Source organism: Spirulina subsalsa FACHB-351 (assembly GCF_026130165.1).
GTDB lineage: Bacteria > Cyanobacteriota > Cyanobacteriia > Cyanobacteriales > Spirulinaceae > Spirulina_A > Spirulina_A subsalsa_A.
On sequence record NZ_JAIHOM010000020.1, the window covers coordinates 1 to 55950 of the forward strand.

46 protein-coding genes and 3 pseudogenes are annotated in these 55950 nt (G+C 47.3%); 26 read left to right on the plus strand and 23 right to left on the minus strand.

All coding sequences use genetic code 11. The features are described from left to right. Nucleotides 1-93 (plus strand): transposase (locus tag K4A83_RS05635; RefSeq protein ID WP_265263515.1); only part of this gene is annotated, 93 nt, incomplete at its 5' end. 42 nt (nucleotides 94-135) lie between these two features. On the opposite strand, the gene K4A83_RS05640 is transcribed toward K4A83_RS05635, so the two are convergent. The 4 genes from K4A83_RS05640 to K4A83_RS05655 form a co-directional block, all read right to left on the minus strand. Then, nucleotides 136-687, minus strand: a complete 552-nt coding sequence (locus K4A83_RS05640) for a DUF192 domain-containing protein (RefSeq protein WP_265263467.1) — start codon at nucleotides 685-687, stop codon at nucleotides 136-138. Then, nucleotides 668-1384 (minus strand): response regulator transcription factor NblR, encoded by a 717-nt coding sequence (nblR, locus tag K4A83_RS05645; RefSeq protein ID WP_265263468.1) that lies wholly within the window; start codon nucleotides 1382-1384, stop codon nucleotides 668-670. The genes K4A83_RS05640 and nblR overlap by 20 nt, the downstream gene beginning before the upstream one ends. A 75-nt stretch (nucleotides 1385-1459) precedes the next feature. After that, the gene (locus K4A83_RS05650; RefSeq protein ID WP_265263469.1) at nucleotides 1460-2377 is read right to left on the minus strand and encodes a class I SAM-dependent methyltransferase; all 918 of its coding nucleotides are present in this window, start codon (nucleotides 2375-2377) and stop codon (nucleotides 1460-1462) included. 93 nt (nucleotides 2378-2470) lie between these two features. Next, nucleotides 2471-3316: a hypothetical protein gene (locus K4A83_RS05655; RefSeq protein WP_265263470.1), complete on the minus strand. Its 846-nt coding sequence runs from the start codon at nucleotides 3314-3316 to the stop codon at nucleotides 2471-2473. A gap of 358 nt (nucleotides 3317-3674) precedes the next feature. Between K4A83_RS05655 and K4A83_RS05660 the strand changes: the two genes are divergently transcribed. The 4 genes and pseudogenes from K4A83_RS05660 to K4A83_RS23055 all read left to right on the plus strand — a co-directional run. Then, nucleotides 3675-4718, plus strand: a complete 1044-nt coding sequence (locus K4A83_RS05660) for a Fe(3+) ABC transporter substrate-binding protein (RefSeq protein ID WP_265263471.1) — start codon at nucleotides 3675-3677, stop codon at nucleotides 4716-4718. Nucleotides 4719-4790: 72 nt separating this feature from the next. After that, nucleotides 4791-5306 carry a pentapeptide repeat-containing protein gene (locus K4A83_RS05665; protein WP_265263472.1) on the plus strand — a complete coding sequence of 172 codons (516 nt, stop codon included), beginning with the start codon at nucleotides 4791-4793 and terminating at the stop codon, nucleotides 5304-5306. Nucleotides 5307-5318: 12 nt separating this feature from the next. Next, entirely contained in the window at nucleotides 5319-6329 is a 1011-nt protein-coding gene (locus tag K4A83_RS05670) for a zinc-dependent alcohol dehydrogenase family protein (RefSeq protein WP_265263473.1), read from the plus strand. Nucleotides 6330-6769: 440 nt separating this feature from the next. Next, a pseudogene (locus K4A83_RS23055) lies at nucleotides 6770-6871 on the plus strand (transposase); the annotation flags it as partial. A 41-nt stretch (nucleotides 6872-6912) separates the two neighbouring features. Here the strand turns inward: K4A83_RS23055 and K4A83_RS05680 are convergent. Then, the gene (locus K4A83_RS05680; RefSeq protein WP_265263475.1) at nucleotides 6913-7056 is read right to left on the minus strand and encodes a hypothetical protein; all 144 of its coding nucleotides are present in this window, start codon (nucleotides 7054-7056) and stop codon (nucleotides 6913-6915) included. A gap of 289 nt (nucleotides 7057-7345) precedes the next feature. On the opposite strand from K4A83_RS05680, the gene K4A83_RS05685 reads away from it, so the two are divergent. Then, complete coding sequence (locus K4A83_RS05685) at nucleotides 7346-8218, plus strand: hypothetical protein (RefSeq protein ID WP_265263476.1); 873 nt, start codon at nucleotides 7346-7348, stop codon at nucleotides 8216-8218. Between the two features lie 130 nt (nucleotides 8219-8348). Here K4A83_RS05685 and ispD read toward each other — a convergent pair whose 3' ends face one another. Beyond that, on the minus strand, nucleotides 8349-9041 hold the full coding sequence (gene ispD, locus K4A83_RS05690; RefSeq protein WP_265263477.1) for a 2-C-methyl-D-erythritol 4-phosphate cytidylyltransferase: 693 nt from the start codon (nucleotides 9039-9041) through the stop codon (nucleotides 8349-8351). A 124-nt stretch (nucleotides 9042-9165) separates the two neighbouring features. Here ispD and K4A83_RS05695 point away from each other — a divergent pair, with 124 nt between their 5' ends. The 7 genes from K4A83_RS05695 (at nucleotide 9166) to K4A83_RS05725 (ending at nucleotide 19175) form a co-directional block, all read left to right on the plus strand. Next, nucleotides 9166-9753, plus strand: coding sequence for a DUF3727 domain-containing protein (locus K4A83_RS05695; protein WP_265263478.1), 588 nt, complete (start codon nucleotides 9166-9168; stop codon nucleotides 9751-9753). A 19-nt stretch (nucleotides 9754-9772) separates the two neighbouring features. Beyond that, a complete protein-coding gene (gene mltG, locus K4A83_RS05700; protein ID WP_265263479.1) occupies nucleotides 9773-10876 on the plus strand; it encodes an endolytic transglycosylase MltG in 1104 nt (367 codons plus the stop codon). Then, nucleotides 10873-11388 (plus strand): YqeG family HAD IIIA-type phosphatase, encoded by a 516-nt coding sequence (locus K4A83_RS05705; RefSeq protein ID WP_265263480.1) that lies wholly within the window; start codon nucleotides 10873-10875, stop codon nucleotides 11386-11388. The genes mltG and K4A83_RS05705 overlap by 4 nt, the downstream gene beginning before the upstream one ends. Before the next feature lie 789 nt (nucleotides 11389-12177). Next, on the plus strand, nucleotides 12178-13545 hold the full coding sequence (locus K4A83_RS05710; protein ID WP_265263481.1) for a sensor histidine kinase: 1368 nt from the start codon (nucleotides 12178-12180) through the stop codon (nucleotides 13543-13545). Between the two features lie 36 nt (nucleotides 13546-13581). Continuing rightward, nucleotides 13582-13959 (plus strand): response regulator, encoded by a 378-nt coding sequence (locus K4A83_RS05715; protein WP_265263482.1) that lies wholly within the window; start codon nucleotides 13582-13584, stop codon nucleotides 13957-13959. Between the two features lie 31 nt (nucleotides 13960-13990). Next, entirely contained in the window at nucleotides 13991-16147 is a 2157-nt protein-coding gene (locus K4A83_RS05720; RefSeq protein WP_265263483.1) for an EAL domain-containing protein, read from the plus strand. A 94-nt stretch (nucleotides 16148-16241) separates the two neighbouring features. Beyond that, nucleotides 16242-19175: a response regulator gene (locus tag K4A83_RS05725; RefSeq protein WP_265263484.1), complete on the plus strand. Its 2934-nt coding sequence runs from the start codon at nucleotides 16242-16244 to the stop codon at nucleotides 19173-19175. 72 nt (nucleotides 19176-19247) lie between these two features. On the opposite strand, the gene K4A83_RS05730 is transcribed toward K4A83_RS05725, so the two are convergent. Both K4A83_RS05730 and K4A83_RS05735 read right to left on the minus strand, forming a co-directional pair. Beyond that, nucleotides 19248-19526 carry a hypothetical protein gene (locus tag K4A83_RS05730; protein ID WP_265263485.1) on the minus strand — a complete coding sequence of 93 codons (279 nt, stop codon included), beginning with the start codon at nucleotides 19524-19526 and terminating at the stop codon, nucleotides 19248-19250. 7 nt (nucleotides 19527-19533) lie between these two features. Next, entirely contained in the window at nucleotides 19534-19803 is a 270-nt protein-coding gene (locus K4A83_RS05735; protein ID WP_265263486.1) for a hypothetical protein, read from the minus strand. A 137-nt stretch (nucleotides 19804-19940) separates the two neighbouring features. Between K4A83_RS05735 and K4A83_RS05740 the strand changes: the two genes are divergently transcribed. Genes K4A83_RS05740 through K4A83_RS05750 form a run of 3 tightly spaced genes read left to right on the plus strand, consistent with a single transcriptional unit; the run spans nucleotide 19941 to nucleotide 22853 of the window. Then, nucleotides 19941-20354, plus strand: coding sequence for a DUF3110 domain-containing protein (locus tag K4A83_RS05740; protein WP_265263487.1), 414 nt, complete (start codon nucleotides 19941-19943; stop codon nucleotides 20352-20354). A 24-nt stretch (nucleotides 20355-20378) separates the two neighbouring features. Further along, on the plus strand, nucleotides 20379-21293 hold the full coding sequence (murQ, locus tag K4A83_RS05745) for an N-acetylmuramic acid 6-phosphate etherase (protein ID WP_265263489.1): 915 nt from the start codon (nucleotides 20379-20381) through the stop codon (nucleotides 21291-21293). 51 nt (nucleotides 21294-21344) lie between these two features. Continuing rightward, complete coding sequence (locus K4A83_RS05750; protein ID WP_265263490.1) at nucleotides 21345-22853, plus strand: site-2 protease family protein; 1509 nt, start codon at nucleotides 21345-21347, stop codon at nucleotides 22851-22853. 25 nt (nucleotides 22854-22878) lie between these two features. Here the strand turns inward: K4A83_RS05750 and K4A83_RS05755 are convergent. The 6 genes and pseudogenes from K4A83_RS05755 to K4A83_RS05780 all read right to left on the minus strand — a co-directional run. Beyond that, nucleotides 22879-23174 (minus strand): annotated as a pseudogene (locus tag K4A83_RS05755) (transposase); the annotation flags it as partial. Nucleotides 23175-23236: 62 nt separating this feature from the next. Further along, nucleotides 23237-25561: a transglutaminase TgpA family protein gene (locus K4A83_RS05760; RefSeq protein WP_265263491.1), complete on the minus strand. Its 2325-nt coding sequence runs from the start codon at nucleotides 25559-25561 to the stop codon at nucleotides 23237-23239. A 120-nt stretch (nucleotides 25562-25681) separates the two neighbouring features. Further along, nucleotides 25682-26041 carry a hypothetical protein gene (locus K4A83_RS05765; RefSeq protein WP_265263492.1) on the minus strand — a complete coding sequence of 120 codons (360 nt, stop codon included), beginning with the start codon at nucleotides 26039-26041 and terminating at the stop codon, nucleotides 25682-25684. 162 nt (nucleotides 26042-26203) lie between these two features. After that, complete coding sequence (locus K4A83_RS05770; protein WP_265263493.1) at nucleotides 26204-27310, minus strand: hypothetical protein; 1107 nt, start codon at nucleotides 27308-27310, stop codon at nucleotides 26204-26206. 28 nt (nucleotides 27311-27338) lie between these two features. Further along, nucleotides 27339-28457, minus strand: a complete 1119-nt coding sequence (gene hetZ, locus K4A83_RS05775; RefSeq protein ID WP_265263494.1) for a heterocyst differentiation protein HetZ — start codon at nucleotides 28455-28457, stop codon at nucleotides 27339-27341. A gap of 135 nt (nucleotides 28458-28592) precedes the next feature. Continuing rightward, nucleotides 28593-28787, minus strand: a complete 195-nt coding sequence (locus tag K4A83_RS05780) for a hypothetical protein (protein WP_265263495.1) — start codon at nucleotides 28785-28787, stop codon at nucleotides 28593-28595. A gap of 201 nt (nucleotides 28788-28988) precedes the next feature. On the opposite strand from K4A83_RS05780, the gene K4A83_RS05785 reads away from it, so the two are divergent. The 3 genes from K4A83_RS05785 (at nucleotide 28989) to gatB (ending at nucleotide 33521) form a co-directional block, all read left to right on the plus strand. After that, nucleotides 28989-30926, plus strand: a complete 1938-nt coding sequence (locus K4A83_RS05785) for an FAD-dependent oxidoreductase (protein ID WP_265263496.1) — start codon at nucleotides 28989-28991, stop codon at nucleotides 30924-30926. Nucleotides 30927-31150: 224 nt separating this feature from the next. Then, nucleotides 31151-31669, plus strand: a complete 519-nt coding sequence (locus K4A83_RS05790) for a GNAT family N-acetyltransferase (RefSeq protein WP_407809870.1) — start codon at nucleotides 31151-31153, stop codon at nucleotides 31667-31669. Between the two features lie 349 nt (nucleotides 31670-32018). Then, complete coding sequence (gene gatB, locus K4A83_RS05795) at nucleotides 32019-33521, plus strand: Asp-tRNA(Asn)/Glu-tRNA(Gln) amidotransferase subunit GatB (protein ID WP_265263498.1); 1503 nt, start codon at nucleotides 32019-32021, stop codon at nucleotides 33519-33521. A 169-nt stretch (nucleotides 33522-33690) separates the two neighbouring features. On the opposite strand, the gene K4A83_RS05800 is transcribed toward gatB, so the two are convergent. From K4A83_RS05800 to K4A83_RS05815, 4 genes are all read right to left on the minus strand, one after another. Continuing rightward, the gene (locus K4A83_RS05800) at nucleotides 33691-34131 is read right to left on the minus strand and encodes a DUF2358 domain-containing protein (protein ID WP_265263499.1); all 441 of its coding nucleotides are present in this window, start codon (nucleotides 34129-34131) and stop codon (nucleotides 33691-33693) included. Nucleotides 34132-34266: 135 nt separating this feature from the next. Continuing rightward, a complete protein-coding gene (locus tag K4A83_RS05805) occupies nucleotides 34267-37242 on the minus strand; it encodes an EAL domain-containing protein (RefSeq protein WP_265263500.1) in 2976 nt (991 codons plus the stop codon). A gap of 227 nt (nucleotides 37243-37469) precedes the next feature. Beyond that, entirely contained in the window at nucleotides 37470-39071 is a 1602-nt protein-coding gene (locus K4A83_RS05810) for a 6-pyruvoyl-tetrahydropterin synthase-related protein (protein WP_265263501.1), read from the minus strand. 227 nt (nucleotides 39072-39298) lie between these two features. After that, a complete protein-coding gene (locus K4A83_RS05815; protein ID WP_265263502.1) occupies nucleotides 39299-40921 on the minus strand; it encodes an ArnT family glycosyltransferase in 1623 nt (540 codons plus the stop codon). A 616-nt stretch (nucleotides 40922-41537) separates the two neighbouring features. Here K4A83_RS05815 and K4A83_RS05820 point away from each other — a divergent pair. The 3 genes and pseudogenes from K4A83_RS05820 to K4A83_RS05830 all read left to right on the plus strand — a co-directional run bounded on the left by K4A83_RS05820 (nucleotide 41538) and on the right by K4A83_RS05830 (nucleotide 45232). Beyond that, nucleotides 41538-43547 (plus strand): ATP-binding protein, encoded by a 2010-nt coding sequence (locus tag K4A83_RS05820; protein WP_265263503.1) that lies wholly within the window; start codon nucleotides 41538-41540, stop codon nucleotides 43545-43547. 137 nt (nucleotides 43548-43684) lie between these two features. Next, a pseudogene (locus K4A83_RS23060) lies at nucleotides 43685-44019 on the plus strand (RNA-guided endonuclease TnpB family protein); the annotation flags it as partial. Nucleotides 44020-44095: 76 nt separating this feature from the next. Then, nucleotides 44096-45232, plus strand: a complete 1137-nt coding sequence (locus K4A83_RS05830; protein WP_265263505.1) for a serine hydrolase domain-containing protein — start codon at nucleotides 44096-44098, stop codon at nucleotides 45230-45232. Between the two features lie 207 nt (nucleotides 45233-45439). Here the strand turns inward: K4A83_RS05830 and K4A83_RS05835 are convergent, their stop codons facing one another. From K4A83_RS05835 to K4A83_RS05845, 3 genes are all read right to left on the minus strand, one after another. Beyond that, the gene (locus K4A83_RS05835) at nucleotides 45440-47362 is read right to left on the minus strand and encodes a S9 family peptidase (protein WP_265263506.1); all 1923 of its coding nucleotides are present in this window, start codon (nucleotides 47360-47362) and stop codon (nucleotides 45440-45442) included. Nucleotides 47363-47425: 63 nt separating this feature from the next. Further along, nucleotides 47426-48316, minus strand: a complete 891-nt coding sequence (locus K4A83_RS05840; RefSeq protein ID WP_265263507.1) for a phosphodiester glycosidase family protein — start codon at nucleotides 48314-48316, stop codon at nucleotides 47426-47428. Beyond that, a complete protein-coding gene (locus K4A83_RS05845) occupies nucleotides 48213-48563 on the minus strand; it encodes a hypothetical protein (RefSeq protein ID WP_265263508.1) in 351 nt (116 codons plus the stop codon). The genes K4A83_RS05840 and K4A83_RS05845 overlap by 104 nt, the downstream gene beginning before the upstream one ends. On the opposite strand from K4A83_RS05845, the gene K4A83_RS05850 reads away from it, so the two are divergent. From K4A83_RS05850 to K4A83_RS05865, 4 genes are all read left to right on the plus strand, one after another. After that, on the plus strand, nucleotides 48549-49277 hold the full coding sequence (locus K4A83_RS05850; protein ID WP_265263509.1) for a hypothetical protein: 729 nt from the start codon (nucleotides 48549-48551) through the stop codon (nucleotides 49275-49277). The two genes, K4A83_RS05845 and K4A83_RS05850, sit on opposite strands and share 15 nt — an antisense overlap. 497 nt (nucleotides 49278-49774) lie before the next feature. After that, a complete protein-coding gene (locus tag K4A83_RS05855) occupies nucleotides 49775-50470 on the plus strand; it encodes a DUF928 domain-containing protein (protein WP_265263510.1) in 696 nt (231 codons plus the stop codon). Nucleotides 50471-50584: 114 nt separating this feature from the next. Then, on the plus strand, nucleotides 50585-54340 hold the full coding sequence (locus K4A83_RS05860) for a CHAT domain-containing protein (RefSeq protein WP_265263511.1): 3756 nt from the start codon (nucleotides 50585-50587) through the stop codon (nucleotides 54338-54340). A 47-nt stretch (nucleotides 54341-54387) separates the two neighbouring features. After that, on the plus strand, nucleotides 54388-54855 hold the full coding sequence (locus K4A83_RS05865; protein ID WP_265263512.1) for a GNAT family N-acetyltransferase: 468 nt from the start codon (nucleotides 54388-54390) through the stop codon (nucleotides 54853-54855). A gap of 208 nt (nucleotides 54856-55063) precedes the next feature. Here K4A83_RS05865 and K4A83_RS05870 read toward each other — a convergent pair whose 3' ends face one another. Both K4A83_RS05870 and K4A83_RS05875 read right to left on the minus strand, forming a co-directional pair. Beyond that, on the minus strand, nucleotides 55064-55549 hold the full coding sequence (locus tag K4A83_RS05870) for a DUF3368 domain-containing protein (RefSeq protein WP_265263513.1): 486 nt from the start codon (nucleotides 55547-55549) through the stop codon (nucleotides 55064-55066). Continuing rightward, nucleotides 55542-55793 (minus strand): UPF0175 family protein, encoded by a 252-nt coding sequence (locus K4A83_RS05875; RefSeq protein WP_265263514.1) that lies wholly within the window; start codon nucleotides 55791-55793, stop codon nucleotides 55542-55544. The genes K4A83_RS05870 and K4A83_RS05875 overlap by 8 nt, the downstream gene beginning before the upstream one ends. Between the last annotated feature and the right edge of the window lie 157 nt (nucleotides 55794-55950).

Genomic DNA, 55950 nt, shown 5'->3' on the forward strand with positions numbered 1-55950 from the left:
AAATGGAGTCCCAGCTATTTTGCTATTTCTGTGGGTGGAGCGCCGCTAGAAGTCCTTAAACAATATATTAGAAATCAAGAAAAGCCGTCCTAGAAGGACGGGGCTTGAATCCCATTATTTTCGGTCACGGATGGGTTATTGTTGCTCAGATGGGGTTTCGTCGAGGAAGTCGATGGAAACGCGATCGCCGACTTGTACGCCTAATTCGGCAGCACGCCCACCGCGTAGTTCAATCACTTGATCGATATCTAGGTTGGGACCGTAGGTGGGACAGGGAGCTTGGAGGCAGGGGGGAACGTTGCGGGCGATCGCCTGAATTGTACCATCGCGCAGAAACAACATATCGAGGGGGATAGAGACGTTTTTCATCCAGAAGTTAACGCGCTGGGCTGAGGAAAAGATAAATAACATCCCCCGATTGTCGGGCATTTCGTCGCGGAACATTAAGCCAATGGCTTGTTCTTGGGGGGTGCGTGCGACTTCGAGTTCTATGTCTTGGCCGCCGAGTTGGGCGATCGCACTAATCGGCAACATTTGACCTTCTGTAGGAACTTGGGCTAGGGAAGACGGGGGAATTTCTTCTAAGGACTGAGGTGGGGGAGAACAGCCCATTAAGAACCCACTTAAACCCAGCATCAGCAAGAAACTGGACCAAGATGCTAAGTTTTTAGGATTCCCGTAAAACATAACCTACCCCCCGCACAGTTTGAATCAGTCTTTTTTCGCCATGATCTTCAATTTTAAGGCGCAAATACCGAATATAGACTTCAATCACGTTGGATTCCCCCATAAAGTCATACCCCCAGACATTTTCGAGGATTTGTTCTCGTGTTACAACTTCCCGAGGATGAGCCATGAGATATTTCAATAACTCAAATTCCTTCATGGTGAGGTCAAATTCTCGACCGTTGCGAATCGCCCGACGATTGCTCAAATCGAGGACTAAATCCCCAAAGCGTAACTGTTCTGAAGAATGAAGGGGGGGCTGAAGATAAAGTTCCAACAACTGCAAAAACAGATCGGAGCGATAGGGTTTGAGAATATAATCATCGGCTCCGGCTTCTAAACAGGCGGCTCGATCTTCGACGGTTTCCCGTTCCATGTACATCAGGATGGGAAGCCGATACTTGGTGCTGCGAATTTGACGACAGAATTGATATCCTGCTTCTCCGGCTTGGGTTTGGTCAATCACAATCATGGCGGGTTGGATTTCAATTACCTTGTCTAGTGCTTGCACAAGATCCGATAAAATCATCACCTCATAACCCGTCTCTCGTAAATCCAAGCTCATGGGTTGGGTTAGGGACTCTTCAGTTTGGACCAATAATACGGTAGAGGTGCGATCGCCCAAGGGTCCCAAATCGTTTGATGACGGAGAAAGCATAGATTCAGCATAAATGCTCAGGTTTTCGCTTTATATATAGCATCTCCCTTTCCGATCTCCACCAGAAGGTTAGAATTATTTCCGTTTAGCAATTACGGCCCGATGGCGAGGGGTACAAGGGATGATGGTGGGTGGCTCAAATCCGACTTCGATTAAGGCTTGTTCTAAATCTAGGGTGAAATATTGATCTAAATAGGGTTCAGTGCTTTTCAGCAAGGTCAAAATATAGGGGGGCATGGTGGCATAAACTGAGGAACGGGGATTCATGTCCATCAAGGCCAAATACCCCCCCGGACGTAATAGGCGCTGGGCTTCGGCTAGAATCGCACGGGCGGGGGCTTGAGGCAGTTCGTGGAACATTAAACAACTGGAGACGAGATCAAAGGATTGAGGGGAGAATCCCGTGGACTCGGCGGGGGCGTGTTTCCAGTTCACAGTCCGTTGTTGTTGTTCGTTATTATACTGGGCGACGGCGAGGAAGTAGGGGGACAAATCCAGTCCGGTGACGGTGGCCTGGGGATAGCGATCTTGAAGGGCAAATGTACTCATTCCGGTGCTACACCCGAGATCGAGAATGTTTTGTGGGGGGGTGGAGAGTTGGGTACTTAAGGCGTTATGGTAACTGTCCCGGAGTTTGCGATCGCCTTCGGGATCTTCACCCCCCCACAAGGTAGAATGCACCGTTAAGGCCGCACATTCGGCCTCCCAAGCGGCATCCCAACTTAAATCGCCTTTTTCGTAGGCATGGAAGGAAACCTGATAATAAGCGGGATAGGTGACATCGGGATTTTGTACCTGAGAAAAACGCTCCTGCCAGTCCAGCCCTTGTAACTGTTCTACCCGTTGGGGCCAATTCACCCCAATTCGTTGGGCCCGTTGGATCATCATGGCGCGAGCGCGGGATTTTGCAAAGGCTGCCAAGGGTTTAACCGAGAGAAGTCCATTGATCACACGGGAGACAAAATCCGGTTCTTTCGTTGTGAGTGCTGTCATATATACAAATAAAAGCCGTGAAGTGCAAGACAAATTTTAACCTGATTCGGAATCTCTGGCGGTTTGCTCCCCTGTCCTATTAATCTAGGACATTCACGAACCACCTAGTTCTTGTCGTAAGCGTTGGGGGGGGAAATCTTGGGGGGGTTGCTCTGTTAGCACATAGATGGTTCGATCTCCTTGTTCTGGAGTCCAATGCTCATAAATGTAGAGGAACAAACGCTGATCCGGTTCTGATTCTGAATCGACTCGATAGGCCCGGATGCCTTGATCGTCTCCGTAGTCCTGTAATTCATGAATGTTATAACCCCGTTGCTCTAAATCCTCGGTTAAGCGCGATCGCACATTACGCAGCGTTTCCCCTGGCACCTGACGACAATCCTCTTTATTATTGCACTGGAGCGTTTCGGGAAAGTCTCCCACTTCAGCCAGGAGACGGGTAGATAATGCCACTGGTTCAGGAGTCGGTTCAGTTTCAGGAGTCGGTTCAGTTTCAGGAGTCACTACCGTTTCAGGAGTCACTACCGTTTCAGGAGTCACTACCGTTTCAGGAGTCACTACCGTTTCAGGAGTCACTACCGTTTCAGGAGTCACTACCGTTTCAGGAGTCGGTTCAACGTTGGGAGTTATTACCGTTTCAGGAGTGGGTTGAATGGGGGAAAACGCAAAGGGTTGGGGAGTGGGTTTCACCTGGGGGGGGATGACAGATTGGGGAGTCGGTTGGACTGGGGGGGAAGGAGAAAGAGGAGTTGGAGAGGGTTGAGGAGTCGGAGGTAACGCTTGAATGGTAATGGTTTCTGTTGGGCGGTTGATCTCTACAGAATTAAGTTGTTTTTGCTCTTCAATGGGCAAAAATAGCAAAAAACCGTGCAATAAGCTGGAAATAAAGATTAGAAAGTAAGATTTCACCGATTCTGGCTTGAAAAAATCGATATTCACGGCAATTCACGTCCATAGATATCACAATCAAGGCTGTCTCAGGGGAGTTGATTCGGAGAGCTAGACTAGCCTGTTCCTTCGATCACTGTACCTTTAATAGGAATCTTTATCAACTTTTTTAAGTTTTATACAAATTTTATTAAATTTATTAATGACCTATTATCTCGAAAATTAAATCCACAATCCTTGTTCTGAAAGGATTTTAGCCTTTATTTTCCCCATTATCCAATTAACTAGATGCAAATAGCTTGCAAGAATACCCGAATTCTTCTAGAGTAATTCTCAATAAGCTAAGAACTGACTCCCGAGAACTTGTCACTCCGGTCAGCAAGGAGTTCTTAACCTTCAGGAGGTTTGTGTGAACATCAATAGACGGCTCTTTTTATTCGGTGGAACAGCAATTACAGCAGTAGTGGTGGGAAATTTGACCCCCCCCACCTTGGCCCAAACGCGCAATATCAATCTGTACTCATCCCGGCATTACGACACCGATGATGAACTGTACAATGCGTTTAAGGCGCAAACAGGCCTAGGCGTGAACTTAATTGAGGCAGAAGCTGACCAGTTAATTGAGCGGGTGAAGAGTGAAGGGGCGAACAGTCCGGCCGATGTCTTAATTACCGTTGATGCGGGTCGATTGTGGGTAGCAGAACGGGAGGGATTATTAGCTCCGGTTGATTCTGCCTTTTTAAAGCAACAGATTCCGGCGAATCGTCGTCATCCCGACGGTTTATGGTTTGGATTTTCCCAGCGTGCGCGGGTGATTTTCTACAATCGCGATCGCGTTAATCCGGCCGATCTTTCCACCTACGAAGACCTAGCAACCCCGAAATGGGCGGGTAAGATTTTAGTGCGCTCATCAAGCAATGTTTACAATCAATCACTGGTAGCGGGTTTAATTGCCATTCATGGGGTAGCGAAAACCCGGCAATGGTTGCGGGGGTTTGTGTCTAACTTTGCCCGTTCTCCAGAAGGGAACGACACCGCTCAGATTCGCGCTTGTGCAGCAGGTGCGGGGGATATAGCCATCGCTAACAGCTACTATTACGCCCGTTTAGCCAAGTCCAACGATCCTGTAGATCGGGAAGTCGTGGAAAAAGTAGGAATTTTCTTCCCCAATCAGCGCGATCGCGGAACCCACATGAATATTAGTGGCGGGGGCGTTTTTAAAACCGCTCCCAATCCTGACGCCGCCATTAAATTCCTCGAACATTTAGCCGGTTCTTTATCCCAGATTTACTTTGCCCAAGGCAATAACGAATATCCCGTTGTACCGGGGACTCCCATTGATCCGGTTGTCGCGGGATTTGGTACCTTTAAACAAGACGATCTCAACGTGGCAGAATACGGCAAAAATCAAGCCGAAGCCGTTCGTTTAATGGATCAAGCCCGTTGGATCTAAGTTTCACTCACCAATCAAACTTAACCAGGATGCCCCCTTGTCTACATTTGGGGGTTTCTTTCTGTAATTACCATGATCATTAAAGCCTTATCCCACCCATTCTTAGCCTTACTCTTAACAATCCCCGTGAGTCTTACCGCCTGTAGTCAAGACGACACCAGAACCCCCCAAGCGCTAGAACAGTTAACCACGACCAAAGAATGTCGAGGGTGCGACTTAACGGGAGTGAACCTGAGCAACGCCAACTTAGAGGGGGCAAAACTCAACAAGGCGAATCTCAGCCGAGCGAACCTAGAAGGGGTTAATTTCCGGGGAGCCATTCTAGACCAAGCCAACCTAAGCGGGGCAAATCTCAGTCAGGCTGATTTAACTCAAGCGGCCATGACTCAAGCGGACTTAAGCGAGAGCAACTTAACCGGAGCCAAATTGATTGGGGCCTATGTCCAAGGGGCGATTTTATCGGGGGCCAATCTCGAACAAACGGATTTCACCGATGCTAACTTGCTCGGCATTACAGTGAACCCGAGTGATTTGGAGCAGACGACCCTCAAGAATGCTATCCTCCCTGATGGAACTGTTCATCCTTAACCAAAAAAGACCATGCAAGCGATTCTCATGACTGAAGCGGGGAGTCCCGATGTTTTAACCCTACAGGAGATTCCTCAACCCACCCCCACCCATCCCCAGCAATTATTGATTCGTCTGCACGCGGCCGGAGTGAACCCCATCGACACCAAATTACGACAACGAGGCACGTTTTATCCCGACCAAATGCCTGCGGTGTTAGGCTGTGATGGTGCGGGAGTGGTGGAAGCGGTAGGAAGCGGGGTGACGAACTTTGCACCGGGGGATGAGGTCTATTTTTGTGCCGGGGGGTTAGGAAAACAGGGAACCGGGAACTATGCAGAGTATGCGGTCGTTGAGGAACATTATGTAGCCCCGAAACCGCGTTCTCTCTCCTTTGCCGAAGCGGCGGCCGCCCCTCTGGTGTTGATTACCGCTTGGGAAGCACTCTATGACCGAGGACGCTTAACGGCTGGGCAAAAAGTGTTAATTCAGGCTGGGGCCGGGGGTGTGGGTCATGTGGCCATTCAGTTGGCGAAACTCAAGGGGGCGCAAGTGGCTACAACGGTGAGTTCGCCGGATAAGGAACGTTTAGTGCGGCAGTTGGGGGCGGATTTGCCGATTGTATATACCCAGAGTAGTGTGAGCCAAGTGATTGAGCAGTGGACCGAGGGAAAGGGTGTTGATTTAGGCTTTGATACGGTGGGGGGGAAGGTTTTTTATGAGACGTTTCCTTGTGTTAAAAACTATGGCGATGTGGTGACGTTGCTTGAACCAAACTATCAAGAAGGTAACTTAAAGGTCGCACGGCAACGGAATCATCGGATTAGTTTGGAGTTGATGCTAACACCTATGTTACAAGGGTTAGTGGAAGCACAACGCTATCACGGGGAAATTTTAAAACAGTGTAGTGAGTGGTTTGATCAAGGTCGTTTAAAGCTACATTTAAGTCAAACTTTTCCCCTTGCGGAAGCATCGGCGGCTCATCACGTCATTGAAAAGGGTTCTACTATGGGAAAAATTGCTTTAATGGTTTCTCGCCCTTAAAATGCCTAAAAGCCCTATTAACATTAACAAGTCCCAAAAGTGGGTTTCCATCGGCTAGTGATAGCGTGCTTTCACCCCTGTGGGCTAAGTTTTTCTGTAGCATTATACTAACTTGGCTTGCCAAATTTGTAGCTTTGGTCAGTGAGGCATCGCTATACTCAAAAGTGATATTGAGAATTAAGAAGAGCCGTCCTAGAAGGCAATGCACTGAGCCTGTCGAAGTGACGGGGTTTTATACCCATTTTTCTATAACACAAGGAGTCATGGAATGCACCAACCTAATGATTTAAAAAAAGACCGTTTTCCTGTATGGACAACAGTGCTACTGTTTGCCCTTACTGGATTAACAATGTATTTTGCCCCTTTACCTGATTCTGATACAAATCGACCTGCTATGAGTCGTATGGGTGGCTAAGGTTTTAACTCCTGACTGCCGCAAAGCAGCCTATACCTCAAAGCTGGCTTATGACGGCAGTGGGGTGGTACGACGGGACTCCAAAAACTATACCCTGGCTAAATTTTCGTCGGGCAAGGGATACAATCTACACCCGGACAGTATAGCGCGAGGCTTCTCGGCGATTAGCTAACGCTTCACTGTCTCAGGCAAGGAAGCGGCTAAGGGAGACAAAAGATGTCTCGGATACACTACACTCCCGAACACTTGCACGGCTAAGGCTTCGTCGAATTCTGCTTTGCGCTGTTTTCTCAGTTTTGCTGATCTGCCCATATCCTGCTTCCTCCTTCATTCTGATTCAGAATGTTACTCATTGTGAATGTCCTCTCATTTTTAGGATTCCCAATTTCGGTATAACAGCATACAAAATCTTAAAAGATTTTAAAATTTTTCTCGGGGAGGGTTAGGGGCTAGAGAAGGTGGGTTGAGTTACTGGCTGGGTGATTAGGGGGGGATGATGGGAGGGGATGGAGTGGGGTACAATGACGACGGCCTTATTGTATGCTTAATAACCCCTCTATCCCCCTACATCCCGGTGAAAGATTTTTTTCGACTTGGCTCTATGGCAAATCCAGATGCTTCTACCTCTTTTCCGTTCGGCTATCAACAACGTCTTCAGGAACTGTTAGAGTCACAATGGCAGGTGGGGGAGAGTTATGCTCGTTTTGCTGAACGGTTGGGGTTAGGGTCAGGAAAAACCCTGAAAGCTTGGCTGACTCAAGATTTTAAGGCGGAACCTGATCCTCAGAAGTTGCGGAAGTTGGCACAGTTTTTGGGCTGGAGTTATTGGGAGTTGATTTGCTATTTAGACACGGGAAAACAACCAGAGGCGATCGCACCCTCCCCGGATTCTTTGTCCTCTTCCCCGGTTCATCAGCCTTCTCCCCTCAAGGGATCTCCTCAGTTTTCCCGAGGGTTATTATTAGCTGCCACGCGACAAATGCAAGATTTAGCCGTGACGCTTCAGGAGTTTATTGAGGGTTTACCCCCCGAACATTGGTATCAGTCAGTGCAGGCCGTGCAAGCGGTGGAGGTGGAACAATTCTCTCCTCCTCCTTCTCTCCCTTCACCCCCTCCCCTTCCCAGGGGAGAAACAGCGTTAGAAACAGGGAGTGACTTGACAGCAGGGGAAACCGCAAACACAGCCCCCCCGGTGATGACCTTGGCCAAGATGATTCAGGTTTGTTTGGAGAAGGCCGCCATGAGTCCCACTCAGTTACGGGATCGGATTGAAGATTATCGGCGCTATTCTTCTTTGCGATCGCCTTTAACGGCAGAAGAGTTTAACGCCATGTGTGAAGGGGACTTGATCCCCCAAAGTGAAGCCCAACTAGAGGAACTGGCCGATATTGTAGACCGCGATCGCGATTACTTCTCAACCAATGAGTGGTTAAAGGCTTGGATTGCCTCGATTTACCACGGGAATGTATCTTAGCCAGTAGGGGGAGCATATCCTCACGCCATAACACATAAGAACGGCGATATTGACCATCCAATTGAGAAGGACAGATATTTTACTCAGATCAGTGAGCTTGCCGACAAGGTGTAAGCCAACGATTCACCGTTTACTGTTCACTGATGACCCGTTGACGGAGGATAAACTCCGCGATCGCCAAATCCACCGGAGTTGTCACCTTTAAATTAGTTTCCTCCCCTTCCACAATTTTCACCGGGATCTCGCACTTCTCCAACAAGGCCGCATCATCCGTGACTTGCCACCCCTGTTCCCGGCCGTATTGGTGACAGCGTTTCAATAACTCTACCTCAAACCCTTGGGGCGTTTGGGCAGCCCAGAGATATTGGCGATTGGGGGTGTCTGTGATCCGGTGTTGTTCATTAACCACCTTAATCGTATCCTTAACCGGAATCGCCGCAATTAAGCCCTGACAGTGCTGTAATTCGGCCGCACAGCGATCAAATAATTCCGGGGTAGCTAAACATCTTGCTCCGTCATGAATTAAGACCCGCTCCGCTCGTTCGGGAAGACCCTGTAAACCGTTATAAACCGAATCTTGGCGGGTTTCCCCCCCTTGAATCAACTGGAGAGGTTTGGTGAGGTGTAGGGATTCTGCGATCGCCTTAAACTCCTCAAAATCATAAGGTTGTCCCATAATCCCAATCCAGGTAATCGATTGAGACGCTTCGGCCGCCTTCAACGTCCAAGCAAGCAACGGTTGTCCTAACAAAGACAGTAATAGTTTATTCCGGCTACTGCCCATTCGTCGCCCCATACCCGCCGCAGGAATTAATAAGTACATAAATTCTTTTCTTAACGAGGATTCTGTTCTATCTTTTCATGAAATCTGTGTTCAGGAATAAGGAAACTGATTCCTGTCCCGTGCTATTCTGAAACCTACTCTTTGTTTTGGTGGCGTTTGATTTATGTCCTCTTCCCAATTTTTTCCAGAACCGGAGCAATCCAACCGCGAAGTGATTCGTCTTTATGATGAGGAAGGGCGATCGCTACCTTGTTTTGTCGAACAAGCGTTCTTTCATAAAGATATCCAGTACCTCCTCCTACTGCCCGTAGACTCCCCCATTACCATCATTGCCTGGGATAGCGATGAAGACGATTCCGAAGCCACTTGGGTAGAAGATACCGAAGAACTTCAGACCGTCTTTCCCGATGCTAAAGCCGTCTTAGCCGAACAGAATCTAGTATTGAACTACGCCGGATATACCCTCACCGTAGCCGGAGAACTACCCGAAAGCGAAGAAGATAGCATCTTAACCCTCGAAATCGAAACCGAAACCGGGCAAGTTGAGTCAGAAGAGTTTCAATTCCTGACCCACTTCTACCACGAAGACCAAGAATATGAAATTTACACCCCACTCAATCCCCTCCTATTGTTTGGCAAACGGACCAGCAACGAAAAAGTAGAATTGCTCACCGCAGAAGAACTAGAAGACATTCAACCCTATCTAGAAGAATTCCTCGTCCAAACCCTCGAACAAGAGGATATGAACTAACACACCGCCCCCGTCGTTTATGACCCTTTTGAGAAAACTTTCCCAATGGACCTATCCCCTGCTCCTCTTGCCCCTAATGATTGGAGTAGCCGGATTGCATGGTGCGACTTGGTGGTATTGGGCGATTTCTCCAGTCGTAGACCGGGAGGATCTTTCCCTCGAACAAACCCAGATTCAACTGGAAATTACCACCGGAACCTCCACCCGGCAAATTGGTCAGGATTTAGAGGCCACGGGGATGATTCATTCCGCTTGGGCCTGGAATATCTGGGCATTTTGGCTCGCTTGGCAAAATCGCGAGGGAGGTTTCCAAGCGGGGGTTTATACCATCACTCCTACTCAGTCTATGCCAGCAATTGCCCGCCGCATTTGGGAGGGGCAGGTAGAGGATGCCAGTGTCACCTTGCCCGAAGGCTGGTCATTAGAACAAATGGGAGCGGAATTTGAACGGCGGCAATACTTCACCCAGGCCGAGTTTATGACCGCCACCCAGGAAATCCCCTCCGGGGAAGAGTTTCCTTGGCTACCAAGGGATTTACCCCATTTGGAGGGGTTTTTATACCCCGATACCTACCAGTTTCCCCAAGGGACTTCTCCCCAACAGGTGATCGGGATCATGTTAGCCCGTTTTCAGGAGGTGGCATTACCGTTATATGAGGCGGCACAGGAAAATCAGGATCTAACCTTGCAGGAGTGGGTAACGTTGGCGAGTATGGTGGAAAAAGAAGCCGCCGTCGCTCAAGAACGCCCCCGCATTGCAGGAGTCTTCCTCAATCGTCTCTCTCAGGGAATGCGTTTAGAATCAGATCCCACCGTCGAATACGGTACAGGGATTCGTCAAACCCCTGATCAACCCCTAACTTTAGAGCAAGTTCGCCAGCCCTCTCCCTATAATACCTATCTCAATGAGGGTTTACCCCCCACTCCCATCAGTAGCCCCGGAGTGGATAGTTTAAGAGCAGTTCTCAATCCTGAAAGGACGGACTATCTGTTTTTTGTGGCTAATTATGACGGAACCCACGTTTTTAGCCGCACCCTAGAAGAACATGAGGCCGCTAAACAACGCATCCGTCAAGAACGAGAACGCCAACGCCAACTAGAAACGGATACAGAATCGTTATGACCTTTACTCGCTTTCTCAAACCCGATTTAATGTTGCAGGGATCTGTGGTGGATATTACCCCTGATTTACTGCAACACCATCAACTCAAAGGTTTAGTTTTAGATGTGGATGAAACCCTTGTTCCCTTAAGAGAACGGACTGTTTCCTCAGAGGTGGCTGAGTGGTTGGAAGAGGTGCGCCCTTTAGTCGATATTTGGCTGGTGAGTAACAATCTCAGCGAGTCCCGCATTGGTGGTATTGCCGAGTCGCTGAGGGTGCCCTATTTGTTGGGAGCTAGAAAACCCTCTCGGAAAAAATTGCGCCAAGCCCTTGAAGCAATGGGGCATCCTGTCGAACAAGTGGCAATGGTTGGCGATCGCCTTCTAACCGATGCCTTAGCAGGAAATCGTCTGGGAATGTTTACTATTCTAGTAGAACCCATGATCGACCCCGCTATTAGTCAAGGCTACCCGATCCGTAATTTTGAGGTCTGGCTGACTAAAATTCTCGGCTTCTCACTCCAAGACTCCTAATTTTGTTACAAACCTTAATGATTATTCATGGATTTTGACAAAACAAAATATAAAGAAAATATTACGAAACAAAACTTCACGTCATGTCTCTGTAACAATGACAATTAACAAAATAAAAATGGGGTCAGCCAATATAAAGACCCTAACAATAAGAAACCCGGAGTATTAACCCAGAAACTGAAATGGGTTAATACTCCTTTTTAGCTAATCGGTGAGAAGCCCCGCGCTCTCCCGTTGGCACAGCAGGGCTTAGGGGAGCATTGAGATGAGAGCCAAGGGTGCTGAGGAGATTAGATGCCTCCATTAATGACAAGTTAAGCCTAAACATCCTCTGGTCAAGGTCAGGGAATAGGGAATAGGGAATAGGGAAGCAGGAAAATAGGGTTCTTTGACCCATTGTTGTCACAAAATCTTAATAATCTCCTGACACAATAGAGCAAGACTAAACAGAATCTTCAAGAAAATGCTGATCCTGAAACAGATAAAATGAAGATTAGATGAACTCTTGTAAACCGAACGGAATTCTCTCCGGTCAGGAAGTAGATTAAACCACCACCCCTTAAAGTTAGCGGCTAAACTAGGGATAGTAAAGCTTTTGGTTTCACCCCTAGGTTGTCCTGCGTCTAGTCCTTATATCTATCAGCCAGTCCCTCTTCCGCCCTTGTTCATTGCTAGAAATCCCCACCCCCTTGAGGAGGCCTCCCCCAAATGTTTTATCGTTCTGCTGACACGACCTTAACCAAGACTTCTGGAATCACCCTCTCATCAAGCACCTGCAAACCGCAGAAAATGTCTAATCCGTTGACCATTTCTTCACCCGTTTCCCCACGCGATCATCTCTTAATTCAACTGGCTCAAGTCAACAGCCTAGATAGTTTAATCTCCTCAGAGATTATGCTCCCTTTGATGACCTACAGTGAAGTCCAATCAGTATTGTTATTATTACCAGATCCTCAAGGTTGGCGGGTGGGGGCGATCGCCCACTTCTCAACATCAGGTAAACCCGCCCTGCAAATCCCTAGCCATTCCGAAGACTCCTCCTCTGTTCTCCGTTCTCCTATTCTGCACAATCTCCTGGGGGATCCCAAAGTCAGTATTTTAGAAAACCTCCAAGAGCATCCCGACTATGGGAAAGATCCCTACATTCCCCATCAAGGGATTAACGCCATCTGTCGCTTTCCCCTACAACAAGGCGACGAACAACTGGGATGGTTACTCTTTACCCATGAACAGCCCTCGGGACACTTTGTAGGCGATCGCCTGACCCAACTGCATCTAATCAGTTATCACTTTGCGATCGCCCTCCAACGCACCCACCTCACCCAAACCCTCCACCAGACTCAGGTTGAACTTAAACTCATGCAGGAGCGAGTCATGGCTCAAGAAAAACTCGCCTCCCTCGGCGCCCTCACCGCAGGCATTGCCCACGAAGTGAAAAACCCCCTCAACTTCGTCAACAACTTCGCCGAACTCTCCGTAGACCTCACTCAAGAACTCCTCGAAGAACTCGAAACCTTTCAAGATAAAATCGACAGCGAAACCTGGGACTACCTCGAAGAAATCCTCAACGACCTGCAACAAAACGTCCAAAAAATTAACCATCACGGCAAACGAGCCGACAGCATCGTAAAAGGAATGTTGCAACAGTCCGGAGGCAAACCCGGAGAACGGAAACTCACCGACATTAACGCCCTGCTCCAAGAATACGTTAACCTCGCCTACCACGGAATGCGCGCCAACGATTCCACCTTTAACATCACCCTCAATGAACAATACGACCCCGAAGCTCAACCCATCTTTGTCGTCCCCCATAACCTCAGTCGAGTCTTTCTGAACCTGTTCAACAACGCCTGCTACGCTGCCCACGAGCAGAAAAAACGTCTCGGCGAAGACTTTTCCCCCACCCTTTGGGTCAAAACCCAAGCCTTTGACCAAGCCCTAGAAATTCGCATCCGCGACAACGGCATGGGCATCCCCCCCGAAATTCGCCAGCAAGTCTTTCAACCCTTCTTCACCACCAAACCCGTTGGCATCGGCACAGGGTTAGGGCTAGCGATTAGCTATGATATTATCGTGGAAGAACACAAGGGAAGAATTGAGATCAACAGTGAAATAAACGAGTACACTGAATTTGTAATCACTCTCCCCACTCATTAAATTTCCCATCAAGCCCGTTTTACCCCCAATTCTAAAATGATGCTTAAAATTATGGTAGTTGATGACGAAGAAGATATTAAAATCCTTTTTCGACAGAAATTCCGTAAAGAAATCAAAAAAGGAGAGGTAGAATTTGAATTCGTTCACTCTGCTCAGGATGCCATTGAATACTTAAAACGAGAAGGGGCTGATCCCGTTTTAATTCTCTCAGATATTAATATGCCGGGGATGACGGGGATTGAACTTCTGAAAGTTATTAAAGGGAACTTTCCCGAGTTAAAAGTATTCATGGTGACAGCTTACGGGGACGATAAAAACTATCAACTAGCCCAACAATATGGGGCTGACGATTACCTCAACAAACCCATTGATTTCACGGCCTTAAAAGAAAAAATCATTAGTCTATCATCTTAAACATTTTTCATCCTAAGATTCAGGGGGGGCAATGCCAGCCAAGATTTTGGTGGTTGACGATGATCCAGATTTTCCGGCACTGATTCGCCAAGTATTCCGTAAAAACATCCGCCAGAAGGACTATCAGTTTATTTTTGCCCTAAATGGTCTAGAAGCCTTGCACCTCATCCGTCAAGATCCTGAAATTGATATGATCTTGACCGATGTTAATATGCCCCAAATGGACGGCATGACACTGTTACAAAAAATCGCCGAAATTCCCAATCAAACGACTAGCACTGTGATTATGTCGGCTTACGGGGATTTGGAAACCATTCGCAGTGCCATGAATTTAGGGGCTTTTGATTTCTTAACCAAACCCCTTAACTTACAGGATTTAGAAATTACCACCCGCAAGACCTTAAAGCATATTCAGCAAGTTAAACAGGTTTTACAAGATAAAGAAACAGCGCAGAAGTTACGGGATGATCTAACCAAAAAAATCACCTTACGGGAAAGTGAAATGCGCTATCAAAGGCGCTTTCGAGCTTTAATTGAAAACTCCACGGATATTATTATTATCCTCAATTTGGATGGAGCTATCACCTATGCTAGTCCTTCTGCTATAAGGGTTTTAGGTGAAGTTTTTACGGATAAACATCCCGTTGCTTTTGGTTCGTTGCTTCATCCTGATGAGATTACATCGGTTATTCAACGTTTAGAAAAAGTCCAAGAACAGCCCGGGGAAAAAGAATTAATTAGTGAATTACGATTAAAAACCCGCTTTGAAACTTGGAATATTTTTGAAGTTGTTTTTACGAACTTATTGCAAGATCCAGATGTAGAGGGAATCGTCGTTAATTGTCATAATATTACCGACCGCAAAATTGCCGAAGAAAAGTTTTTATATGATGCGCTCCATGACTCCTTAACCCGCTTACCCAATCGGGCATTATTTATGGATCGTTTATCCCAAGCTTTAGCCCGACAAAAACGCCATCCTTCCTCTCAATTTGCCGTTTTGTTTATTGATTTAGACCGTTTTAAAGTAGTTAATGATAGCTTGGGGCATTGGGGAGGGGATCAACTATTAGTAGAAACGGCTAATCGCCTACAAGAGCAAATGCGCTATGATGATACTATTGCCCGGTTAGGAGATGATGAATTTGCCATTTTATTGGAGTCAGTTAATACGGCTCAAGATGCCAATAATGTGGCCCAGCGTTTACAAATGAAGCTACAAATGCCTGTGATTATTAATCAACAGGAAGTCTATACCAGTGCCAGTATTGGGATTGTGTTTCCTAATGGACAGTATGATGCCCCTTCGGACATTTTGCGGGATGCTCATACGGCTATGTATCACGCCAAAATCCAAGGGAAAGCCCGACAACAGATGTTTGATGTTACCATGTCGGCGGATAATTTAGCCCGTTTGCAACTGGAAATTGACCTGAGACGGGCGAAGGAACGGGAACAACTGCTGGTCTATTATCAACCCATTGTGAACTTAAAAACAGGTCATCTCAGCGGTTTTGAAGCTCTGATGCGCTGGAAACATCCCCATCGCGGGGCAGTAAGTCCGGGGGCGTTTATTCCTTTAGCGGAAGAAACGGGGTTAATTGTGCCGATGGGGTGGTGGATTTTACAGGAAGCTTGTGAGCAAATTCGGTTGTGGGGGGAGGAGTTTCCGGATTTTGCCTTAACCATTAGTGTTAATTTATCGGGGCGACAATTTTCTCAGCCTCAATTGGCGAAGGAGGTGGGTAAGATTCTGAAGGCAACGAGGGTCAATCCTCAACGGTTGCGTTTAGAAATTACGGAGACTACGATTATGGAGAATGAAACCATTGTGGCGCAAACTCTCCAAGATTTGAAGGCGATGGATATTCAGTTAAGTATTGATGATTTTGGGACGGGGTACTCGTCTTTGAGTCGTTTGCGGAGTTTTCCCATTGATACGCTGAAAATTGATCGCTCATTTGTCATGAGAATGGAACAGGAGCCGGAGAATTTGGAGATTACCCGGGCGATTATCCGCATGGCTGATAGTTTGGGCATTGAGGTGATTGCGGAGGGGATTGAGCATCAGGAGCATTTACAACTTTTGCGCAAGTTGCGCTGTAAGTACGGACAGGGGTATTTGTTTGCCAAACCTTTAGCGGCGGAGGATGCGATCGCCTTATTACGTGAGAATCCGAAATGGTAAGCTTGTGAGGAGTCGGGGCGCAAACGTGCTGAAATCTTGTGCAAGGGGTTGGATAGACAATATATCCTTAAAGGAAAGGCAAGTGAGAGCGTGAATGATGCCCGCCAAGATTCTGGTTGTGGACGATGAACCTGATTTAGAAGCCCTTTTGTGCCAAAAATTCCGGCGGAAAATTCGGCGGAAAGAGTTGGTGCTGATTTTTGCGCAGAATGGGGTGGAAGCGTTGGCACGACTAGAGGCGGAATCGGATGTGGATATGGTGTTAACAGACATCAATATGCCTCAGATGGATGGTTTAACGCTGCTAACTCATATCAATGAACGTTATCCCTTGATTAAGACGGTGATTTTGTCGGCCTATGGGGATATGGAAAGTATTCGCACGGCCATGAATCGGGGGGCCTTTGATTTTTTGACCAAACCTCTGAATTTTGAGGATTTGGAGATTACGACGAATAAGACGCTACAGGCTGTTGCTCAAATTAAGAAGGCCGCTGAACAAGAACGTTTAGCCCAACAGGCCCAAGCCCTACAGGAAAGTGAACGACGATTGACGCAGTTTTTAGAAGCGGTTCCGGTGGGGGTGTTTGTGGTGGATGCCCGAGGTCAGCCTTATTATGCCAATGCTAACGCTTTGTCGCTGTTGGGGAAGGATTTACCGGGGGTGTTTGGCTTACGGGATTCCTCGGATTATGAGGTCTATTTAGCGGGGGGGGAACAACGGTATCCGAAGGAACGCCAGCCGATGATTCGGGCTTTGGGGGGGGAAAGTTCGACGGTGGATGATATGGTGTTGCGCATTGCAGACCGTTGGATTCCTTTGGAGGTGTCGGCGACTCCGATTTATGATGAGCAGGGGGATATTATTTATGCGATCGCCGCGTTTAAGGATATTACCCAACGCAAGGAGGCTGAAACCGAACGGATTCGCTTTACTCAAGAGTTGGAAGCTAAAAACGCCGATCTCGAACGTTTAGATCGCCTCAAAGATGAGTTTTTGGCCAATACTTCCCACGAGTTGCGGACTCCCCTCAATGGCATGATTGGCATTGCAGAGTCAATGTTAGCGGGGGCGGCCGGGCCTTTAAGTGAACAGCAACAGGTGAATCTGTCTATGGTGGTGTCGAGTGGTCAACGTCTGGCGGATTTGGTGACGGATGTTTTAGACCTCTCGAAACTGAAAAATAATGATATTGAACTAGAGCGCAAACCCATTGATTTTCGACAAATTACGGAGGTGGTGTTAACTCTTTGTAAGCCTTTGGTGGGGGATAAAGCGATTGAACTTTACAATGATATTGACCCCGATTTGCCCTTAGTGGATGGGGATGAAAAGCGTTTACAACAGATTATGTATAACTTGATTGGTAATGGGATCAAGTTTACTGAACAGGGATCTGTGCGAGTTTCTGCATCCTTGCAAGACGATTGGTTAGAAATTCGGGTGAAGGATACAGGGATGGGGATTCCTCCAGCTAAGTTAGAGGTGATTTTTCACTATTTTGAACAGGCCGATGCTTCCATTTCCCGGGAGTTTGGGGGGGCTGGACTGGGGTTAAGTATTACGAAGCAGTTGGTAGAATTGCATGGGGGGAAAATTGAGGTGCGATCGCAACAAACTCAAGGCTCCGAATTTATCTTTACCCTTCCTGTCAGTCAGCAACCTTGGTGTGATACTCCCCCCATTCAACCTATTACCATACCCCGTTCCCAAGCCCCTATCCCAACTCAACGTTTAATTTCTCCCATTATTATCTCAGAAAATTTTAAAATTTTAGTCGTAGATGATGACCCGATTAATTTACAAGTTATTATTAATCATTTGTCCTTAGAAAGTTATCAAATTATTCCCGTTCGCAGTGGACCAGAAGCCCTCACGTTATTAACAGAAGGACTCAAACCGGATTTAATGTTATTAGATGTCATGATGCCTAAAATGTCCGGCTATGAAGTCTGTCGCCGCATTCGGGAAACTATTCCCATGAATGAATTACCCATTGTCATGTTAACGGCTAATACTCAAGTTTCTGAGTTGGTCGCTTGTTTAAATGTGGGTGCAAATGATTATTTAACTAAACCTTTATCTAAAAATGAGCTACTCGCCCGCTTAAAAACTCATTTAGAATTAGCTAAAATTAACAGTGCTTATAGTCGTTTTGTGCCTCGGGAGTTTCTGCGGTTTCTGGGCAAAGATAGCATTGTTGGTGTAGGTTTAGGGGAGTCAGTACAAAAAGAGTTAACAATTCTATTTTCCGATATTCGTTCCTTTACCCAACTGTCGGAACAGATGACTCCCGATGACAATTTTAAGTTTATTAATGCCTATTTAAGCCGCATGGAACCGGCTATTTTAGAGAATCACGGCTTTATTGATAAATACATTGGTGACTCGATTATGGCCTTATTTGGGCGCAGTCCTGATGATGCTATTCGCGCTGCTATTTCCATGTTGGAAATTCTCAATACTTATAATTTAACTCGTCAAAGACCCGGTAGACCTCCCCTGAGAATTGGAGTAGGAATTAACACAGGCTCCGCTATGTTGGGAACAGTTGGCGGCATTAATCGCATGGAAACAACGGTAATTAGTGACGCGGTAAATATTGCGGCTCGTTTGGAATATTTTACGAAAATTTGTGGAACTTCGGTATTAATTAGTGATCAGACATTTTTCGGTTTAGAGAGTCCTGAAAATTATCATTATCGGTTTTTGGGAAAGGTACAAGTTAAAGGAAAAAATCAACTAATTTCTGTGTTTGAAATTTTTGATGCAGATGAAGCGGGTTTACGGGAACATAAAAACCGCACGAAAACCGATTTTGAAGAAGCGGTTATGTATTATTATGGTAAAAATTTAAAGGTAGCCTATAAAATTTTTAAACAAATCCAAGAGGATAATTATCCCGATCATGTGATTGATTTATATGTCCAAAGTTGTGAACATTGGCTACAAAATGAAGGTCAATTGATGCCCGAGGTAATTACGCCGTTTTTAAGTTCAAATTGGGATATGGGGAAATTACAGTAGCGGTGATTTATTAGGTTTTTCTGTCCTGTGGGGTGTATTGACTCCCTACAATAGCATTTTGGGGAATGATGCCTAATTGGCAAAATCAGCCGTATCTGCCTGCACTTGTAACGCTTCCTGATAAATGTTCCATAAGGACTCCCGAGGAAGATCCGTTACTTCAATGGCATCTAAATAGGAACAAACTGTCTCTAAGACATGAACAGAAATAGACTCAGAAATTGGGGCGGCAAAATTGCCTAATCCTTGACCTAAAAAATAGCGTTCCTCTGTAGGTAAAAACTCAATATAAACTTGCCCCCCTTGATGAATTTCTAGGCGAAATCTCCCATATTCTTGACTTTCTATCATAATTGTGCTAAAGCCCGAGCATCCATTTTAACTTCAATAACCCTATCATAGTCAAAATACTGCTGACACTCAGAACACTCAAAATACTCCCAGCACTTAACACACTTAAAAGACTCCCCGCACTGAATACACTTAGAATGCTGCCGACACTGCCAATGCTGAGTACACTGCCGACACTACCGACACTCAAAATGCTGCTGACACTGCCGACACTCAAAATGCTGCGGTAGCTTTTCCAGCTTAAAATATTGCGGGGGGGAGGGGAAGGATCGGTCATCGTTGGATTGAGTACAGAGTTTAACCTCATCTTAAGGCTTCAAGGCTGAATGAGGACAGTCAAGGGGAAAGGGACAGAAGGACACCTTGCAGGTTAAGCTAAAAAGAGAAAACTGTCTCGCGCTAACTCCAAGACTGATGCTTGCACCGAAACAAATTTATATTCTCTTGATTAACGCTGGAACGGATAATGAGGGGATTCATTCCCTGCAAGTGGGCCAACGCAACAAAATCTTGATGTTTGAAACAGAAGACGATGCAACGCGCTATGCTTTGATGTTGGAGGCTCAGGACTTCCCCGTGCCTACGGTGGAGGCTTTCCCGTTTGAGGAAATTGAGGAATTTTGTCAAGAGGCTGGGTATGAATGGGAACTGGTCGAAAGTGGCAAGTTAGAACTTCCCCCAGAGGTTAATTTAGAACGGACGGATTGGGAATTAGAACAAGAAAAAACAGCCCAATCGTCGCCTTCTAGTCCTACTTCTGAGTCAGAGGAGGAAATCCCGTCAGAACAACTGGATGCGATTCGGCGCCAACTTGAAGGACTATTGTGAAGTAGGACAACCTCCCGTTTAATTATGCTCAATTTAGAATCCCGAGGCCATTTGCTCACGGAGCAGAATAACCCCAAGAGTCAAAACTTGGATCAACTAACAACGCTGGAGTTAGTGGATTTATTCAATCAAGAAGATCAGAAAACTCTAGAGGCGATCGCCCAAGCTCGTCACGCTTTAGCCCAAGCCATTGATCTCACCAGTGCGGCGTTGAGTCAAGGGGGGCGTTTATTCTACATCGGAGCCGGCACCAGTGGCCGTTTAGGAGTCCTCGACGCGGCAGAATGTCCCCCCACCTTCTGCACCCCCCCCGAGTGGGTACAGGGCATCCTAGCGGGGGGAGAGGCGGCACTGGTGAAGAGTTCAGAAGCCCTCGAAGATCGAGCCGAAGATGGGGCGGCGGCCTTGGATGCCGTTAAGGTGACGGAACGGGATGTGGTGTTAGGGATTACGGCTGGAGGGACTACGCCCTATGTCCATGGTGCGATCGCCGAAGCGCGAAAACGAGGCGCAACCACCCTATTTTTAGCCTGTGTTCCCGCCGAACAAGTCCCCATCGAGGTCGATGTTGATATTCGCCTGTTAGTGGGGCCCGAAATCTTAGCCGGTTCCACCCGTCTCAAAGCCGGAACCGTGACCAAAATGGCCTTAAATATCCTCTCAACGGGGGTCATGGTGAAATTGGGCAAAGTTTACGGCAACCGCATGGTCGATGTTTCCGTCACGAATCAGAAATTACGCGATCGCGCCCTCCGCATCCTCCAAGACCTCACCGACCTCGACCGCCCCCAAGCCGCCGACCTCCTCGACCGCAGTGGTCAGCGCGTCAAACTCGCCCTACTCATGCACTGGACCGGAGTCGATCCCGAAACCGGGCAACAACTCCTAGACCAACATCACGGTCAACTGCGCCAAGCCCTCCAAAGCCCTCCACTGTAATCCATCTTTTCCTCAACCCAACCTAAACCCTATTGTTGCACCCTAAACCCCATGTTTAATCAATCCGAAACCGTCGCCACCCTTGCTATTGTTCTTGTCGCCCTCGGTTTCCTCATCTGGGGGTACAATCGCTCTAGACCCTACGGAAAACTGGGCATTCTCGCCTGGTTACAATCCGTCGTCCTCATCACCCCTTGGTTACTCTTCTTCGGTTTAGTCGCCCTCGGCATCTATATCAACCTAATCGGCGTAATCTTGCTGTTAGTCATCTCCTCGGGCATTTACATCTATCTCGGCAACCGTTTGCGCTCTGAAGGCCAAGAAGCCATCCTACGAGAACGCGCCGCCCAACGTCTCGCCCAACAAGAAGCCGCAGAAAAAGCCGAACAGTCTCCGCCCCCCCGCCTTGAAACCGGAGCCCCCCGAACCTCTGACCTCATCCCCATTCCCGATGAAGACCTACAAAAAATCAAAGGCATTTTCGGCATAGATAGCTTCTTTGCCACAGAAACCATTTCCTACCAAGAAGGGGCTATTTTTAAAGGCAATCTGCGGGGAGAACCGGAAAAAGTCTATGAAAAACTCTCCGACCATTTAACCCAAGCCCTCGGCGAAAAATACCGCCTCTTTTTAGTGGATAGTCCCGAAGGAAAACCCGTCGTGATTATCTTACCCAGTGCCAATGATCCTCGCCCCGCCACCTTAGCCCAGAAAAACCTTGCTCTTGTCCTACTCATCGCCACCATTGCCACCAGCTTAGAAGCGGCCGCCCTGTTATTAGGGTTTGACTGGTTCAGTGACCTAGGACGCTATAGCGAAGCCCTGCCCATTAGTGCTGGATTGTGGTTCATCTTAGCCGCCCACGAGGGAGGTCATTGGCTATTTGCCCGTCGCCATAACCTGCGTCTGAGTTTCCCCTTCCTCCTCCCCAGTTGGCAAATCGGCTGTTTTGGGAGTATTACCCGTTTTGAGTCCCTCGTTCCCCATCGTAGCGCCCTGTTTGATGTGGCTATAGCCGGTCCAGCCTTGGGGGGTATTGTCTCCTTCCTCATGCTCATCACCGGACTCCTCCTCTCCCACCCCGGCAGTTTATTTAAAATCCCCACGGAATTTTTTCAAGGCTCCGTCCTCGTGGGAACTCTGGCCAAAGTCGTGTTAGGGTCTGCCTTAGAAGCCTCCATCATTGACGTTCACCCCTTAACCATGATTGGCTGGTTAGGCCTAGTGATTACCGCCCTCAATCTCATGCCTGCTGGACAATTAGACGGCGGGCGTGTGATTCAAGCCATCTATGGACGCAAAACCGCCCGTCGTACTACCATCGCCACCCTAATTGTTTTAGGCTTAGTCGCTATTTTCAGCCCCGGCAACCCCATCCCACTCTACTGGGGTATTTTGATTCTCTTCCTGCAACGAGATTTAGAACGTCCTACCCTTAACGAGTTAACAGAACCTGATGACACTCGCGCTGCTTTAGGGTTATTGGCCTTATTTTTAATGTTAGCCACCCTTGTCCCCCTTAGTCCGAGTTTAGCGATTCGCCTCGGGATTGGGGCTTAGAATGGTTCTGCGCCAACGTTGTGAACTACCCCACCCTGCCGTTGGCGAGGATGGGGCTTCCTGATTCAACGGGAACTGCATCTAACAAAACCAATGTTTTGCCAGGTTGTCTTACACTCCCTCCCCAGGCAGTATCGCTGGTTCCCAACGACAAGATCCGCAAGGCTTCATTTCTGATATTTTGTGCTTGGCTAGCTTGTGGTTTCGTAACATCCCTTTTACCTTCAGATTCTCTACAGCAATAACTTGGTTTTCGTTGACTATCTTGCGGGATAGTTTGTGTAGAAAGTCCTCACGGCAACGGGCAGTCTTGCCATAAACCGCCGAGAACATTGTACCTGATCATCCGAGGATTCGCGATCGCTCAGTTGGTTTATTGGTTGCTATTCATCCCCTCCCTGCCAGGGAGGAAGGGGAATTCCGCAACATTTTGTTAAACGTTGTAGTTGTTGTTGGAGTTGACCCACATCTGGAGACTCCCCACCGTAACGCCATCGGATATAGGCCTGGGTGATGTTTTCGATGTATTCCGCCACAATCGGAGGATACTCTTGCCGGGCCAATTGTGCGTATTCTAGGGGCGTTTGGGCGGGGTGTTTGGGGTGGCCCTTCCCCCGCAGGAATAAGAGCATTTGCTCATAGGTTCGTTCCACGGGGGGGAGTTTAGTTAAACGCCATTGTTGCCCCCACCCTTGAAGGCCATTCCAGCCTAACCAACCGACGAAGATTAAGGCGATCGCACTAATCAACCCCGTCAACAGACCAATCACACTCCCAGACACCCACAACCATAGACCCCCCAAGAAGCGCGCTAAACCGATGATCACTGTCACCCAGACAATACTGAGGAAATTTAGCACCGGAGAAGGCAACCAGCCCGCCACCCACTGCCAAATCTGTTGTAACACCCCAAAAGTTTCCACCTCCTCCACCGAGGGAGGAATCAGAGGATGACCCGGCATGGGATCAAAATTAAACCAGCCCAAATTGCCGAAATACACCTCTGTCATGGTGTGAGCGTCCGTATTACGGACAATATAAAAGCCCGTGAAGGGGTTAAACTGTCCGGGAGAAAAACCAGCCGATACCCGCGCAGGAATATCAATCGAACGTAACAACATCGCCAACACCGTGGCAAAGTGATCCGGGTATCCCCCCCCAGCAGCGAGGAAAGTTTCCACCAGATCCTGATTTTCCCCTAGGGTAAAATCCTCTTGGATGGTATAGCGTTGTTTGAGAGCTTGAGCGAGGTAGAGTGCTTTTTCGTAAGCATCGGTGATGGGTTGGGGAGAAGTGGCTAAAAGCCGTTGAGCCTCTTGACCTAGGCGTTCCCGAATCTCCGGCGGCACATCCAAATAAAACTGCCGAATCGACTCCGGATACTCTGTACTAGCCATCCGTAACGCCGTCCGATTGCGCACCGGAACATCGGAAATCACCGTATAAGTCAAATTTTCCCCCAAATAGGTCGGCGCTCGAATCGCCCCCTCTGGATCTAACCCCACCTCCGGAGTCGGAAAATAAATCTCCCGAGGATAGGTTAACGCCGGAATTAAATTCGGCAACGGAGACACCACCGTAAACGTTTGAATCACAGGTTTCGTTTCCCCTTGAGTCGGAGGAGCCGAGAGGAAAAAGCGATAAGTCCAAGGGGGACGATCCACCCGCAACAACTGTTCATCCCGGGAGATTTCCCAACCCTTCCCCGTGTAGCGATCAAACCCTAACACCCGCCAAAAGCCCGGTGCTTGGGAACGCACCCGCAACACCACCCGAGGGCTAAAGGGCGCGCCTTCCCCCTCTAGAGGGCTTTGATCCATCACACTGTTAAACCCATAGTATTGACCACTACCATCTCCGGTTAACTCTCCATCCCCCCCTGTGCCATCTGGTCCCCCTTGATCATCCTCTCCAAAGCGCACCCCCGGCGTAAAAATCCCTCGGTTGCGGTTATTAAACCGTTGATTCTCCAAATCCACCGACTGGGTAACAGGCAGAGTTTGCAACTGATAGCCCGGGAAACGGGGGAACAGCGCAAAAATTCCTAATCCTAGAGCCAAAATGACCAAGAAAAACACCCCCAATTGTTTAAACGAAAGGGGGGAGTAAGAACGACGACGAGAGGAGGGCTGGGGCTGACCTTTAGGCCTAGCCGGGGTTTGGTCAAAACCCAAGCGGGAGCGATAATCTAAAACCAAAAGCGGCAAGGCCAGCGCCAGGAAAATTAAAATCATGGGGGCAAAAGCCAGAGTTTCGCTCAAAGTGGCCGCGACTCCCAATAAAATCAGCCCAATCACCATGGAGTAGCCCAAATCTTGGCGACGGGGTAAATCAAAGCTGTGCAGGACTTGTAATTGAATTAATAATTCTGCTAAGACCAGCCGGGTGTCGTTCAAATTGGCAAATAAATTGCCGAAAAAGAAAACCAACGCCAAGAGCATTCCCAAAGCGATGATAAATTTCAGGGCAATATTGCGTTTTTTGCGCCGTTGCCAAGCGACAAACCCCCCAATGGCACTGAGGGGAATGGCCCAGACACTCATGGCGGTTCCGGCAGCTAAGTCCGTGGCGATAATGCCTAAAAAAACCAAGAGTTGCACCGTGATGCGCAGGGGAATAGATTCCTCGGTCTTAGGGCGAGGTAAATTCTCCAAGCGTTCCCAAAGGGAGTTGAGGAGGGGGATTTTTCGGAAGGGTGGGTTATTCATAATCAGCCTGGGCTTAACTTGACCGAGGAAATCCTGCGGTCGGTATCGCCCGGAAAAGAGCAGTGTCTACTCTATTTATGCTTACTTTCCCGCTTTTGATCAACCCCAACCCACTCCTTGCTATTCCGGAAGGCAACGCTGAATCACACTAACAAACTCTGGAGGGGCTTGTCCCGTTTCTTGAATCCGGGCCACCGTAGTCACAAAATCCTCTGGCTCTGGGTACAGTTCAACAAAGCCCTCCAAGGTACAGATACAAAATTTCTGAGCCGCCGCCAAATAGTCTGGGGGCAAATCTTGGGGAGTCATCCCTTCGGGAACAATCCCATCCAAACATCCCGCTAAATACTGCGCACTGGCTGTTGTTCCTTCGTCAGGCATGGGAGGGGATTGAGCCATCATGGGCAAGAATCCACCTCCACTCAAGCCCAGGGTTAAACTCAACAGAAACAAACCAATACGCCCAGTTGTCTTTTTCAAGAGTGTCAGTCTCCTAATGATTTATGAATCTATGATGGGGAATTTTTTCAGAACTTGCCACCCTGATGGGGGGGTAAATTTAGGCAATGGCTCAATTCGACCTTTAACAAAGTGGGGTTTGGGGCGAAACTCTCCCACCTCGCCCTCGCAGGTGGTAGTAGTTCATGCTAGACAAATAATCTTGAACTGTAAGGGAATTTGCCGGAATTCGGCCAGTTGAATTTCGAGGAAATAGGGCTGACCTACTTGCCAGTCGGATAATTCCACCGTCAGAGATCCTCCATAGGTTCGTTGAGCGGTAATTGATTCCTGATGGGCTTGTAAGGTTAAACTTCCCCCTTTGGGTAATTGCACCCTGGCACGAATCGGGGGGCGGCTTAATCCATCCTCACTTTGTGCTGTTTCTGGGTCATAATCAACCCGTAAGCGCACAACACCCACTTGAGTATCCCAAAGCCGTTCTACCGTGCGTTGACGGGGCGAGAGGCTTAAGGTGAGGGTGTCGAGGATTTCCTTGGCCACGAGCAAAGATAGGGCCATCTGTTGCTCTGCGGTGGCTTGGCTATAGTCGGAGGGCAAGAGGGCTGCTAACTGTTGCCGTTGTTTCTGTTGTTCGGGTTTGGATAAACGACTGGGGGCAAAACTGGGGGATAGACGAATACGGTCTACCATTTCGTTTAATACCCGGCTGTAGTCGGGGAACAGGCTTTTCACGGCGTTAATCATTTGCGCACTCGGAGGCCGTAGGGAACTCATGGCCTCACTACAACCGTCCAGTAGCATGGTTAGCACGTCCTCGGGAATGGACACGGGAAATAGCTGGGCTACTTGAGGCAGCCAAATTTGCCGCGTTAAGGACTCTTGAGGGGTTTCTGTGGCAGCTACCACAGGTTCCTCGTCTGAGTATTCCACTGCATAATCTACTAATTCAGCTTCCCAAGGGAATAGGGGCGGTTTGCGTTCGATTTCTGCATAAAATTTACGCTTTAGGAGGGCATTAAAACGTCTTTGCACTATTGGTACTTCTCCCATGTCAAAACCTTCTAGGGTTTGTGTGACTTCATCAAGTTCGGAAGATGCCCAGTTCAAGTTTTCTGCCTCCCAATCTAGGGGGTCTAGTTGTACGGTATCCCAATCTGTCGTCATTGCTTCCTCAATCGGGTTCAATTCAGACTCCCCAGAGACTTCGGGGGAGGGTGGTGGACTGTCAGACGGTTCTTGTAGCCAATTTAGTAATTGGCGATACAAAAAGTCTAAGTTTTGATTCATCTCACTATTCATCGACCGATGCCCCTGATCAGGATACTGAACGATTCCGAATCTCCCAAGCCATTTCAAGCAGCTTAAACCATTGTTTCTCCGTTTGACTGACGGTGAGGGTAAGGGCTTGAGCAATTTCTGAGGTGGGAAGTCCCTGTTGTTTATATTGTAGGAGTTGAGTTTGTTGGGGGGTGAGTTGGGTTTGCAGTTGTTGCCATTCTTGGGGGGTTAATCCTAAGTTTTTTTCGAGGTCGGCTTCTAGCCACTGATGTACCAGTTCCCAACGATGGTATAAGGCGAAGCGAATCAGGTGATATTTAAAGCGCTGTTGTAGGTAGTCCCGTTGACGGGAGTTGATGCCTAAAATGTCTTCGATTTCACTGGCGTTGAGGTCTTTGAGACGCAGGACAAAGTAATCGATACAGTCCTGTTGATTCCGATCTTGCAGGTACTGGACTAATTGTTCAATAATGGTGTCCCGCAGGCCGGAGTCGGGTTCGTTGTTGCTGGCATCTACTAACATGGCGCGCAGTTGCTGGACGAGGGGATCACTCCGTTCTCCGTCGGTTTCGCTGATTCCTCCTTCTGCGGCGCTGTCCATGTCAATGGTGGTTTCGGGGGGCTGTTTTTGGGAGAAGGTTTGCGATCGCAAAATAATTAACTGTTGCGATCGCCTGCCGGGTAACGGAATCCGCCGTTTCGCATACCGCTCACAAAATGCCATATATTCCGCTAACTGCAACAATGTCCGAGGGGAATAGGTTAACGGTAGTTGATTCTCCCGTCGGAAATTGTGCAAGGCCTCGGCATAAAATCCCTGCAAAAAATCCTCAATCAGCGTCACTCGCGCTTGATAACTGTTCGCCCCCTTGGTCGGCGCAATATACCGATACACAATGGCACTCAGTAGACTCTGTAACTCGACTCTACCCCGTTTAGACCCTAATTTGTAATAGCGTAGACACTGTTTTAGGCGATGGTTGGCTAGGGTTTTTGCCCAATTTTCCACCTCCCCTGATGCCTGAATCCGACTACTTTCCGTACAAATACGGTTGACTTCCGTCGCTAGTCGCGATGCAACATTGTGGCAGACCCGTTCAGAGGCACGGGTCTGCTGTCGCAGTTGGGTGAATAGGAATTGAAATATTGTCTCCACGTTCGGGTAGATCGTCCCTTACCAGACCGAGATTTACTATTGAACCTAGCACAAACCTAGACGTTCGGCACTAGGGGTAAGTTCTCTTTTTGGCCAGAGTGAGCCAATTTGCGGGTTTTTCTTAGGTGAAAATGATTAAAAACGCCGGGTTTTCTCAATCCCATACAAGATACCACTGCCTAAGCTCAGGAGGAGTAGAATCCACAAAATACCCCCCGGCAAGGAGGTGAAGGGAGGTAGGGCAAATCCTCGTAAGAGGTATATCCCGATTGTTACCCCCAAGGAGATGAAAAATAGGTAGGTAATGAGTCTTTCTGTAGGACGCGACATTTTCAGTAAAACAGTAAACAGTAAGCAGTGAACAGCTAGGCGGACTGACTCGTTAAGCCCTTAGTTTCCCCCCCGTGGTTTCCCACAATTGTCCATTCATCCCTTAAAATAACTTCAAATAAATTTACATTGTTGGGAAGCCCATGCTGTAACCGTGGGGCTAGCGTCAAGCCGTTTACGGGAATGTACCTTGGTTAAACTATGACTGAACTATCTAATTTTAATTCCCCCATCTCACGACGCACTGCAATAAAAATTATGGGATTGGGGGCTGTTGGTGCGGGGATTGGCTATTCTCGTGTGGCGAAACCAGAACCCACTGTTTATCAACCGGATAGCTTGGATTTACCGACTCATCTGGACCGCCAGAAAACGGTGTGTATTGTGGGGGGGGGATTAGCGGGGTTGGCCTGTGGCTATGAATTGAGTCAACGGGGGTTTAAGGTTAAATTGCTGGAAAAATCGCCCAATTTTGGGGGAAAAATTGCCAGTTGGACGATTGAAGTGGGAGGGGATAAGTTCCAAATGGAACACGGGTTTCACGGCTTTTTTCCCCAATATTACAATCTCAAGAGTATTGTGGCGGAGTTGGCCATTCAAGAGAATTTTAAATCTTTGGAGTTTTATTCTCTGGTGTTTCGGGGGAGGAATTATCAACCGGAGGTTTTTCGCCCCAGTCATTCGGCGTTTCCTTGGAATATTGTGGATTTGGCGATCGCATCTCCCAATCGATTCGACTGGGGTATTAACCTAGCCGACTGGCACCATTTACAGGTTTTCCGCGCCATTACAGGCTTTCAAATCCCCCGCACCTTTGACCAATACGATCATAAAACTGTGGCGGAATGGGTGGCGGAAGGCTTCCCCCAAGGGTTGTATGATCTCTATTTCCTCCCCTTTGCCAAGTCTAGTTTGAACGCCCCCGATGTGTTGAGTGCGGGGGAATTATTACAGTTTTTTCACTTCTATTTCTTCGGTAATCCCGAAGGATTAGCGTTTAATGGCACAAGGGATGATATGGGAACCAGCTTAGTGCAACCGATTATTGCCGCTATTGAACGGAATGGGGGGGAAGTGATCCCCGAGGCTAATGTGTCCCAGATTCACTGTGCTGGGGGCAAAATTAGCCAACTTACCTATCAAAAGGGGCCGTCACTCTATGGGGATGTACCCTTTTGGGTGGGGAAAAACCCCCAATTGAGTGATGAACAAAGCCAATATTATGGGGCAGGCGATCGCGTTTTTCGCGCCCAAACCCCAGAAACTGCCCTGTCTCTGACTTGTACCCATCAAGGTTGTACCGTACAACCCCAAGCCGATGGCAGTTTTCGCTGTCCCTGTCATGGGGCGCGCTATGATCAGGAGGGACGAGTCATCCAAGGCCCAGCCCAGCGCGATTTAGCCCGTTTCCGCATTACCGAGACGAATGAGGAAGGCGCTCAACTCGTGGCAGAAAATCCCCCGACTCCCGAAGAACAGGAAACGCTAGAGGCGGATTATTATGTGATTGCGGCTGATGTTCCGGGGACTCGCCATTTAGTGGGTTTGATGACGGGGGAGGTGGATGAGCCATTCCGGGAGGCTGTCCAGAATTTGGCGGTGTCGGATCCCTTTGCGGTGGGGCGTTTTTGGTTAGATCGGGATTTCCCTTGGGAACATAGTAATTTTGCCTCCCTCTCTGGGTATGCGCTGACGGATAGTATTACCCTCTACCATCGCATTCAACGGCAGTTTATGGAGTGGTCCCAACGAACGGGGTGTAGTGTGGTGGAATTACACGCCTATTGTTATAAGGAGAAAGAGTTCCCGACTCAAGAAGCTTTACTGACGACTTTTGAACAGGAATTGCGGGAAATTGTGCCGGAGTTGAAAGAGGCGAAAATCCTGCATAAAGAGTTAGTGAATCAGAAAAACTTTTCTGGGTATCCCCCGGAAAGTTATGCCACTCGTCCTGAAACGACTACCCCCATTTCTAACTTGATGTTGGCGGGAGATTGGGTCAAAATGCCCTTTCCTTGTGGCTTAATGGAACGGGCTGTGAGTAGTGGCCTGTTGGCGGCTAACGGGATTTTACATCAAGAGGGTTTAAAACGGCGATCGCTCCTCTCTGTCAATCCCAGTGGAATGTTTCGGATTTAAGGAATCGGGAGCGGGGGAGCAGGGGAGCGGTAAGAGGCAACTTTGACAAGTTAAGCTTGTGTGCATTCTGTTCTGTGCTGAAGTCTTAACAATGTTTTCGAGCTTGCCGCAAATCTAGGAGGATTCATCTAATTCTGTGGGGAGAGTTTCGCCCTCCTTGATCGGCGGGAGAAAAGAGCAGTAGAATGGGGGTCTTCGAGAAAATAGCGGATTTTGCGATCGCCATGACCCCCCCAGCTATCATCATCAGAGATGAAACTTTAGCCGATGCTGCCATCATCACAGAGGTGACTATCGCCGCATTCCAAACCCTTGAGATTAGTAACCACACCGAGCAGTTCATTATCCAAGCCCTCCGCTCCGCCCAAGCACTGACCTTATCCCTAGTCGCAGAAGTTAACGGTTCTGTGGTTGGGCATCTTGCCTTTTCACCCGTAACCCTGAGTGATGAAACCCCCAATTGGTACGGTCTTGGACCCGTTTCCGTCCTGCCCAACTACCAAAGGAGAGGCATTGGCAAAGCCCTCATTGAGGAAGGGCTATCACGGCTGAAAAACCTCAATGCTCAAGGTTGCTGTCTCGTCGGTCATCCCGACTACTACCGAAAATTCGGATTTCGCAATGTTCCAGGACTCCTCTATCCCGGCATTCCCCCAGAGTTTTTTTTCGCCCTTTCGTTTAACGGACAGTTTCCCCAAGGGGAGGTCATCTTCCACAAAGCATTCCAAGCTGATGGCGAATAGCGCCCCGTTTCCTCCACCCCTAGAATCCTGTCATGGCGAGGGGGAGCAGGGGGGCAGGGGGGCAGGGGAGCAGGGGAGCAGGGGGGCAGGGGAGCGGGGGAGCAGGGGAGCAGGGGAGAGGGGGAGTCAGGAGTCCGTAATAATTCTCTATTCTCACTTCTCACTTATCTCTTCGCGGGGGAGTCGGGTGTCGGGAATCGGGTGTCGGGAATCGGAAACAATTGTCAATTATCAATTGTCAATTATCAATTATCAATTCCCTATTCCCTATTCCCTGTTCCCTGTTCCCTAGTCGAGATCGTGCTAGGATCAACCCTAGAGACTGTCCTCGATTTTTTAGAGAATCCCAATGGCAACCGCAGCACCGAAAAAGAAAGCCACTTCCACCCAATACGAGGCCGTGATTGGCTTAGAAACCCACTGTCAACTCAACACCGAGACAAAAATTTTTAGTCCCGTCTCTACGGCCTTCGGTACTCCCCCCAATACCAACATTTCCGCCATTTGTTTAGGCTACCCCGGAGTTCTGCCTGTTTTGAACGAGAAAGTGCTGGAATATGCCGTAAAAGCAGGACTGGCTTTAAACTGCAAAATTGCCCCCTATAGTAAATTCGACCGCAAACAGTATTTTTATCCCGATTTACCGAAAAATTACCAAATTTCCCAGTATGACTTACCCATTGCTGAACATGGCTGGTTAGAAATTGAAGTCGTCGAAAAACCGGGGGATGAACCGATGCGCAAGAAAATCGGCATCACTCGGTTACATATGGAAGAAGATGCGGGGAAATTAGTTCACGCGGGAAGCGATCGCCTTGCGGGTTCCACTCACTCCCTAGTAGACTTTAACCGCGCTGGGGTTCCCCTGTTGGAAATCGTCTCAGAACCCGACATCCGCACCGGGGCCGAAGCGGCCGAATATGGGCAAGAATTGCGCCGTATTATGCGTTATTTGGGTATTAGTGACGGGAATATGCAGGAAGGCTCTTTGCGCTGTGATGTGAATATTTCCGTGCGTCCCGTCGGACAAGAAGAGTTCGGCACGAAGGTAGAAATTAAAAATATGAACTCCTTTAGTGCCATTCAAAAAGCCATTGACTACGAAATTGAACGGCAAATTAAATGCCTCGAAACGGGGGAAAAAATTGCCCAAGAAACTCGTCTCTGGGAGGAGGGGAGTCAAAAAACTATCAGTATGCGCAGTAAGGAAGGAAGTAGCGATTATCGTTACTTCCCGGAACCGGACTTACCCCCCATTGAAGTTTCTGTAGAACAGATGAATCAATGGAAGGGAGAGTTACCCGAATTACCCGCCCAAAAACGCCATCGGTATGAGGAGGAATTAGAACTTTCGGCCTATGATGCGCGAGTCTTGACGGATGATCGGGAGATTGCGGAGTATTTTGAGAGTGCGATCGCCCAAAATGCCAACCCCAAACAAGTGGCGAATTGGTTAATGGGAGATATTGCCGCTTACTTGAACAGTGAGAAGTTAACTATTGGGGAGATTGCCTTAAAGCCGCCTATTTTAGCGGAATTAGTGAACCTAATTGATCAGGGGACAATTAGCGGCAAAATTGCTAAAGAAATCTTACCGGAATTACTCACAACTGCCATTGATTCCCTCCAGAAATTTGTGGAAAGTAAGGGCATGATCCAAATTTCTGATACGGGAGAACTGGAGAAAATTATTGATAAAATTCTCTCAGAAAATGCCGATAAGGTGGAACAATTCCGCAATGGAAAAACCAAGTTACAAGGCTTTTTTGTTGGGCAGATTATGAAGGAAACCAGTGGACGGGCTGATCCGAAGTTAACCAACCAATTGTTAGGTAAAAAGTTGAAAGGCTAATTGGTTAATAGGAACTAGATGGGGCTTGCTGAATAAGTCTGTTCGTGGGAATAGGGAATTTTTACGTTGGTTGTTGGGTTGCGCTGGCGCTCCACCCAACCTACAGATAATTAGGGCTTGCTGAAAAAGCCCTAATTGTCAACTAACAATACCTTTAGATCGGGAAGTGTCAAGATTTCCAAAACTGTTTTAAAATTTGCTTGGGAGAACGATCCCAAGTATCAACATGATCGTAAATCAGCCCCTCCGAATTGAGCCGATAATTTGAGTAACCATTAAACAAAATCTTAGCACTCCAAGGCACTCGTAAAGTCCCGCGTACTGTCCAATCTACCCGCACGATATCCGGTTCAGGGTGAGCGATTTGGTGAACATCGAAATAGATTTCTGTGAAGAATAAGGCAGCATGAAAGCGTAAAGTCCAAAAAATAATCCGGTAATTAAATTTCCCGTTGAACCGATTAACCGGATCTTTAAACGCAATATCATGACTGTAAATATCATAGCAAATATCCGTTTTAAATAAATCCGGTAAATCCTGCTCTAAGGTTTTTATGACCTTTTTAATCTGTTGGGGACTGGGGGAATGAGCAAGCACAGGATTCGACATATATTAAAAAAGGGGATAAGAATATTCTTCTTGACTCCGAGAAACCCCATCCCCTCGTGGGTGGGGTTGTTGACAATCTAACACGAATTAATCCAAATATAGCAATTCCAATACTGGTGAGGGATTTGTGGGGTGCTATCCATCTCCTCCCTGCAATTGAGAAAGAGGAATTTCACAACATTCGGTTAAAAAATGAGTTGCTTGTTCAGGAGGGAGGGGAGGGGAGAAGAAAAACCCTTGACCGAATTCACAACCTAGTATCTTTAACCATTCGAGTTGTTCGGGGGTTTCGATTCCTTCGGCGATCGCATTTAATTCCAGTAAGTTACTTAAAGCCACGATAGACTCGGCAATGATCTGATTCCGTGCATCAACTCCATGAGGGCTGACAAAAGCGCGATCAATCTTCAAGGCATCCACCGGGAGACAGTGTAAATAACTCAGGGAGGAGTATCCAGTGCCGAAGTCATCGATACTTAAACCCACCCCTCGCGCTTTAACTTGATTGAGTAACTCATAGTTCGCGTTAACATTCTCGACTAGCATACTCTCGGTAATTTCTAACACGAGACTGTTACGAGGGAGAGCATAGCGAGTGAGTACCTCATCTAACTGTGTCAAGAGTTGGGAGTCGAGTTGGGAAACCGAGAGATTGACACTCATTTTTAACCCCTGTTGGGGACATTGTGCTTGCCAAATAGCCAGTTGATGACAGGCTGTTTGTAGAACCCATAGACCAATGGGGGTAATGAGTCCCGTTTCTTCGGCAATGGTAATAAATTGATCGGGAGGGATAAACCCCCGTTGGGGATGTTGCCAGCGAATCAAGGCCTCAAAACCGCGCACTTTTTGGCTAGCGAGATGAATAATGGGTTGATAGTAGAGGATAAATTCTTCTTGTTCTAAGGCTTTGCGTAGATCATTTTCAATCTGGAGCCGTTGTAGAACTTGTTGGTGGAGAGTCGGGTCAAAAATGGCATAATTCCCCCGGCCGTTTTGTTTGGCGCGATACATGGCGAGATCGGCATCTCTGAGTAATTCTTCGGGTCGGTGATAGTCGGAGGTGCCAATGACAATCCCGATGCTAGTGGTAATAAAAACCTCTCGTTCCCCCAATTTTAAGGGCGATCGCAGCGCTAATAAAATTTGTTCGGCTACCCTAACGGCTGCTTCGACTTCCGTTAACTCTTCGAGCAAAATAACAAACTCATCCCCCCCTAAACGGGCCGGGAGATCCGTCTCTCGGATTAACTCCTTGAGCAGTTGTCCCACCGCTACCAGCAAGTTATCCCCGACACAGTGACCTAAACTATCGTTGACCACTTTGAACTGATCGAGGTCTAAAAACAGTACCGCAAACTGGCGTTGAGGATGGCGTTTAAGGCACTTCATGGCAAGATCCAGCCGTTCTGTGAGTAAACTACGGTTGGGGAGTCCCGTTAATTCATCATGGAGTGCCTTGTGTTTTAACGCCTCCTCCATGCGCACGCGATCGCTTACATCCCGCGACGTTGTTTGAAGGTGTTGCACCTCCCCCCGTTCATTGAAAATGGGCTGGGTGAGCGTCTCTAACCATAACCAATCCCCTCGTTTATGACGCGCTCGATAGGTAATAGGAGAACGGACTAATCCCTGCTGGGCTGGATAATGAGTAGACTGACGTACTAACTCCCCATCCTCTGGGTGAATAAACTCATAGGGACTATGACCCAGCAACTCTGAGGGACTATACCCCAATAAGGTTTGACAAGAGGGGGTAACGTAGACATAGCAACCCTCTAAATCGTGTAAACAGACCAAATCCCGCATATTCTCCGTCACTAGACGTAAGCGTTCTTCATTCTTCTGGAGTGCTATTTCCGTGGCTTTGCGATCGCTCACATCCGTGATTAACGTATCCCACACCACATCCCCATTCTCCCGACGTTCCGGTTGTGCCGAGGCCTCCAACCACTTCAACCGTCCCGACGGGGTAATAATCCGCCATTGCCAAGACCACGGTTGCAACGTTTGCGCAGACTGCATCACCGACTCATACATGGCCTCTCGATCCTCCCGGTGAACCATCTCCCATAAAATCCGACCATTCTCCACCACCTCGGCCGCCTCCACCTCCCAGAGTCCATAACACCCCGGACTCATATAAGTCACCCCATCAGACCCATCCGAGCGTAAAACATACTGGAAAATTGCCCCCGGCACATTCGCCGCCATATTGTGAAACCGTTGTTCACTTTTCTTGAGCGCTAACTCCGCTTGCTGACGCTGTTTAATCTCCTGTTTTAGGGCATAATTCCACAACATGACCCCCCCCATGCCCAGTAAGGGAGCATAGACAATCACCTTCAATAACAGATAGCGAACCTCCTCCCACCCCCAACGTTTACGCGGTTCTAACCACTGTTGACGCGCTTGATAATAAGTCGAATTCCCATCCTCCAGCAAATTCAGCAAATGATGGTCAATCGCCTTTAAAAGATGCCGATTTTGCCCCTTAGCCGTCACAAAATGCAAACGGGACGGATTGAGTAAAATAGTCGTTCTCTCGACCCTATACTGGGGGGCAATCCATTGACCAAAAAAGTGATTAACCACCCCCGCATCCACCTCCCCCTGATCTAACAACTGGAACATCTCCTTAAAGTCTTCCACCTTCACCAACTCGGGGCTAACCTCAAAGGAAGCGGTATAACTCTCCAGTGCCGGGACGTGAATACTATCTCGCAACACCGCCACCCGCTTGTGATCTAAATCTAAAATCGAGTTTAGGGTGAGTCCGGCTCTACTGTAGACCACCGACCAACTCAACAGCACCACTTCTTGATTAAAATCAAAAAGGCGATCGCGCTCCTCAGAATACGCCACATCCAGCATCAAATCCAACTCACCCCCCTCCACCTCCGCCAAACACCGCTCCCACTCACAAGGAACATATTGCAAAGCCCAATGCTCACGCCTTGCAATCTCATTTAGTATCTCGACCCAAAATCCCCCCGGATTGCCTGTATTATCTCGAAACACCTTCGGTGGGTTTTGATAAACCCCCACCCGCACCACCTCAGCACCTTTATCCGTGTGAGCGGCATAGACTCCCAAGGAGAATACAGACACCAAGAAACTACTTAGTGCGACTCTATACTTCATCCCCCAACATTAGTCAGTCGTTTAACCACCACTGACCCTTAATTGATATTCACTCTAAACCCTAAAAGACACTAGGATTCACCCTAATCCCTGTCTAACACGAAAATCTACAATTGTCCATTTGCCATTAAGCCGAAATCTGTCTAGATTATGCAGAGCAATCCTCTAATTCCCTCATCCTTCCTCTAGCCAGTTCACAGCTTTAAAAATACCCCAGCCACCATTAAACCTATCACTGTCAAAACACTAATCGCAACCCCCAATTTAAACGCATCCGTCCATTGATAACCCAACTTCACCGTAAAGCTTCCCCCTTCTAGTTCAAACTGAATCGTTCCATCCTCCCCCACCACAATTGGATGAGCAACACCATTCACCTCAAGCTGCCACGCCGGATAATAATAAGTCCGAATTCTAATTACAGAACGTTCAGCCGTTTCTACCTGCAAAATTCGCTCATAACTGCCCCATTTTTCAACAATTACCTCAGCCCTTCCTTCCAGTACGGAAACCCGAGGTTGTCCAATTTGCGGCGCAGGAACAACTTCACCACTTGATAATAAAGGGCGATATTCCCATACATCCTTTAATGTATTAGCAAAAGGTTCATGTACAGCCATTTGCAGTTCTTCTAGTTGTTCCCCTTCAAACCATCGAGGATTATTCAGCGTCGGCGCGTCTCTAACAATGCGCCTTACTCCACGAAGATTATACAATAAAATTAAACCGATTATCAACAAAAAAAACTTACTTTTCCAAGATTTTTCTAGAATACCAGCAACAGAAATAGTGAATAGCATCGCAATACCAAAAGATAATAAACCTAATGCTCTCCAAGGGAACTGAACCATTTGAATGGGTTTAAATATCACCCAAATTATTTGAGAATATTCAGTCATCAAAAACATAATAACCAAACAAAAAACAAGGGTATATAATAACCTTACTCCTTCCCGTTTATTTTTTCGTTGCACTAAAACAGCCATTCCTGTCAGCAAACAGAGACTAACTACATAATTTTTCCAGATGGGTCGAATCATGTGCATAATTGTTCCAGAAGAAGTTTGAGCAAACAGTAAATTTGCGGAAAACCCACCGGATACCCCTTTCATCGAACTAATATTAACCAAAGGTTGTTCTAAAACAGCCGGAGCGAGATAAAAGGCAACTAAACCCCAGCCTAAAATAACTGCACCTAAAGTCATCAATACTGATTTCCAAGAATAAAACCTTGAACACATCAGAATAAAGGGAATCCAGCACAAAACTGACAATAAGAGCGTCGGCAAATGAGTTAAGGCAAAAATACCTGAAAAAAGGGTCAAAACAATTCTATATTTGGGATAAACTAAAGAGCGATACGTTAGCCAAACGCCTAAAGGAATCCAAGCAATTCCCCAAGTTTCTGGCAACGAACCTCGACTATATAAATTAAGCGATAAATAGGGACAAAGCATCAGATACAATGCTCCAGATAAGGCTGCACATTTGCCCCACTTTTCCTGTGCAAAAATATAAAAGCTAGCCCCCACAATTGCCACAGGTAAAATATATAAAATTGCCAAGACTTGGCTAATTGTTAAGGGTAGAAACTTTAACAAAGTCCCTACATAAGAGACTAAAGGGGGATAAAAAACAAAGGTTGGACTTCCATAACCATAATTCGTTCCAGCTAACCAACGAGGATACAAAATACCTTCTTGATGAAATTGTTGGGCAAAATGCTGAAGCCAAGTAATATGATGTTTAATATCTTGCGCTAATAATATTTCTCCACTTAGCCACCTCCAATTCATGAGAGTGGCTACTGAGACAATGAACAGAAAAGGCAAGAATGACAGCAAAAGTTTGTGTCGAGACAAGAAAAGCATAATTTTTCAAGATTGGAAAGCAGTGGACTATCATTAACTTGAGAATTGATAATAGTTTTTATTGATCACTGCATTGAGACTCAAGACATACCTGAAGTTAATCTAGCTCAATCCTCAAGCTTAAAAAGAGACATTATCAGAAACTTTTAGAATTATTCCACTCGATAAATACGGATATTCGGACCATCATTAACACCTCGCACTCGTTCCGTTTCATAAACTAAAGTTTTTTGTTGCATAATCACTTCATAGGTCTTGACAATTTCTAAATATTGTTCTTTCTCTCGGGCAAATCGATCATACATATTGCTCATGACAATATAATCAATGTTCTGTTCTGTAATTTGCTCAATATCATTCAAGTTTCCGATCTGACTCCAAGAGGGAATAAACCGATAATGTTCAAAATCAGTTACATCCTTTTGCTGTAATTCACCCTGATCATTAACTTCAAAAAACTGAAAAGAATCTTTGGGTAATTGGGGAGTATAAAGTTCCACTAATACCGCACTTTTTGGCGGTATATGCTCCAACATCCACTCTCCCGCTAAAGTTCGAGTATCGACTCCTGCCATTTCTCGACTTTCTAGGAAACTAATGTTAGCCAGTGGAAGTAAAATTATTCCTAAAAGGGCTAAACTGATAAATTGACTGATCCGGGAACTAAAACGCTGTTTAATCCAGTAATAAAGGCGATAGATAGCATACCCAATGAGTAAAGCTAGAAAGGGAAATACTGGAATAATCCAACGATCCCAACGTAAACCAAGGGATGCAATAAAGACAAAAAATAGCACAGGAAAACTGATAAAAATAAGTAAATCTTTGCGTTTAGATGCCACGGCAAAACTTAACCCTATCAGGCTCAACAATGCACCAATTATGGTAAAATTAGATAAGATGGGTTCTCGCCAATACCAGATTAAATCTGGTAAAAATCCTTGTCCTGTTGACCCTAAATGTTCTGATCTACCTTCGTAAATGATATCCTGCCAAGCGCGCTGAATATCTAAAAAAAGGAAGGGAGAAGATACAAATGTTCCTAGGACGCAGGATAAGGCACTAACTCCCAGTTTAAGATGAGACTTTTCTGTTTTAAGTCTGGTTATAAAGTGGGCAAGAATAATAGTGAATGTAAAAATAATAGCTGGGTATTTGGTTGTAATAGCAAGCCCGAGAAATAAACCAGCTAAAATGTAGTTTCGCCACTTGGGACTGTCTAATAACTGGAGACAAAACCACAGAGATAGTAAAAGGAAAACGGTCATCTGGATATCCATCCGAATTAATTTGGATAGATAGATACAGAGGGGAGAAAAGGCAATCACAGCAGCGCCAATTAGCCCCACAGTAGAGTTAAACAGTTTTCGACCAATGCCATAAACTAAAATAATCATGGCTATTCCAAACAAAGCTGTTACCAAACGACCACTGAGATAAAAGATAGTTGGATCGGTTAAATATAACTCCTTAAATTCTGAGGGACTGCTAAACTGTCCTGCTATCATGCCCACAGCAAAAATAAGAATGTAAGTCAACACTAACAGATAGATAGTTGTGCTAGCTGGAGCGCCAAACCAGTGGGGATTGGGATCTTGATTGCCTAACATATAATAGGCACGATCGACAAAAATAATTTCGTCAAAATTGTAGAGGTTAGGTAAGCCAAAATTAATACCGTAGAGGCGCAGAAATGAACCTAGTGCAAGGATTAACAGCAAAATCAAGGCAGCAGAATCTTCCACCCATTGGAGGATGTGACTAGACGCTTTCATGGTTGATCTTTGTTGGTAGTAGTAAGGGTTAAGTTACAGGTCAGTTACTATTAGCTGCTTCGATCGCCTAGATACCGTCTGATTAAGGAGTCTGATCAACAAGTCTTATCAACGGTCTGAGTCTGGTCTGAACTAGATTAATGTGAAGGGATAAGTAGGCTCAAGTCTCTGATTTAATGGGGTTGGATATTGAAGAAGAGACATTTAAGAAGAGGCATAACTTTTATCCCCTGTTCCAACTTAACCTTTTTTTTTGAGTTGTCAAGTTGCAAGGATGATCAATGTGAGGTTGTGAGATAGGATGAATGGCAAAAGGGCAAAAGTTTACAGAATCCTTAAATTATGCGGCTTATTTTTCACACTTACATCGCCCTACAACCTTTATCATAAAGGATAGATGCTCAAGGGAATCACTGGCTTAAAACTCAGTGTTTTTCCTTAGTGAGTTCCTGAATAAAACTTTTGAACTAACTAAGGGTCTGGATTGAAGTTCGATGAATGGGGGATGTCATTCAGTTCCAATACAGGAATATAACGATTGAGCATCAAAGCTGAGGGGTTCTCTGTGAGAATAATCGCCTGATGCTACATCAGGGAGTTGCTACTAATCCTGTTTATGAGTAAGTCTGTTTCTTCTTTTCGTCGTATTTTGCTGACACGACTTTTTTTAGTGAGCGTGCCTGTGTTTTTGTTGGGGGTGGGGTTAACCTATGGTGTCACTTACCGTAAGGGGCGTTCTGCTTTGCTGGAAACGGCGCGTCAAAATCTGACAGAAAGTGCTATTCGCAAAGGGGAGACGATTAGTCAGTTGATTGAAGGACTCAAGAGTAATTTAGTGGCTGTCAGTCAAAGTACAACGCTCAAAAGGGGTTCTGTAGAGGAGCAACAAGGGTATTTAGAAGAACTGGCTGAGTATCTCCCGACAGAGATTGATTGTGTGCAGATCCATAATGTAGTGGATCAGGGTGTAATTGCTAGCACTTGTGGTTCTCAACCCTTAAATGCTCCGAATCCAGAGGTTTGGTTTGCTCAAAGTCCAGAGGTGACGCTGAATCCTCTACAAGTGCAAGTGCAAGTGCTTTTACCGTTACAGTCTGAGGAAAAGACTGTGCTGGATGGTAGTACATTAACACTTATTTATACTGTACCGATTTATGATGATGAGGGACAGTTGCGCTCGACTCTTCATGTGCAATCGAGAATTATTAATGAAACGAGTTTGTCGCGGGGTTCTTTGACGGGGTATGGGATGGTGATCAATCAGCAGGGGGTTGTATTGGCGCATCCTTTGGGGGAATATGTGGGTCGAAGCGTGGATGAGTTGATGTCGGGCGATCGCTTACAAAACACCATTCGCTCTGCAACCTCTGGTAGGAGCGACTTTCTGCACTTCGAGGAACAGGGAGTTTCCCTCTTAGCTGGCTACACGGCCATTCAAAATCCTGTAGCGAATAATCCGGATCAATTTTGGGTAGTTTTAGCCGTCACTCGTTTAGATGATGCACTCTCGGCCTTAGAACCTATTCGCCGCACGTTATTACAGTTATTAATCGGCTTAAGTGTGACCATTTTAGGGGCGAGTTTCTTCACCATTTTGTATGTTGCCCGAGACTTAGCCCAGCCCCTAGAAAAGTTAACCCAGTTTGCCCTACAGCAAGAGACGTTACAAACTGATCACAAAATTCCCCAAAATTTTAAAATTTGGGAATTTCGACAGTTAGCTAGTGCGCTCAATAGTATGTTGACCAATTTGAAGCATTGGGCTGAAGAATTAGAGGTAGCTTGGCGGGAAGCACAGACAGCGAATCAGTTAAAAAGCGAATTTTTAACCACCATTTCCCATGAATTGCGAACCCCCCTGAACGCTATTATTGGCTCGTTGCGCTTAGTAGAGGATGGGATGTGTGATGATCCTGATGAGGAACTAGAGTTCTTAGCTCAAGCGGATCATGCGGCCGTTCATTTACTTAAAATTATTGATGAAATTCTGGATTTATCGAAGGTGGAAGCAGGTCAACTTTCTGTTGATATGCAGCAAGTGAATTTAGGGGAAATCATTGATGAGGTTATTTCTTTTCAGATTTTAGCCTTAGAAGATAAGGGCTTAAAACTAAATTTAGAAATGCCGGAATATCCGCTCTTAGTTCATGGTGATCCGGCCAAATTACGACAGGTTTTAATTAATGTTTTCAATAATGCTATTAAGTTCACAAAAGTGGGTTCAATTACCATAAAAATTCAGGTAGAAATGTTGCCTACTGTGCTGGGTGATAGCGCAGAAGAGGACTCTAGTGAGTATATTTCTAGCCCCAGTGGTCAACAGGTGGTTATCCTGATTCAGGATACAGGAATTGGCATTGATCCCACTTTACAAAACCGTTTATTCCGTCCCTTTGTCATGATTGACGGCTCAACCACTCGCGCCTCGGGAGGGATGGGTTTAGGGTTGGCCATTTCTCGCAATTTAATAGAGTTAATGGGGGGTAAAATTACGTTGCACAGTGCGGGAAAAGACCAAGGAACAACGGTTAAGTTGTATCTAGCAACGGTGAAACGTTATGATTTATCTGCAATGTCGGGTGAAGACCCTCGGTTTTACCGACGGGATGAAACCCGACCAGTATAGAAACAGCGAAGCACGACTCTTTAGCTAAGGCTCAGGGATCACTCTTGGCATGACAATTTGTGCTGTATATGTTAGTATACACTAGTTGTTTGAGGTCGATAAACAAGGTGTGAAGGGCAAAAAAGGCTATCCTATCCAAAAAAGCTAGGAAGAGATAGGCCTTAAAACATTTAAGAGTAAGTAGATAACGTAAAGGCTTTGTCCAGAGAGAGGCATTGCGCGTCATTAAATCTAACGATTTTATCGCCTACGAAGACTTAAATGTTAAAGGACTGGTAAAAAACTCGAAACTCGCTCAATCTATCAATGATGTGGCTTGGTCAACTTTTCGACTCAACTTTTCGACAATGGCTAGAGTATTTTGGCTTTAAATATGGTAAGGCTACGGTAGGGCATACCGGAACTCACGCTTGGGGAGAGATTCCCTCTGGCTTGGTTGGATACGTCCTGCCAAGTTAAGGAAACTCGTTGAACCAAGAATCCCTCGCTTTTAGCGATGGGAGTGTCAATAGAATCCTCTGCTAATGGGGTCAATAACTATTCTTGAAATGCAACTTGAATTTAAAGCGATCGCACATTTCCTCATTGCCCCTGTTTACCTCTTGGGCAGTTTACTATTATTCAGTTGTTACCCCACGCCCCTCGGGGAATCTGGGGATGAAAGCGTCGATTCATCAGAGTTGACGCTCGGGACAGAACTCACCGAGGAAATTGATCGCCTCGTAGCAGCCAGTCTCCGGCACAATGGCCCCGGTGTTGCGGTTCTCATTATTGATCGGGGGGCGATCTTTCAAAAAGGCTACGGTTTGGGCCAAGTGGTAGAACAACGCCCGATTACCCCAGATACCGTGTTTGATTTAGCTTCGGTGTCAAAGCAAATGACGGCGCTGGGGATTTTAAGGCTGATGGAGGCGGGAAAACTGGAATTAGAAGATGCCGTGATGGAGCATCTGCCGGACTTTGAGGATCCCGATCCTGATAATCCCATTGTGATTCGCGATTTGCTTAATCACACTTCCGGTTTAGCAGACTATACGGGTGAAGCTTGGCAAGAGACAGATGAGGCGTTCGCCCGTCTGACCATTGAGGATCATTTGCAATGGCTAAATCAGCAGGAGATTGAGAGCGATCGCGGTGTTGAATTTGAGTACAACAATAGTGGCTACGCGCTTTTAGCTTTGATCATTGAGCGGATTTCAGGGCAATCTTTCGGGGCGTTTATGGCCGAGCAAATTTTTACACCATTGGGGATGAATAATACCGTGGTGTTTGGGGATTTAGACCAACAGATTCCTAATCGGGCCGAGGGCTATGCTGTTTCCCCCCAAGGAGATGTTGAACCTTCTTCCTTTCCCTCTGTGATTGCAGGGGATGGCAATATTTTTAGCTCAATTGCCGATTTAGTCCGTTATGATCAGGGATTACGCAACGGGGATCTAGTCACACCAGCAACCTTAAAACTTGCCTTTACCCCGGGGACTTTGGATGATGGAGAGTCTTTCCCCTATGGCTTAGGGTGGGAAATTAGCCCAGATTATGTGGAGCATCGTGGCAGTTGGTACGGCACCAGCACATTTTATCGCCATTATACTCAAGTGCCAGTAACGATTATCGTCTTGGCTAATGATGAAAACTATCCAGTGGATAAGTTGGTGGATGATCTGGCGAGATTACTACGTGATTGAGGGCGATTTTTCAGGGTTAGGGAATGGGGAATTAATAATTAGGGCTTGCTGAATAACTCGGGGAGCAGGGGAATTGATAATTGACAATTGACAATTGATAATTATTCCCTATTCCCCATTACCTATTCCCCATTACCTATTACCTATTACCTTGTTAAGTCTAGCGTTGGGCTTTTTCAGCAGACCCTAATTAGGGCTTGCGATTTGCTACAAATTGAAAATCAGAACAGGTTCAATGGTTTCTGCGGGAGCATAACCGAACACACGGGAATAAAAATAAAACTCCCCATCTAAAGCCCGTTTAATATTCTCCGCCTTACGAAAACCGTGTTGTTCTTCCGCAAAAGGAACATAGGCAACAGGTAAACCTTTGTTTTTAAGGGCTTCTACCATCATTTCCGCTTGATTAGGCGGCACAACTTTATCTTCTAAACCTTGGAAGAAAATCACCGGACAAGATAAACGCTCGGTGAAATGAATGGGAGAACGTTGATAATAAATCTCTTTTTCTTCAGGATATTTACCAATTAAACCATCGAGATAACGAGACTCAAATTTATGGGTATCTTGGGCGAGCGCCTCTAAATCACTGATGCCATAGTAACTGGCTCCAGCTTTAAAGACATCGTGAAAAGTGAGGGCGGCAAGGGTAGTGTATCCTCCGGCACTGCCTCCGGCAATGGCTAACCGTTGCCCGTCTACTTTGCCTTGCCGCACCAAATAACGGGCGGCGTTTACACAGTCGGCAACGTCTACAATGCCCCATTTGCCATTCAAACGTTGGCGGTATTCTCGCCCATACCCGGTGCTGCCGCCATAGTTTACATCTACTACGGCAAACCCGCGACTGGTCCAGTATTGATACCGTAAATTAAAGGTGGCTGAGGCGGCCGCTGTGGGGCCGCCGTGACTGCGCACGAGGAGGGGAGGCAATTCACCCTCGGGGGCTGTGTAATCACGATTTTGGGGGGGATAGAACCACGCATAGGCGGTTTTCCCGTCCTCGGTGGGAAATTCGATTTCTTGGGGGATGGAGAGATAACCGACATCTAGGGTGAGGTCACTGGTGCGTTTTAGGCACTGGGTTTGTAAGGTGTCGACGTCCATTTGTACCAGTTGGGTGGGTTCGGTGGGGGAACCGCCAATAAAATACAGGGTATTGTCTTTAACTTGTAGGGATCCCATACTGGTAAAGGGGACGTTAAAGATTTGTAGGGATTTGCTGTTAAATTCAAAACGGGCCATTGTGTCTTGACCGTTTTGGGAGTAGATACAGATTAAGCTATGGGTGGAGTCGAAAACGTAGGGCTGAACACCGAAAACCCAGTGGGGATAACCAAATTCGGCATCGAGGGGAAAGAGGGGTTCAATGCCTTGGTTGGTATAACAGTATAGATTCCACCAATTGCTCCGGTCTGAGACAAAGAAGAGGGTGCCGTCCGGGGAAAAGGCCGGGGCGCAGACGGATTCATGATCGCTGCCTGTAATACAGGTTTTTTCGCCGATTTCACCGTTGGGAAGGACGGAGGCAAGCCAGAGGGTGGTTCCATCCCAAGGCATATTAGGATGATTCCATTGGAGCCAAGTGATTTGGGAGCCGTCGGGACTGAGACGAGGGGAGGAGTAAAAGTCACTGCCGGAGACTAGGGTTTTGACGATTCCGGTTTTGAGGTCGATGGTGGCGAGGGTGTTTTGAGGTTCCGGGTTGGCTTGGCTGTGATCTTCACAAACGCAGATGAGGCGATCGCGTTTTCGATCCAAAACAGCATCAGCATAGCGGCACTGGTTATTTTCCGGGGTTAGGGGTTGGGCCGGTTCCCCCACTCGTTGGCAGTAAATCCGTTGGTCGGCAAAGTTGGAAAAGTATAAAATCCCCTGATCAATTAAATAAGCCCCGCCCCCGTATTCATGGACGCGAGTTCGCAGGTTAAAGGGTGGGGGGGTGATATCGCAGCAAGTCCCATCTGGACTTCGTTTCACGAGAACATTCCGCCCTCCTTCGGAAGGCCTTCCTTCTAACCAATAGATATCTTCTCCATCAACGGTTACTCCCCCTAATCCAATCGTGCCGGAAACAATTAACTCGGAAGTAATGGGTGATTTCCAAGAACCAAATGGTGCTGGTTGCATAAAGGTGCTGCTCATATCTAGGCTATTGTTAATACTCTCGCACAGGATCTTAATTAATTGTGATTAATTCCCACTTGATTTCGGTTTTAGGGGGTTGTCTCTCTCTAAAGGTAGAGCCGAAAAGCCTAAATGAGTGGCAACGGGGCGCTGACGCAGGGGGATGCGGGTGTGGATGGGGGAGTTCAGGGTGATGATCTGATCTTGCTCTCTAATGACGAGGGTGCTGGAGCCGCCCCCGTCTAAATTGAGGGCTTCTGTGGCTCCAAGTTGGGCGAGGAATTGGCTCAGTTCAGGCAGGGTCATGCCTTGACTATAAAAGGGTTGCCGACCATCAACGACCACAAACCAGAGTTTTTTTTGTTGGGGATTTAAGGCGATCGCACTGCGGGGATAATTTTTGCCGTGATCGGTGTGCTGGATGAGGGGGGGAGTCTTACCTTGATCTAAGAGAATATCCCGCCCAGCAATAGCTTGGGTTGTTCCCTCGGGACAGTCAGCCGGGACAATTTCAAAGGTGTGGGGGGGGATAAAACACAAGACCGCCCATTGATCATGGGGGGGAGAGTATAACACCCCATTGGCGATCACTTGACCAATGGCATAAACGCGATCGCCTCGTTTCGGAAAATAATCCCAAGGATGCCGGGCATAAGCTGGAGTGAAAAAACTGCCATTGATCGCCACAGCCACCGGATACTGTCGCACAAAATCCCCAGTCGTTTGGGCGGGAAACTGCATTTTCTGGGGTTTAACTTGACCCAGAGTAACAAAAGGTTGAATACTCGGTTCTCTTAAATCAAAACTTACAACGTGAATTACAACAGGACGGGGATGCTTACGCAATAAACGCTCATACATGACACCCACAAACAGTTCTCGTCGGTTGGGGCGACGGGGAGGCCGTAAACCGAGTAACGCTAAATGTAGCAAAAGCGGGACGGTTAGACCCACCATGACGGTTAGTGTGATTCTCGTTCCGAGACGCTTCGCGATTCTCGTTCCGAGACGCTTCGCGATTCTCGTTCCGAGACGCTTCGCGATTCTCGTTCCGAGACGCTTCGCGATTCTCGTTCCGAGACGCTTCGCGATTCTCGTTCCGAGACGCTTCGCGATCGCCTTGAACATTCGACAATACCCCATAATTCTCGTTAGAGTGGAGATTACAAGTAAAGTACAATTGAATGCTATGCGCTATTTTCATCCCTCCTCACCCTCATTACTCCTCAGCTTAGGATTGCTCATTACCCCCCTAACAGCCTGTGCAGACAATCCCCCCTCCCAAGTCAGTCCAACCGATTTAACCACTGCCCCCACCCCCCTCTGTGCCGAGGGAATCATCCAAGAATCCTTTATGACCGACCATTATAGGCTGCACCTCTGTTCACAAAATGAGGAATTATGGTTAGTTGGGCTAGCCAGCACCCGACCGGGGGAAGTAGTACAGGCCCAAGTCATCAACCCCGAAGAGGAAGAAATTATTGCCCAAGACGAAGAACAAACTCAGTATCGTATTGTCGAGGGTCAACTACACATTGAACAGGACGGCGAAACAGTAACCGAAGGCCTTTATGAGTCCATGGACTTCACCCAGTTACGAGACAATGTACCCTTAGCAGGAGAAGACCCCGAAGCCATTGCTACAGCCCTTTTCGCCATCCCCCCCGCAGAAATTTCCCCAGAGTCCGGTCAGCAAGAAATCATCCCCTTACCCGGAGAGAATCCCCCAGTAGTCATTGTGGAAAAAACCAGACTCCCCGATGATTCCGTCTCCGGCATCCGCTACCGTCTAGAGTTTCTCCCGGCCCCCACCTCCACCCCCGAGTCCCCCCAATGGACATTAGGCTGGGTCGGTCGTCAATTTACCTGCTGGCCTGGTCGAGGTTCTCAAGAATGGAATAACCAACTTTGTCGTTAACCGTTCAATCATTCGCCCCTTGTGGGGGAGCAGGGGAGCGGGGGGGCAGGGGAGCAGGGGAGCAGGGGAGCAGGGGGAACAATTATCAATTCCCTATTCCCTATTCCCTATTCCCTATTCCCTAGCCCCACGAGTAGAGTTATTCCGCAAGCCCTAAGTGAACCCTTCCAGATTTCACCCAAATGGGTGAGAAAAAACTTCCGGAAAAGAATTTTAAGTGCTTGAAAGTGTAAATAGAATTAATAGCCCAAATTCGGTAGATTTTTCTCTCAGAAGTGCTTATTAATCCTTAGATGAAGCGTGAGCTTGGCAGGATTAGAGGGAATCCTAAACAAGAGATACACCCAGAGGAGCAGGTAAAAAAAATGGTTTCTCTGAAAACAAGTTAAACTGGAAGTAGTGTGATCGGTTCACAGAAAACCGGCCATTTGTTCACAGTATCTTTAACTACTTAATTGTACAATCAACACAGGGAGACGTTTATGGGAAAGAACATCATGAAATCCTATTCTAGACTCGGTATTGCCACCTTCCTGACAGCAGCCCTCAGTGTAGCAGGAATGTCTGTCGGTCAAGCCATGGAATTTCGTCCGCCAGATCGGGGAGCGCCGCGTAGTGCCGCCGATGGTGGGACTCGGGGATGCACGGTTCAAGAATCCAGTCAGAAGACCTTAAAAGCCTTAACTCCCGGACAAGCTTTACCGTTAACCCTGTCCACCCATCCCACATTCTTCTGGTATATGCCTGAAACTCAGGCTGAAGTTGTAACCTTTGTCCTCAATGACCGCTATGAAAACACGGTCTATTCTGTAACAATGGACAACCCCAACCAAGCGGGGATTATGAGCATTAGTCTGCCTGAAGAGGAACGCTACGCCCTCAAAACCGGGGAAAATTACCATTGGTATGTATTCCTGACTTGTAATGCCAATGACCCGACGGGTGATGTGTTTGTGGATGGTTGGGTACAACGGTTAGATGAAAGTGATCCCCTCGCTCAACAACTCCTGAGTCAAGGTGGAAATCCCGATCTAACACGCTTTGCGGAAGCAGGTATTTGGCATGAAGCCCTAGCCGGATTGGTTAAACAACGGCAAAATGCCCCCAATGACATAGAATTAGCAGCTTCTTGGCAAGAATTCCTAGAGTCCGTCAATTTAGGGCAATTAGCTCAAGAACCATTCTTGCGGTAAGAATTGTCGGAAAAGTTTCCGGTCAAGCCAGATCGAAGATGGAAGAATGGGTATAAGGCTAAATCTGTCTCGATCTGGACTTGAAAAACTTAAGCCATGCTTAGGAGTGATTCTGTGAATCATTGGAACATTAAGCTGATTAGCCTAAAATCCCTGGGGTCTGCTCAGACGGTTTTAGGCTTTTTCGTTGGATTTGGAACTTGCGGTCTGGGGATGAGTCCCGTTGCCGCACAGTACATCGTGCCTGCGAATGATGGGACGGGGACTTTACTAGACCAGCAAGGGAATGCTCTGCGTATTCATGGTGGCACTGTTTCAGCCGATGGACAGAATTTGTTCCATAGTTTCTCACAGTTCAATCTACAATCCGGTTATACTGCCAATTTTGAGGCGGCCGCTGGGACACAAAATATTTTAGGGCGAGTGGTGGGGGGGAATCCCTCGTTAATTAATGGGATGCTTCAGGTGACGGGGGCGAATGCGAATCTGTACCTAATGAATCCGGCGGGGATTATTTTTGGGTCAGGGGCTTCGCTCAATGTTCCGGCAGACTTTACGGCAACGACGGCGACGGGAATTGCTTTAGATGGGGGGGTTTTCCACGCCCAAGGGAGTAATAATTATGCGGCTTTAATTGGGGCCCCTAATCAGTTTATTTTTTCGAGTCCTCATCCCGGTGTAATTGTGAATGCTGGGGATTTAGCGGTGACTCAAGGTCATAATTTGTCGTTGCTGGCCGGGACGGTGGTAAATACGGGCAGTTTAACGGCACCGGGGGGTCATTTAACGGTGGCGGCGATTCCGGGGACTCAGCGGGTGCGGATTAGCCAAACGGGGATGATTTTGAGTTTGGAGGTGGAGGTTCCCCAAACAGCCGATGGACAGCCTGCGCCGATTCATGCTCGGGATTTGCCGAGTTTGTTGACGGGGGCGGCGAATCACTCTGAGTCACAGATCCGGCTAGGTGCGGCGGAAACGGGGTTAAGGGTTGTTAGTACCGCGAATGACCAGAGCATAGACAGTCAAAATAGTCCCCAAACGGTGCAGTTTAACAATTCTGGGGCGATTATTCCCAATTTATCGGGCTTGGTGGCTTTGACGGGGAGGTTGGATGCGAGTAGTGTTACGGGAACTGAACAGACGATTCAAGTTTTAGGCGATCGCATTGGCCTCTGGAAGGCTCATCTCAACGCTTCGGGAACAGAGGGCGGCGGCACTATTTTACTAGGGGGAGAACACAAGGGACTCGGCCCGACCCCCACCGCTCAACGAGTGTTTATTGACTCCAACTCCACGTTAAAAGTCAATGCCACCGGGGACTATGGAGACGGGGGACGGGCGATCATTTGGTCTGATGATACCACCGTGTTTAATGGCTCCCTTTGGGCCGGTGGAGGAACCTTGGGGGGCAATGGGGGCTTTGTGGAAGTGTCCGGCAAGGAAAAGCTACACTTTAACGGCAATATTGAGATGAAATCCTGGGGACAGCCCGGCACCGTATTGTTAGATCCCCAAAACATCTGGATTACCCAGTTAAATTCTGGAACCGATGATGATGAATTAAATGACGGGCAAATCCTGGCCTCCGATAGTCCGGGTGCTAGTTTTGTCATTTCCGAAAATAAGCTCAATGACCTAGCGAGTCAAGGGGTTCATATCATTTTAGAAGCGACTAACTTGATTCACCTTAACTCCGATCGGTCCCTCAATTTCTCCGATGCCGCATCCGTCCGCTTTTCCGCACCACTCATCAACTTAGTTGGGGCGGTCAATATGGGGAATACACCCTTGACCTTAGATGCCAATGGGCTAGATATGCGGGATTTACAGGGAACAGGTCAACTGAATATTCGCCCTTTTGAGATTGATGGAGATATTCGCATTGGCGGGACACCCCCCACCAGTGCAATGGATTTAGATGCGGCTGACCTCAACGGTATTAAGCCCGGTTTTCAGGTGATTAATGTGGGTCGTCCTGATGGCACGGGCAATATTTTTTTAGAGGATTTGAGTGCGGTGACTTCCCCTTTAAATATTGTGGGAGGGTCTACGGTCTATGGGCAAAATCAAACTACAACTTGGACGTTAACAGGGGCTAAAACCGGCCGCATGACGACGAATCAGCATCAGGTGACGTTTAGTAATATTAACCGTTTGGTGGGAGGCAATGCTGCTGATACTTTTGTGTTTCAAGATGGGGTGAATTTTAATGGGATTCTGGATGGGGGTGGGGGATTTAACCGCTTAGATTATTCGGCCTATACCAGTCCCGTGACCGTTGATTTAGCCAATAATGCGGCAACGGGTACTCTGGGTGTTTATAACATTGCTCAAACTGTTTTCCCTTCCTTAACGCCTCCCCCAATTTCCCCAACTTCCCCTAGTCCATCAAATCCGGTGAATAATCCCCCTGTGGTGAATAATCCCCCTGTGGTGAATAATTCCCCTGTGGTGAATAATCCCCCTCCTTCGGTCAGTGCGGATGAACCAGAAACCCGCCCGAATTTTGCCCAGATGACCCTAGCTTCCCTGTTCCCCAACTTGGCTCAAAACCGTTTACTGGTGAGTCTAGACTCGGGTGAGGAATTGGAGTTAGATACAGGACTCTATCTGAATCTCAATCCCTTTTTTGACCGGGGGGATACGGCCGGGGCTGTTTTAGCGTTGGATAATCACTTTACAGAACGATTTGGGCGTTATCTCAACAAGGAAGTGGCCGGGGAAGAACCAACTGTCGAGGAAATGCAAGACCATTTGCAACGGATGGCTGGAGAAACGGGGATGAATACGGCGGTTATCTATGCGTTTATCCGACCGGAACATTTAGAATTAATTCTCGTGCCTCCGGTGGGGGAGCCTATTCATTATCGCGTGCGAGAAGCGAATCAAAGTCGGTTGTTAGAGGAGGTGCGCAAATTCCAGTTTGAAATTGGGAGTCCCATTCGTCGTCAATCGAATAGTTATCTCGCTCCGGCACAACAACTCCATCAGTGGTTCATTGGACCAATGGCAAAGGATTTACAACGGTTTGATATTCAAACCCTATTGTTGATTGTGGATGAAGGATTGCGTTCTCTACCCTTTGCGGCGCTCCATAATGGGGAACGGTTTTTGGTGGAAGATTATAGTATGAGTTTGGTGCCGAGTTTTCACTGGTTGAATCTGGAACGGGGGAATGTTCAGAATAGTCCTTTGTTGGCAATGGGAATGTCCGAATTCCGGTCTAAAACGCCCTTACCTGCGGTTCCGACGGAGTTAAAGGCGATCGCACAAAAATGGGAAACCAGCACCACCTTACTCAATGAACGCGCTACCCTCAGCAACTTACAACGCAATCAAAATCGGCAGGACTTTGGCATTGTTCACATTGCCACCCACGGCGAATTTCAGCCCGGTTCTGTGGAAGAGTCCTATATTCAACTGTGGGATCGAGCCATTGGGTTAAATGATATGGCCAATCTGAACTGGGTCGAAAATCAGGTTAATTTGTTAGTTTTAAGCGCCTGTCGGACTGCATTAGGAGATACTCAAGCCGAATATGGTTTTGCTGGATTGGCGGTGAAAACGGGGGTGAATACGGCCGTGGCAAGTTTATGGTATGCCAATGATGTGGGAACTTTAGGGTTAATGAGTAGTTTTTATAACAATTTACGCCAAGTGACGACCAAAGCAGAAGCCTTAAGACAAGCGCAAATAGCCCTGTTACGGGGGCAAGTTAAGATTCGGGAACAGACACAGAATCAAGGTTTAATTTTAGTGGGTGAGTTTGGCGAAATTCCGTTAACCTCTGAGTTTAATGATTTAGGCATTCGGAGTTTACAACATCCCTACTATTGGTCTGGTTTTGCCATGATTGGTAATCCTTGGTAATCCGAGATTGCATTGACCCTCCCACCCCGGAAAACTAACTTAACATCATGGAAATTCGTCCCGCCACCGAGACTGATCTCCCCCAACTCGCCCAACTCTACCATGAGGCAGTTTGTACCCTTGCCCCCCAACATTACACCCCCCAACAAGTGGCCGTCTGGGCGAGTTTCGGGCGTTTAAGTCCTGCCTTTCGTCACTTCATCCTAGATGCTAACACCTTTGTTGTAGACCGAGATGAGCAAATTCTAGGGTTTTGTGGCATTGACTCAAAGGGCCATCTCACCTCCCTCTACGTCCATCCTCAGCACATCCGCCAGCACATTGGTTCTCAACTGGTGCAAAGAGTTCTCGACTATGCCACACAGCACAGAATTAACCCCATTTTCGTTGAAGCAAGTCACTTTAGCCGTCCCTTATTCGAGAAATTCGGTTTTCGTCTCACTGAGATTGAACAAATCCAACGGGATGGGGTAATTTTTGAGCGCTTTCATCTTCAGCGACATCGGGCTTGCTGACTCCCCCTGTTCCCTTTTCCGGGCTTTTGCGCGGGCTTTTGCTGGCTGGTCATTTTCGTGTATAAATCAAACAGTTTCTCTAGCCGTTCCGTGTCATTTTTGAACGATTTTGAACGCGATCGCATCTGCGATCGAGGGGTTCATTATTTTTTCTGTCGTGGGCTTCTCGGACTAGGGGAAATTCTTTGTCCATGCGGGTCTGGTATTATTATTCCCCCACAAGGGCGATCGCCTGTGCCAGTAAAGTAGGGCTAATGCGTAAACCCACTTGGACAAGGTTCTCTAAATCCTGCTTGACCGATGAGATATATCCCATTTGCTTCCCTAACACAATCACAGCTAAAGTACCTCGAACGGGAATCTGGAGAACTTTGGCTGCTTTCCGTGCTGCTAGGTCATCGATAATGGCTTCATAGCCAGGATGCTTAACAGCCCAGGATAAGACCTGGCTTTCGCCCAACCCAAGATCCCAACTGGCAATCCTTGAGTCAATTTCTGGAGCAGGTTTAATGTATGCTTGGCCTGTTTGCTGGAGCCAAATAACCGCACTGTCAGCGTATCCACCTAGGTTAATTTCATCTGCAACACCTTGAGGAATAACCACTTCATCACACAGTTCACTCAGTAATTGAATGCGATCGATCTTGGTTAAGCTAATAATGGGTGAGGTATTGACGACCCAGCGCTTAACCACGGCTAACCTCCTCCGTGAGTTCTTCTGGTGTGGTCTGGAATGGAGAAACTCCAAATCGATCGAGAGCTTGCAGAAAAGTCTGGCGGCTGATCCCGGCAATTTCGGCAGCTTTGGATTGGGAAATCATCCCGACTTCATACCACTTGACTACAGCAGCAATGAGCAGTTCTTGAGCGAATTCGTCTGGAGTGCTGCGAAGAACGGAAAAAGCACTTTCAGGTAAGTTCAGTTGAATTTGAATCATCGAATTAGGTTGAGATTGACATGAATATTATGACCAAAAATAATGGGTTTCAAGCCCCGCCCTTCCAGGGCGGCATTAGGAGTGCTACAATGATACCAAGCAAGCCAGTGTCAAACAATGTTGGTTCTCGAATACAAGGTCAAACCCAAACCTTATC

What these genes read in the sequence shown, in the direction of transcription:
- K4A83_RS05820 (WP_265263503.1), top strand. Translation starts at nt 41,538, where the DNA reads ATGAGTAAGTCTGTTTCTTCTTTTCGTCGTATTTTGCTGACACGACTT.
- K4A83_RS05760 (WP_265263491.1), bottom strand. Translation starts at nt 25,561, where the DNA reads ATGAATAACCCACCCTTCCGAAAAATCCCCCTCCTCAACTCCCTTTGG.
- K4A83_RS05735 (WP_265263486.1), bottom strand. Translation starts at nt 19,803, where the DNA reads ATGACCGATCCTTCCCCTCCCCCCCGCAATATTTTAAGCTGGAAAAGC.
- K4A83_RS05830 (WP_265263505.1), top strand. Translation starts at nt 44,096, where the DNA reads ATGCAACTTGAATTTAAAGCGATCGCACATTTCCTCATTGCCCCTGTT.
- mltG (WP_265263479.1), top strand. Translation starts at nt 9,773, where the DNA reads ATGACCCTTTTGAGAAAACTTTCCCAATGGACCTATCCCCTGCTCCTC.
- K4A83_RS05750 (WP_265263490.1), top strand. Translation starts at nt 21,345, where the DNA reads ATGTTTAATCAATCCGAAACCGTCGCCACCCTTGCTATTGTTCTTGTC.
- K4A83_RS05720 (WP_265263483.1), top strand. Translation starts at nt 13,991, where the DNA reads ATGCCAGCCAAGATTTTGGTGGTTGACGATGATCCAGATTTTCCGGCA.
- murQ (WP_265263489.1), top strand. Translation starts at nt 20,379, where the DNA reads ATGCTCAATTTAGAATCCCGAGGCCATTTGCTCACGGAGCAGAATAAC.
- K4A83_RS05800 (WP_265263499.1), bottom strand. Translation starts at nt 34,131, where the DNA reads ATGTCGAATCCTGTGCTTGCTCATTCCCCCAGTCCCCAACAGATTAAA.
- K4A83_RS05740 (WP_265263487.1), top strand. Translation starts at nt 19,941, where the DNA reads ATGCTTGCACCGAAACAAATTTATATTCTCTTGATTAACGCTGGAACG.
- K4A83_RS05705 (WP_265263480.1), top strand. Translation starts at nt 10,873, where the DNA reads ATGACCTTTACTCGCTTTCTCAAACCCGATTTAATGTTGCAGGGATCT.
- K4A83_RS05790 (WP_407809870.1), top strand. Translation starts at nt 31,151, where the DNA reads ATGACCCCCCCAGCTATCATCATCAGAGATGAAACTTTAGCCGATGCT.
- K4A83_RS05780 (WP_265263495.1), bottom strand. Translation starts at nt 28,787, where the DNA reads ATGTCGCGTCCTACAGAAAGACTCATTACCTACCTATTTTTCATCTCC.
- K4A83_RS05670 (WP_265263473.1), top strand. Translation starts at nt 5,319, where the DNA reads ATGCAAGCGATTCTCATGACTGAAGCGGGGAGTCCCGATGTTTTAACC.
- K4A83_RS05875 (WP_265263514.1), bottom strand. Translation starts at nt 55,793, where the DNA reads ATGATTCAAATTCAACTGAACTTACCTGAAAGTGCTTTTTCCGTTCTT.
- K4A83_RS05640 (WP_265263467.1), bottom strand. Translation starts at nt 687, where the DNA reads ATGTTTTACGGGAATCCTAAAAACTTAGCATCTTGGTCCAGTTTCTTG.
- K4A83_RS05710 (WP_265263481.1), top strand. Translation starts at nt 12,178, where the DNA reads ATGTCTAATCCGTTGACCATTTCTTCACCCGTTTCCCCACGCGATCAT.
- K4A83_RS05680 (WP_265263475.1), bottom strand. Translation starts at nt 7,056, where the DNA reads ATGGGCAGATCAGCAAAACTGAGAAAACAGCGCAAAGCAGAATTCGAC.
- nblR (WP_265263468.1), bottom strand. Translation starts at nt 1,384, where the DNA reads ATGCTTTCTCCGTCATCAAACGATTTGGGACCCTTGGGCGATCGCACC.
- K4A83_RS05695 (WP_265263478.1), top strand. Translation starts at nt 9,166, where the DNA reads ATGTCCTCTTCCCAATTTTTTCCAGAACCGGAGCAATCCAACCGCGAA.
- ispD (WP_265263477.1), bottom strand. Translation starts at nt 9,041, where the DNA reads ATGTACTTATTAATTCCTGCGGCGGGTATGGGGCGACGAATGGGCAGT.
- K4A83_RS05650 (WP_265263469.1), bottom strand. Translation starts at nt 2,377, where the DNA reads ATGACAGCACTCACAACGAAAGAACCGGATTTTGTCTCCCGTGTGATC.
- K4A83_RS05770 (WP_265263493.1), bottom strand. Translation starts at nt 27,310, where the DNA reads ATGAATCAAAACTTAGACTTTTTGTATCGCCAATTACTAAATTGGCTA.
- K4A83_RS05715 (WP_265263482.1), top strand. Translation starts at nt 13,582, where the DNA reads ATGATGCTTAAAATTATGGTAGTTGATGACGAAGAAGATATTAAAATC.
- K4A83_RS05730 (WP_265263485.1), bottom strand. Translation starts at nt 19,526, where the DNA reads ATGATAGAAAGTCAAGAATATGGGAGATTTCGCCTAGAAATTCATCAA.
- K4A83_RS05685 (WP_265263476.1), top strand. Translation starts at nt 7,346, where the DNA reads ATGGCAAATCCAGATGCTTCTACCTCTTTTCCGTTCGGCTATCAACAA.
- K4A83_RS05835 (WP_265263506.1), bottom strand. Translation starts at nt 47,362, where the DNA reads ATGCAACCAGCACCATTTGGTTCTTGGAAATCACCCATTACTTCCGAG.
- K4A83_RS05850 (WP_265263509.1), top strand. Translation starts at nt 48,549, where the DNA reads ATGCGCTATTTTCATCCCTCCTCACCCTCATTACTCCTCAGCTTAGGA.
- K4A83_RS05840 (WP_265263507.1), bottom strand. Translation starts at nt 48,316, where the DNA reads ATGGTGGGTCTAACCGTCCCGCTTTTGCTACATTTAGCGTTACTCGGT.
- K4A83_RS05785 (WP_265263496.1), top strand. Translation starts at nt 28,989, where the DNA reads ATGACTGAACTATCTAATTTTAATTCCCCCATCTCACGACGCACTGCA.
- K4A83_RS05815 (WP_265263502.1), bottom strand. Translation starts at nt 40,921, where the DNA reads ATGAAAGCGTCTAGTCACATCCTCCAATGGGTGGAAGATTCTGCTGCC.
- gatB (WP_265263498.1), top strand. Translation starts at nt 32,019, where the DNA reads ATGGCAACCGCAGCACCGAAAAAGAAAGCCACTTCCACCCAATACGAG.
- K4A83_RS05865 (WP_265263512.1), top strand. Translation starts at nt 54,388, where the DNA reads ATGGAAATTCGTCCCGCCACCGAGACTGATCTCCCCCAACTCGCCCAA.
- K4A83_RS05855 (WP_265263510.1), top strand. Translation starts at nt 49,775, where the DNA reads ATGAAATCCTATTCTAGACTCGGTATTGCCACCTTCCTGACAGCAGCC.
- K4A83_RS05725 (WP_265263484.1), top strand. Translation starts at nt 16,242, where the DNA reads ATGATGCCCGCCAAGATTCTGGTTGTGGACGATGAACCTGATTTAGAA.
- K4A83_RS05810 (WP_265263501.1), bottom strand. Translation starts at nt 39,071, where the DNA reads ATGAATTGGAGGTGGCTAAGTGGAGAAATATTATTAGCGCAAGATATT.
- K4A83_RS05665 (WP_265263472.1), top strand. Translation starts at nt 4,791, where the DNA reads ATGATCATTAAAGCCTTATCCCACCCATTCTTAGCCTTACTCTTAACA.
- K4A83_RS05845 (WP_265263508.1), bottom strand. Translation starts at nt 48,563, where the DNA reads ATGAAAATAGCGCATAGCATTCAATTGTACTTTACTTGTAATCTCCAC.